This is a genomic window from Pseudomonas sp. CCC4.1, from assembly GCF_035019225.1.
Lineage (GTDB): Bacteria > Pseudomonadota > Gammaproteobacteria > Pseudomonadales > Pseudomonadaceae > Aquipseudomonas > Aquipseudomonas bubulae.
In genome coordinates this window covers 57672-114994 of sequence record NZ_JASJWL010000009.1, presented here as the reverse complement: position 1 = coordinate 114994, position 57323 = coordinate 57672, and the positions used below count along the sequence as shown (strand labels likewise).

Genomic DNA, 57323 nt, shown 5'->3' with positions numbered 1-57323 from the left:
CCAGGTGCATGCGCTGGTCGGTGCCAGCGGTTCAGGAAAATCGCTAACCAGCCTGGGCATCCTCGACTTGTTGCCTCCTGGCGTACACAGCAGCGGCGCCACCCTGTTGCTGGATGGCCAGGTGGTGGATGCTGCGCAATTACGTGGGCGCGAAGTGGCATTGGTGCTGCAGAACCCGCGCAGCGCCTTCAACCCGGTACGCTCACTGCGCCAGCATGCCCTTGAAACCCTCCAGACCCGCGACCTGCACGGTGCCGAGGCCGAGCATCTGATTCAGAGCACCTTGCAGGAAGTGGGCCTGCACGATGCTCAACGGGTGCTCGACTCATTTGCCTTTCAATTGAGCGGCGGCATGCTGCAACGGATGATGATCGCCCTGGCCCTGCTCGCCGACAGCCGTTTTTTGCTGGCTGACGAACCTACCAGCGATCTGGATGTTGTGGCGCAGGCACGTTTTCTCGACCTGCTGGAACGGCTGGTAGCGCAGCGCAACCTTGGCGTGTTGCTGATCACCCATGACATGGGCGTGGTGGCGCGCTGCGCCGATCAGGTCAGCGTCATGGCCCACGGCCGTATTGTCGAACAGGCCGATGTTCACCGGCTGTTCAATTCACCGCAAAGCCAGGAAGCACGCACGCTGCTGGCAGCACACCACTCATTGACAATGGAGAGCTGCGCGCCATGAGTTTTATTCAGGTACGCGACCTTGAGCACGGTTACAGCGCTGGCGGGCTGTTCAGCAAACGGCATCGGGTACAGGTGCTGAGCGGCTTGAATCTGGACCTGCACGAAGGTCAAAGCCTTGGCCTGCTGGGAGGTAGCGGCAGCGGTAAAAGCACCCTGGCGCGCCTGCTGATGGGGCTGGAAAGCGCCGACCAGGGCAGCATTGTGTTCAAGGGTCAGCCTCCATTTTTACAGCGTGTGCAGATGGTCTTTCAGGATGCCCTCAGCGCTTTCAATCCCCAGCGCAGCATTGGCTGGAGCATTGCCGAGCCTTTGCGCCATCTTTCAGACATGGACGCCTCGGCGTGCAGGGCTCGGGTTGAGCAATTGCTCCAGCAAGTCCAGCTTGAGGCCCGTGACATCGACAAGCTCCCGGCACAACTGAGCGGCGGGCAACTGCAGCGCGCCGGTATTGCCCGGGCCATGGCGATCGGCCCGCAGCTGATTATCCTCGACGAAGCCCTGTCCAACCTTGACCGGGTGCTGCAAGTGCAGATTCTGGATTTGCTCGCACAGGTACGGCGCGAGTCGGGCACCGGTTTTTTGCTGATCACCCATGACCTGAGCCTGGTGCAGCGTTTTTGCCAACGGGTGGTAGTACTGGCAGACGGCAAGCTGGTGGAAGACCTGCCGGTCACGGCGCAGATGCGCTTTACTCACCCGGCTGCGCGAACCTTGCAGGAGGCGGTGTTGCCGGCGATGCCCAGGGCCAGGAGCGTTCGTGAGCCGCAGTTGCAGGCCTGAAACGGCTAACACCCACAAACCGTAGCAGTTGCCTGTTCCTTCGACAGCGGCTACAGGAAACTGCAACTGTGGGAGCGAGCAGGCTCGCTCCCACAATAGGGCTTGATCTGTAACGGAGTATCGACAAAGGCTGGCTTCACGTTCCGCTTTTAACCTTGCTCCACACCCGCGTGCGCACCCGTTCAAGCTTGAGCGGCAACGGCTCCAGCGGGAACAAAGTGGCCATGACTTTCTCGTCAGGGTAGATATCCGGGTTGTCGCGCAACGACGGGTCCATCAGTGGCCTGGCGTCCTGGTTCGCATTGGGATATTTGAGGTAGGTCGAAGTCCGGGCTATCACCTGCGGGCGCAGCATGTAGTCGATAAAGGCCAGCCCCTGCTGCGGGTTGGGCGCGTCGTTGAGCAACACCATGCTCTCAACCCAGATCGGCGCCCCTTCACGGGGGATGCTGTAGCGGATGTTGCGCCCATTGCCGGCCACCTGCGAGGCGGTTTTGGCGTCTTGCACCCCGCCTGCCCAACCCAGCACCACGCAGACGTTGCCATTGGCCAGGTCGGTAATGAATTTCGACGAGTCAAAATAGCGGATATAAGGACGTAACGTCAGCAGCAACGCTTCGGCCTTGGCATAGTCCCGGGGGTCGCTGCTGTTGTGTGGCAAGCCGAGGTAGTGCAACGCAATTGGAATGATTTCACCGGGGGCATCGAGCATGGCTACACCGCACTGGCTCAATTTGCTCAGGTTCTCGGGCTTGAAGATCAGGTCCCAGGAATCCACCGGCGCATCCGGCCCAAGTATCGCCCTGACCTTGTCGACGTCATAACCCACCCCGGTAGTGCCCCACAAATACGGCACGGCATAACGATTGCCGGGGTCATTGCTCTGCATCTTGGCAAGGATGGCCGGGTCCAGGTGTGCGAGGTTGGGCAACTGCCCCCGATCGAGTTCCTTGAGCACCCCGGCCTTGATCAGGTTGGGTAGCAGGTCACCGGTGGCCACAACCACGTCATACCCGCTGCGACCGGCCATCAGCTTGCTTTGCATCACATCGCTGTTGTCGAACACGTCGTACATCGAGGCTGTGCCGGTTTCGGCCTGGAAGTTTTTCATCGTGTCCGGAGCGATAAAGTCGTACCAGTTGTAGATATTCACCTGAGGTTCGGCGGCGTGAACCAGGCTGCAACCCAATAGCGCAGCCAGGGCAATAACCGTCGTGTTTTTAGTCTTCATTGGCTGGCTCCAATCAACAGTTCGCGACGCCCGTCCGGGTGTTCGAGCTGTTCACCCGACAGCAGCAAGCGACGATCCTTGAGGTAGTCGTAGTCTCGCCGGGCAGCCTTGAGCTGATCCAGATCCAGCGCTACAACATGGCGAATCTCATCGCGCCCGGCCTCGAGCAACACCCGCCCGAACGGATCGACCGCCATGCTGCCACCCGCGAACACCAGCCCGTCATCCCCGCTACCGACGCGATTGACCATCACCGCAAACGCCTGGTTCTCCTGGGCACGGGCCATGATCGAGGTACGATGCACCGGGCCGTAGGGGTCCATATTGCCGTTGGTGACAATGATCAGTTCAGCCCCCAGTTGCGCCAGTGCTCGGCCGGTTTCCGGCAGCTCAATGTCATAACAGATCAGCAGGCCAACCCGCACACCCTGCCAGAGCACGGTGGTAAAACGGTCGCCGGGGGTAAAGTCGCCGCGTTCACTTGGCCACAAATGGGTCTTGCGGTACTGCAAGGCGATCCCCTCGGGCGTGACCAGTACCGAGGTGTTATAGAAGGTGCCGTGATGATTTTCCGCCAGCCCCACCACCACACTGACTCCACGTTCGCGTACGGCCTGCAATACCGCACCCAGGGTCGGGCCGGTCAATGGCTCCGCCACCTGCGCCAGTTGCTGGCCGCCGACAAAGCCGGTCAGGTGGGTCTCCGGGAATACCAGCAGCGCAGTATCGTCAGCGCAGCTGGCGATGGCGCTCAATGTACGCGACAGGTTATAAGCGGTGTCGCCGTCACGGCCTGCCAGTTGCACCAGTTCAATGTTCATCTCGGATCCTTGCAGGGTGGGATGAGCCGAGTATGGTGCGCGGCACCGCGCCAATAAATGACTTCGATGGGGTAACACCCGGTGGGTAGTGAGATGAATCTGACCTTGCAGGATGTGGCCTGGCATGACGCGATGGGCCGCGTGATCGAAACCCTGGACCGGCCCAATTTCTGGACTGCGCTGGTACGTTTGCTGGGCCGCTATGTACCCGTGGACAACTGGGTGGTGCTGATCTACAGCGCCGGCAAGCCACAGGTTCTGGCCGAGTCCCCCGGTGCAGACGGTGGCATGGATTCGCTGTTCCAGGACTACCTCAAGGGGCTTTACCTGCTGGACCCGTTTTATATCGCCAACCGTGAAGCACCGCAAAGCGGCTTGTTCCGCCTGCAGGACGTGGCCCCCGAATGCTTTGAACAGACCGACTACTACCAGCGTTATTTCCGCCTGAATATCGTTACCGACGAGGTGCATATCAATGTGCAACTCGACAATCAACGCACCCTGAGCCTGTCACTGGGCAGCCAGTGCCGTTTCAGCCTGGAACAGAGTGCATTGCTGGGGTTGGTGCAACCGTGGGTGGCCGCCTTGATGCGCCAGCGCCTGGTTTTTGAGCGCGACCCCAAGGAGGCACCGGAGCTCACGCCCAACTGGCAAAGCCGCCTTGAAGCGGCTGCCGAGCAGTTGACCTCGCCGTTGACCGCACGCGAAATGGAAGTCGCCCTGTTGCTGCTAAGTGGTTGTTCGAACAAGGAAATCGCCCGAAAACTGGCAATTTCTGCGGAGACCGTCAAGGTCCATCGCAAGCACATGTACGGCAAGTTGGGAATCAAGTCACAGTCCGAACTGTTCTCGCTGTTTTTGCAGGCTCAAGAATAAAAAGCGCTTAACGTGGCAGCGCCTCGCAGTGTAAGTTTGGAAATGTTTTGTTTCACTTACTTCATGTTTCCATCCAACGACCTGTACAGGAACGCCCTGCAAAATGGACTTTTCACTTAAACAACTGGCCGCTGCAACCATGATGATGGCCAGCCTCGCTGCGTTCAGCACTGCAGCCCACGCCACCATCACCCCGCAACAGAGTGCTGTCATCCTCAAGACGTTCAGCGACACCCATGTCACTGACTTCCGTCAGTTTCTGGGGGCGTTGGCCAAGAGTGAGCTGGCGCAAAAAGATAATCTCGGCCCGACCATCAGCGCCTTTCTCGACAACAAGGCACTGGCCCCCGAGCAACAGAACGAGATCTATCGCCTGCTGGGCCTGTATACCCGGCTCAAATACGGCAAGGCGGCTACCGACACCCTGCGTGAACTGGTGGCCATCCCCACCGTCAACCTGGACGACGTGCCCCAGTACGAGAACCCGCAATTTCTCAAGATCGCCGACAAGATCAAGGATCTGGCCAAGGCCTTTAACCTGAACTTTCGCAATATCGACAACCGTGTCTATGAAGTCTCCCTCGAAGGCAGTGGCGATGAAGTGGTCGGTATTCATGCCCACGCCGACGTAGTGCCGGTAACCCCGGAAAACTGGGTACTCAAGGACGGCACCCAACTCGACCCGTTCAAGGTCACACTGATCGGTGACCGTATGTACGGGCGCGGTACGGAGGATGACAAAAACGGCATCGTGGTGGCGATGTACGCCATGAAAGTCATCAAGGAAGAACAACTGCCACTGGCCAGGAACTTCAAGTTGCTGATCGACACCACCGAAGAAACCAGCGGTGATGCCATTCCTTATTACTTCGAACACAACCCGGTGCCCAACTACAACCTGGCGCTGGATGGCGGCTACCCGGTGGTGATTGCCGAAAAAGGCTACGGCACCGTTATGGCCACCTTTGCCCGGCGCAAGGGCGAAGGCCAGGGCGCCGAAATCGTCTCGCTGACCGGCGGCATGGCGACCAACCAGATCCCGTCGACGTCGGTAGCAACCCTGGTGACCGACAAACCCGCCGAACTGGCTGCCAGCCTGAACAAGGCCGGTGCAGAATATGCCAAACGCAATGGCGGTGATTTCGAGGTCAATGCCAAGGTGGTTGGCAAGGATGTCGTGCTGACCGTAACCGGGGTTTCTGCCCACTCCTCAGAGCCCGAGTCGGGGGTCAACCCGGTGGCACGGATGCTCGACTTTATCAGTAGCGTCGACGGCCCTATCGCCCTCAAGCACAACCACATTACCGACGCAGCGCACTATGCTGCCGACAACTGGGGCCTGGACTACAAGGGCGGCAAGCTGGGGGTCGGTTTTGCCGATGACTTTATGGGGCCGCTGACCACCTCACTGACCTTTGTGGGGCTGGACGACAAAGCGCTCAAGCTGGCGGTCAACCTGCGCGTGCCCAAGGGCAAGTCGCCGGAGGCGCTGAAAGCGCAGATTGCCGAGAAGCTGACAGTCTGGAGCAAGAGTCAGCAGGTACCGGTGAGTTTCGAGTACTCGATTGCCGAGCCGATGTACCGTAACCCCGAGGGTGAGTGGGTCAAGGCGCTGTTGGCGGTAGCCAGCGAAAACCTGGGCATGGAGCACACGTACGGTACTTCGGCGGGTGCAACCTCGGTGCATGAACTGCCTAATGGCGTGCAATTCGGCTTGGCCATGCCGGATGTGAAATACACCGGGCATACCGATAACGAATTCAAGACCGTGGAGCAGTTCATGCTGGACCTGCAGATCGTCACCGAGATGATGGCCCGGGTGGGGCAGTTGCCGAAACTATAAGGGCAAATCCCCGTAGCAGCTGCCGAGGAACGCAGCCTCGTTCCTACGGCAGCTGCTACGCAAGGTTGAGGCAGCCCTCAGGAGGCTTTCCAGCCCACCTGCTGCAACGCTGCCAGCAACCGTTCGGGCTTGAGCGCCAGCACGGTATTGCCACATCCGCTCAGGTCATCCGCACCGAGCATGGCATTGAGTATCGCCTCCTCTACCGCATCCGCAGCCGCCACAAACAGCGCCGAGATGTAATCGTTGTTGACCATCTGCAATGCCGTGGTCGGCTCCCCCGGATGGCCGAAGTTAGCCGCCGGCAAATTGCTGTTGCCCACCGCAAAGGCAATAAAAATATCGCCGCTGGAGTCTTCAGTGCCGCCCCCCACTCGCGCCAGCCCGACACTGGCACGCTGCGCCAGACGGGTACACTGGTGCGGCAACAACGGCGCATCGGTGGCGATGGTTATCACGATCGAACCCATGCCCGGCACGCCCACATTTTTCTCGCTCTTAAACGGGGACGGTACGTCATCCAGCACGGTACCCACCGGGTAACCCCCCACCCGCAAGGCTTCGCGCACACCATAGTTGGCTTGCACCAGCGCACCGACGGTCCAGCCCCCCTGCTCCGGGCTCAACACTCGCGAGGATGTGCCAATGCCACCCTTGAACTCGTGGCAGATCATCCCTGTGCCACCGCCCACATTGCCCTCCTGCACAGGGCCTGTCCTGGCATCCTGCAGGGCAAGTAGCACATGCTCGGCCGTGACATGCTGACCCCAGATATCGTTCAGCGTGCCGTCGTAGGTTTCCAGCACCACGGGCATGCACCAGTAGGTGTGCTGCTTGCCCAGCTCACGCTCGGCTGCCACCAGCGCATCGCGCACCACGCCAACACTGTGGGTATTGGTATAGGCAATCGGCGAAGTCAGCAAACCGGCTTCGCGAATCCACTCCAGCCCCGTGGCGTCGCCGTTGCCATTGAGCACATGCACGCCGGCGAAGCAGGGTTGCAGGTGGGTGGCTCCCGCACGCGGCTCAATCACGGTGACACCGGAATGGATGGAAACATCGCCGTTTTCAACGTTGAGGGTGTGATGACCCACTCGCACACCCGGTACGTCGGTGATGGCGTTGTACGCCCCCGGGGTGCCCGAACCGATGGTGATGCCAAGCTCACGGATACGCATGGTGCTTTCTCGTCGTTCGATTAAGTGCAGCCAGTGTAAGAACCTGGCCGGCACTTGACGATAACCCCCATGCACTACCTCCGAGGGGTTACTTGTCCGACTTGATGCTGGTCCACACCCGGGTGCGCACGCGCTCCATTTTTTGCGGCAACGGTTGCACCACATACAGCGACTTGAGCGCCTCGCTGGTCGGGGTCAGGTTGGGGTTACCGGTGATGTCCTTGTTGATCAGTGCCAGCGAGTCCTTGTTGGCATTGGGGTAACCCAGAAAATCACTGATCCCGGCAATGACCTTGGGCTCCAGCAGGTGGTTGAGAAATTCGTGGGCCTCTTCGACATTTTTTGCACTTTTAGGGATGGCGAAGGTGTCAAACCAGATCGGCGCGCCCTCCTTGGGCAAGCGCCAGTCCACCACCACGCCGTTGCCTGACTCTTTGGCGCGGTTGCCAAACTGGTAGAAGCTGCCGGAATAACCAATGGCCACGCAGATGTCACCATTGGCGATATCCGTCATGTACTTGGCCGAGTTGAAGTAGGTCACATAGGGGCGGACCTTGAGCATCAGCGCCTTGGCTTTTTCATAGTCGGCGGGGTTCTGGCTGTTGGGGTCCAGCCCCAGATAGTGCAGGGCCAAGGGCAGGATTTCCGAAGGCGAATCGAGCATCGCCACGCCGCAGGATTTGAGTTTGGCCATGTTTTCGGGTTTGAACACCAGGTCCCAGCTGTCCACCGGCGCATCCTCACCCAGCGCAGCCTTGACCTTGGCCGGGTTGAAACCGATCAGCACCGTACCGTACATGTAGGGCACAGCGTACTGATTGCCAGGGTCATTGGTGTCCAGCAGCTTGAGCAGCGCCGGGTCCTGGTGCTGCCAGTTGGGCAGCTTGCTCTTGTCCAGCTTCTGGAACACCCCGGCCTTGATCTGGGTATCGAGGAACTGGTTGGACGGCACCACCAGGTCATAGCCCGAATTGCCGGTGAGGAGTTTGGCTTCCAGGGCTTCGTTGGTGTCGAAGGAGTCCCAGGTGACCTTGATGCCGGTCTGTCTGGCGAAGTCCTTGGGCACGGACGGCAGGATATAGTCCGCCCAGTTATACACCCGCAGCTCGCGCTGTTCGGCCTGTACGGCACTGGCCAGCAGCGTCAGCCCACAAACAGTGGCGCTCATCAAGCGTTTCAGAGTGTCCATGGCTCAGTTCCCCGGATTCGGCGTGAGATCGATCGTTGTTATGTTCTGTACACGGCAGCGGCCTGCAAAAGGCCAAGGGCAAGGACGAAGTGGTTTGTTGTTATTGAGTGACGGGGTTGATTCTTGCCGAGAGCCCGGCGCGATCACAGAGGGAGGCAGGCCAAAAGGGGACAGTTATGGCCATTGTCGATGTCCGGTTCTATGTCCGGAAAAGCCCCCCTCACCCCGGCCCTGGAGGCCAGAGTGAGGGCGAGCGCACAGGTGGCCCGTTACATGAATCCCGCCCGCAACTCATTCTTCGCCACCTTGTTCGATGCATTCACCGGCAGCGCGTCATGGAAGCGCACCACACGCGGTACCTTGTAATTGGCCATATGTTCACGCGCCCACTGGATCAATCCTGCCTCATCCAGTTGCACACCATGACGCAACACCACGCACGCACACCCTACCTCGCCCATACGCGCGTCGGGTATACCGATTACCGCCACCTGGGCAATGCCCGGATGCTCCATCAGACCGGCTTCTATCTCAGCCGGGTAACAGTTGAAACCACCGACGATAAACATGTCTTTAAGCCGGTCGGTGATACGCAGATTGCCCGCGGCATCCTGCTGGCCTATATCCCCGGTGTGCAACCAGCCTTCACTGTCGATGGTTTCAGCGGTGGCCTGCGGGTCTTCAAAGTAGCCCTGCATCACATGAAAACCGCGCAGGCAGATCTCCCCCGTGCTGCCCGCCGGTAAAGCCCGGTTTTGCGGGTCACGGATGCTCACCTCGGTGCCCGGAATCGGCCGCCCGCTGGTGCTGGCGATGATCGTCGCCGAGTCAGCAGGGTCGCAAATAGTGGCCAAGCCGCCGCATTCGGTCAGGCCATAGGCCGTGGTCACCACCGCAAACCCCAGTTCGCTGCGCATGCGTTCGATCAGGATCGGCGGCACCGTCGCCGCGCCGGTCACGGCAATGCGCAGGCTCGACAGGTCGGTTTCCGCCAGCTTGGGATGGGCCAGCATCGACAGGTACAGGGTCGGCGGCCCCGGCAACACGGTGATGCGCTCTGCGGCAATGCGCTGGAACACCGCTTCGGCGTCGAACACCGGGTGCGGCAGGATGGTCGCCCCCGCCAGCAAGCAGGTCAGCCACCCCGCCTTGTAGCCAAAGGCATGAAAAAACGGGTTGATCACCAGATAACGGTCACCGGCCTGTAAACCGATCACCGACACGTATTCGCTAAAGGCCCGAATCGTTTGACCATGGGCGCTCATCACGCCCTTGGGCTTGCCGGTGGTACCGGAGGTAAACAGCAGGTCGCTGAGGTCATCGCTATTCACGCTGGCTGCACGCAACAGCGCGGCAGATTCGCTGGTGGCCGCGCCAATGGCCACAAAACCGTCCCAATCCAGGCCGGCGGAACTGGCCGCCGTGGTTTCGCCCAGCAACACCAGGCACTTGAGGCTGGCCGGTCGGTAGGGCGCGAGCAAAGCCAGGTAATCGGTGCCCAGAAAACTCGGCTGCACAAACAGCAGACGGCTGCCGCTGCGCAGCAAGATATCGGCCGCTTCAGGGCCTTTCATTCGGGTGTTGATCGGCACCATGACCGCCCCCGCGCAATGAATGCCCAGCGCGGCAATGATCCAGTCCCGGCCGTTGGGTGCCCAGATCGCCACCCGGTCGCCCTTGCCAATGCCCTGGGCCATCAGACTGCGGGTGACGCCCAGGGCCAGGCGCGGCAGTTCGCTGTAGTCGATGCATTGGCCATGTTCTTCAATGGCCGTGCGCCCGGCATGCTGCACCGAGGCGTTGAACAGCAGTTGCGGGATCGAGCGCGGCAGGCTCTGTTGCAGGCTGGAAGTCATCGGTCACTCGTCTGGCAGGTTATTCGGGAAAGCACACGCGCAGCTGTTCGCTGCTGGGCACCGATTGGCACGCCAGCACCCAGCCGTCATTGAGTTCTTGTGGGTCCAGGGCATCATTGCGCAGCATTTCGACACTGCCGCGCTCAACCGTACACATGCAGGTTGCGCAGGAACCCACCAGGCAGGAGCTGGGCGGTTTCAGGCCGGCGCGATGCATGGCATTGAGCAGGGTTTCGCCTTCTGCACAGGGCACTTCGTACTCCTCCCCGTCCAGGCGCACCGACAGCTGGCTGCCGATCACATCGGTGTTGACCGGTGCCGGAGCGGCCACACTGCCCTCTTCCGGCAGCGAGACAAAACGCTCGACGTGGATGTGCCCGTGCTCCATGCCGATGTCGTGCAAGGCGCTGACGGCCGCATCCATAAACGGGCCGGGGCCACAGATATAGGCCTGGGCATGCACAAAAGGCTGTGCCATCTGCGCCAGTTGTGCCACCGCCGGTATGCCCTGGACCGAGTCCAGCCAGTGGATCACTTGCAATCGTTGCGGGTGGGCGCTGGCCAGGGCTTTAAGCTCGGCGGCAAAGATCACCGACGCTTCATCGCGATTGGCGTAAATCAGCAGGATCCGGCCTGTGCCGGCAATCAGCGCCGATCGCAGGATCGACAGCACCGGTGTGACCCCGCTACCACCGCCAAACAGCACAAAGTCATTGTCAAAATGCCGCGGTACAAATACCCCGGCCGGCGCCAGCACTTCCAGCTGGTCGCCCTCACGCAACTGCTCACACAGCCAGTTGGAGGCACGACCGTCACGTACTTGCTTGATGGTGACGCGCAGGGGCTCGTCCTCCAGCGGGGTGCTGGAGAGAGAATAACAGCGCGGCAACCAGCCGCCTTCAAAGGGCACGCGCAGGGTCAGAAACTGCCCTGACTTATAGGTAAACTGCTCACGCAAGGCCGCAGGGACATCGAACACCAGGGAACGGGAGTCCGCGGTTTCAGTCACAATTTGCGCTACGCGCAGGGAGAAATACGCCGGTTGGCTCATATCAGATACTCATCACAAACTGGCCGCTGTCGATCCGCAGCTCGATACCACTGATGGCGCGGGACTCGTCACTGGCCAAAAACAGCACGCTGGCGGCGACATCTTCGGGCAGGCACATGCGTCCCATGGGGTCGGCATCGATGGTCAGGCTCCACGGGTCGAGCCCGGCGGGCAAGCCCGCGGTGGTCATCGGTGTGAGGATGCCGTCAGGGTGCAGGGAATTGCAGCGAATGCGGTATTTGCGCCGGCGGCACAACACCGCCACGGTACGCGACAGGGCGGCGACGGCGCCTTTGGAGGCGCTGTAGGCAACGTAATCATCGCGTCCGGCCACCGCCGCAATCGAAGACATGTTGATAATGGAGCCGCCCTCGCTTTCTTTCATCAGGCTTATGGCGGCGCGACAACCCAGGAAGACACTGTCGGAGTTGATGCGCTGCACCCGTTGCCAATCACTATAGGCGGTATTTTCAATATCGCCCTTGAGCAGGATCCCGGCGTTGTTGAACAGGATATCCAGCCGCCCGTGGTGCTCGCGAACGGTGTCGATCACCCGCGCCCAATCTGCTTCGCTGCCCGCGTCATGCTCAATAAACAATGCTTGCGCACCGATCTCTTCAGCCAGGGCCAGGCCACCCGCCACATCGATATCGCTGATCACCACACGGGCACCTTCACGGGCGAGCAGCAGCGCCGTTGCCCTGCCCACGCCACTGGCCCCACCGGTAATCAACGCCACCTTGCCTGCAACACGTGCGCTCATAAGGTCACCCTTGCACTGTCTGTGGGAGCGAGCCTGCTCGCGATTGTTGTGCCAGGCTCGTTCCTGCCTGAGGCGGCAAGGCCGGCACGCCGCCCCGAAAACACGCAGTCGGCCAGGGACAAACCGCTGATGTACAGGTGCGACGCCACACCGATGGCGGTGCGCCCGGCGCTGAACAGGCCGGCAATCGGCTGGCCGTGTATATCGAGGACTGCGCCATTGTCTTCGTCGACTTTCAGGCCGCCCAGGGTCAGGGCCCCCAAAGGAAAGATCGGGTTACCGACGCTGATATCGCAAGCGTAAAACGGCCCCTTATCCAACACCTGGCGGCTGCCTTCAGACTTGCCGAAAGCATCCGGCCCATCGCCCCGGGCACCGGCGTTGTAAGCGCGCAGGGCACCACTCAGCTCCCCCGCCTGCATGCCGCAAACGCTGGCCAACCGGTCCGGGTTGTCACCCTTGCGCACCTTGAGCAGCATCAAGGCCAGTGCCGGCAGGCTCTGGAACCACCAATAGCCACCGAACAGCGCCTGACGGATTGCCTGTTTGCGCAAACGCGCATCCAGCACCAGCCACGCCTGCCCGCCCTGCTCATCGCACAGCGGCTGGCCAAGGGTGGCGCCGTAGACTTCTTCGTTGCAAAAACGCTGGCCATTGCTGTTGACCACAATGCCCTTGGGCCAGCAGTGCGGCGGGTTGATAAAGCGCCAGGCCGACACCCGGCTCAACCGCTCGCTTCGGGCCCCCACCGACTGCCCCAGCAGCAGACCGCTGCCATCGCAACCGGTAGCGCCCACCTTGAAATTGCGCCTGAAGTTGGGCGCATGATCGCGAATCAGCCCGCGGTTGAAGATAAAGCCCCCGGTGCTGAGGATAACCGCACGGCGCGCCCGGATCAGCAACGGCTGGCCATGGTCACGCTCCAACTGGCTGACTTTGAGGCGCAGGCGGTCGCAGTAACCGGGGGCGAAGTTTTGCAGGCGCTCGGCCCGTGCCGCCAGGCGTGCATGCAAGCGCGCTTCGCGGCTGCCCTCGGGCAGGCTGCAGAACTCGGCACCCACCACCCGCCCGCTGGCATCCACCACCAGCCGGCGTGCCGCCGATTGCAACAGCGGCTGCACCCCGGCCCGCAGACACGCGGCTTTGAGATGTCCATACAGCACCGCGCCACACTGGCCCTTGCCCACCGTACGATGGCCGCGGGGGGCCGGTGGCCGGGTGCCGGCATGGGAAGGCACCAGCTCATTGCCCGAGTAATACAAAAAATGGCCATCGGACGGGTATGAGGTCTTCCCTCCCGGCGGCACGCTATGGGCATAACGCGCGCCGTGGCTTTCAAGCCAGTCAAGATTGCTGACACTGTCATCGCAGAATTTTTGCAGGGTTGCATCGCTGACTACGCCCTGGGTTTCGTGCTTGAGGTAGTCAAACATCGCTTGGGTGCTGTCGGTGAAACCTGCGGCCTGTTGATGCCGGGTGCCGCCACCGGCGTAAACCACACCACCGCTTTTGGCACTGGCGCCACCGCCGGTAAAGCGGTCCGCCACAATCACCCTGGCGCCATTGCTGCTGGCCTCCAGTGCGGCGCAGGCACCCGCCGCCCCCCAACCTATTACCAGCACGTCGCAGGTGTCGTGCCAGTCCCCTGCACTCAGGCGCTCGGCCTGCAAGGGCGCGAGAATTTTGCTGTTGCTGGACGTATTCTGCGCTCGGCTCATGACAGTGCCCGCACCTTGCTGCTGGCCGTAGCCGGCACGCTGCTGGCGATATGATTGGCGGCGATATAACCAAAGGTCATGGCCGGGCCCAGAGTGCCACCGGCGCCCGGGTAGCTGGTGCCCATCACCGATGCCGAGCAGTTGCCGATAGCGTACAGGCCGGGGATCGGCTGGCCGTCCTCACGCACCACCTGGGCATGCTGGTTGGTCAGTAACCCGCCCTTGGTACCGATATCACCGGCATCCAGGCGCATGGCGTAGTACGGCCCCTTGCGCAACGGCGCCAGGCACGGGTTGGGTTTGATATTACTGTCGCCGTAGTAGCGGTCGAAGACGTTGCCGCCGCGATCGAAGTCCAGGTCGACACCCGTTTGGGCGTAGCCATTGACCTTCTGCACGGTGCTGTCCAGCCCCTGCGCATCCACGCCGATCTGCATGGCCAGGGCTTCAAGGCTGTCGGCCTTCCAGTACACGGTGTTGAGCCACTCCTTGCGCAGCCGGCTGTCGGGCATCACCTGGGCCGGCATCAACGGGCCCATGGCGTAGTGGAAGCGAAAGTGCCCGTCGAAGATCACCCACGAAGGCACTGATCGGCCATCAGTCTTGCGATTGTCCTGATACATGGCGTCGACGAATTCCAGGTACGGCGCCGCTTCGTTGACGAAGCGCTGACCCAGGCTGTTGACCACAATAGCCCCCGGGAACGCCCGTTCGGCAAACACCCCGCGGGGTTTTTCTTCGCCGGGTACGGCAATGGTCGGTGCCCACCAGGCCCAGTCCATCAGCGCGGTGGCCGCGCCAATGTGCATGCCGGCCTCAAGCGCTGCCCCGGTATTGTTGCCCGGTGGCGTGGCGCTCCAGCTGGCACGGGTCGGCTGCGGCAGGAACTTCTCACGCAGCGTCTGGTTCTGTTCGAAACCGCCAGAGCCGAAAATCACGGCGCGACGGGCCTTGAGTTCAAGCACCTTGCCGCCGGTGGCGACCTTGATGCCGCACACCCGGTCACCGTCGAGCACCACATCCTGAAAGTCGGTGTTGAGCCACAGCGGCACGTTGCGGTCCATCAGTGAACGACGCAACGACGCCACCAGCGAACTGCCCAACGCAGCGCGGCGGTCGTACTTGCTTTTGCGCCGCCATTTGAAGTCGAGCTTGTAGCGCGCCATCAACTTGAAGATCAGCCATTGCCAGCCAAAGCTGCGCGCCATGGCCTTGTGCGCATCGCGGGCCGTCCAGGCAATGCGCCCCATCAACAGGGTGGAGGGTGAAGGCTTGCGCAGGTTGGGCAGTTCTTCGGCCAGCAGGCTGGTGTCGAACAGCTCCGGGTCCAGGGTGCGACCACCCGGCAAGGCGCCGGGCAGTTGCGGGTAGTAATCGGGGTATTTGTCGGCCACCGCATAACGCACGTGGCTGTTGGCAGTGAGCTTTTTGATCATCGGCGCGGCGTGATCCAGATACGCCTTCAGGCGCACCGGGTCGCCATGCTCGCCGGTGGCCGCCTTGAGGTACTGCATCGACAGCTCGAGGCTGTCCTGCCCGCCGAGCGCGGCAAAGTAGTGGTTGTTGGGGATCCAGATACCGCCACCGGAAATCGCCGAAGTGCCACCGTATTTATCGCTTTTTTCGACAATCAGGACCGACAGGCCCTGATCAGCCGCAAACAGGGCTGAGGTCATGGCGCCGGCGCCGGAGCCGACAACAATTACGTCATAGCTGGACTGAGACTGATCGTGAGCCGTCATTATTGTTATGCCTTGCGCTGAGGTCAGAAGTGTTTTGCCGGATGTAGATCAGCCGATCACACAAACGGGTCCGCGTTGGGCAGGCCCAATTGCACCAGGCCGTAACTGCGCCGGTAAGCCGCCTCGTTATTGGCGATATGCCCGCGAGCCTGATGCAGGTCACGGAAGAAGCGCGCCACCGGGTTGGTGTTGTACAAGCCCGATGCGGCCATGCAGCGCAGCAGGTCACTGACCCGGTCGGCGCACACATTGGTTACATGGGAAGACTGGTAGCGATACAGCAAGCGGGTTTCCACATCCGGGTATTCACCGGCGGCGGCCAGTGCCATCAGGTTGGCGTAGTTGCGCATCAGCACCAGTTTGAGCGAGTCGACGGTAATGATGGCTTCGGCCACGGCAGCCTGGGCGGCCGGGTCTTCGGCGGTTTTGGCGCCATGCTTGCCGATGTGCTTGGCCGCGTTGTCACGGAACTCGTTGATCGCGCCTTGCAGGGCGCCGAGGGCCGAGGTAGAGACGGCACGGGCAAACACCTGGGCAAACGGGATGGCGTACATCGGGTTGGTGTTGACCAGCCGCCCCGGTGTGGCTTCGATGCCGTAATTGTTGGTGCGCTGTACTCGATGGGCCGGAACAAAAGCGTCTTCAACGACGATATCGTGGCTGCCGCTGCCGCGCAGGCCCAACACGTCCCAGTTCTGCTCGATACGGTAGTCGCTGGCCGGGATCAGGAAGGTGCCGTGTTCGGTAGGGCCGGTTTCATCTTGCGGCACGATGCCGCCAAGCAGACACCACTGCGCATGCTGGCTGCCACTGGAGAAGCCCCAGCGCCCGCTGACCTGATAGCCGCCCTTGACCGGCGTGACCTTGGCCACGGGCATATAGGTCGAGGCCACCAGCACCGAGCTGTCCTCGCCCCACACATCACGCTGCGCCTCTACCGGGTAACGCGCCAGTTGCCACGGATGCACACCCACTACGCCATAAACCCAGGCGGTGGACATGCAGCCTTCCGCCAGGGTCATCTGGATTTCAAAAAAGGTGCGCAAGTCGATTTCATGGCCGCCCCACTTTTTCGGTTGCAGGGCACGAAACAGCCCGGCTTCCTGCATTTCGCGAACGGTTTCGTCAGGTAGCTTGCAGTCCTTGTCCGCCTGGGCTGAACGGCTTTTAAGCGCAGGTATCAAATTGCGCGCGCGTTGCAGCAGCTCAAGCTCAATCGGACTTTTCTCTCGTATCTGATCCATCCGTGTGTTCTCCGTCAGTCTCTCGCTGCGCGAATGCGCGGGCGGTGTGTGACGAATAATCCCGCCAGCGGGGTTGTGGATCATCGTCAAAGCGGACTAGTCGGGATATCGGGTGAAGGCTGGCCCTCACCCCAACCCTCTGCCAAAGGCAGAGGGAGCTAGCCGCAGGGCAAACGCCAATCAATCCCCTCTCCCTGAGGGAGAGGGTCAGGGCGCTTTTTAAACCACCGGTAACTTCGCAAAAGGCCGATCCTGCTCGATCTGCGCGCCCAAACGCAGCAACACGTCTTCACCGCCCAATGGCGCGGTGAACATCATGCCGATGGGCAGGCCGTTGTCGCTCATGCCCACCGGCAACGACAGCGCCGGCTGCCCGCTGACGTTGGCCAGCACGGTAAAGGCCGCGCTGCCCATGGCGTTGTGGGCATAGCTGTCCCACGGCTGGTTCAGGCTCAGCAGGCCCAGGTCCGGGGTAATGTTGGCTGTTACCGGCGACAGGATCACGTCGTACTTCTGGAACTGCTCTTCCATATAACCGCCAATACTTTCGAACGACTGCCGCGCCCGGTACAGACCCTCTCCAGTGACTTTTTGGGCATTGCCCAGTACCACCTGAGTGATGCGTTCATAGTCATCGGCCGTGGCGCTGCGCCCCAGCACTTGCTCGCGATCGTGCACCATGGTCAGCAAGGCATCGCCAACCACCGAGCCGTGGGCTCCGAACAACTGCCGCGGGTCGATGCTCAGGCGCAATTCTTCAACTTCATGGCCCTGGGTGGCCAGGCGTTTGGCAGTGTCGTCCAGCACCCTGACCACCGCCGGGTCCAGCGGCGAGCCGGTCAACGAGTCACGCACCACACCGATACGCAGACGGCCCGGTGCAGTGCGCAGCTCTTCAACGTAAGGACGTACCAGCGGTTTTGCCCAATACGGGCTGCCCGCCTCATGTCCCTGCCCCACGTCCATAAACAGCGCCATATCGCGCATATTGCGCGACACCACGTTGCCCACGCTGGCACCGAACCAACCCTCGTACTTGCCCGGGCCGCTTGGTGTGCGGTAACGCGTCGGCTTGAGCCCGACCAGCCCGCAATAAGACGCCGGAATGCGGATCGAGCCGCCACCGTCGGTGGCATGGGCCACCGGCACAATACCTGCGGCAACCGCCGAAGCAGCTCCGCCGGACGAGCCGCCGGCGCTTTTGGCCAGGTTCCAGGGGTTGCGGGTCTGGCCCCACAGCAGGGATTCGGTGGTGGTGGTCAGGCCGAATTCCGGGCAGGTGGTCTTGCCAAACGGCACGGCCCCGGCTGCCTGATAGCGGTCAATCAGGGTACTGGTGTGGGGCGCTGGTGGCGCGTCCTTGTACAACCTGCTGCCATTGGTGGTGCGGGTACCTTGCAGGTAGGTGTTGAGGTCCTTGATCAGGATCGGCACCCCGGCCAGTGCGCCGGTATTCGCAGTCCCGCTGGCACTGCGGGCCTTGAGCAGTGCCTGGGCGTAGTCGTCATGGCGCATATTGACGGCATTGACCTTGGGGTTGACGGCATCACAGCGGGCCATGGCCGCTGCCAGCAGAGTGTGAGGGCTGAGTTCGCCCTTTTGTACGGCGCGGGCCATGTCGGTGGCATCCATTGCCAGGTACTCGCCGGGCGAAATGGCGGTGCCTTCAGCGGCATTGGCAAAACGCCCCAGCAGCCCGGCACCCACGGCCAGGGCGCCCGCTTTGAGGACGTGACGACGGGGCCAGCCAGTGGATTGTTCAGGTGTTTCGGCAGGGTTTTGCAAGGTCAATCTCCAGAGCAAATCTTGTTTTTATTTAAAGAGCAACACCCCTTGTGGGAGCGAGCCTGCTCGCGAAGAGCTGCATCGCATCTCGGCCTTCGCGAGCAGGCTCGCTCCCACAAGGCATTTCGGGTTTCAGTCGGCGGTGACCATCGCCTGCATGGCGGGTAAAAAGTGCTCGCCATAAGGCGGCAACAGGCCCCACTCGCGGCGCGGGTCGTGGGCCGCAGCCTTGTACACGGTGCGCATATGGCTGAACTCCAGGAACCCTTCGCGGCCGTGGTAATGGCCCATGCCCGAGGCGCCAATACCGCCAAAAGGCGCATCGTGCAAAGCCGCATGCATCATCACGTCGTTGATGCTGACCCCACCGGAAATCGTGTTTTGCAGCACATGACGCTGCTCTTCTTCACTTTGCCCGAAGTAGTACAGCGCCAGCGGGCGCTCGCGTGAATGGATATCGGCCAGCGCACGGTCAAGCTGCTCATAGGGCAACAGCACCAGTGCCGGACCGAAAATTTCTTCTTGCAGGATCAGGCTGTCGCGGGGCGGATTGATCACCACCTGCAACGGGCGCCTGCGTGTGAGCGCGTCAACCTCAAGAGCCCGAGGGAAGCGCTCGACACGCGCGCCACGCTGGCGGGCGTCCTGCACATAGCCTTCGATACGCTGCAGATGCCGGTCGTTGACCACCGCAACCACGTCAGGATTGGCGTCGGTGGCGGGCAACAGCTCACTGTAGGCCGCGCCCAGCAGGCCAAGGAAATCTTCCATCTGTTCGCGGGGCACATACACCACGTCCGGGTTGATGCAGATTTGCCCGCCGTTATTGGCCTTGGCCACGGCAATGCTGAAGGCCGCCTTGGCCAGATCGGCGCTGCGGGAAATAATCACTGGCGACTTGCCGCCCAGCTCCAGGGTCAACGGCACCAGGTTTTGCGCCGCATTGCGCATCACCGAGCGCGCCACCGCAGTGCTGCCGGTAAACACCAGATGGTCGAAGGCTTGCGCAGTAAACACTTGCGCCAGTTCGGCGTCGCCGGTGACCACGGCGATTTCTAGCGGATCGAACAGCTCGGCAAAAGCCCCGGCAAGCACATCGGCGGTACGCGGCACCACTTCAGAGGGCTTGAGAATCGCCCGGTTACCCGCCGCCAGCACGCAGGCCAAGGGGCTGAGCAAGGTGAACAGCGGCGCATTCCAGGTGCCGAGAATGCCGATACTGCCCTTGGGCTGGTGCATCACCCAGGCCTTGGCGCCCAACTGGTCATAGGGCGCAAACACCTGGCGCGGCTCGTCTGCAACCCAGTGCTCGAGATGGTCGCGGGCGTATTTGAGCGAAGCCAGGGAACCCAGCACGTCATTCATCAACGAAAAGCCCTGGGGCCTGCCGCCAAAGTCGGCATCCATGGCCTCGACCAGCGGCTGCTGGAAGCGCACCAGCAACTCGATCACCCGCTGGATGCGCTCCCGACGCAGCTCGGCACTGACGTGGCCTGCGCCGACAAAGGCTTTTTTCTGCGCCGCCAACAGGCTGGTCAGCTGTTCTGGAGCAGTGCTGCTGAACGTCATGGATAAGTCCTCTGATACACCGGTTCGATCAACCGACGCTAGCGAACTGCGCCCCGCAATGCCTCGTCCGATCGGACGATAATCGGCCATATCCGTTAGTCCATTAAGACGATGTAGCCCCCGCAAGCCAGGGGAATACTGCCAGCACGAAAATTCAATCCATGAGGTTCGTCATGGCAGTGCAAAGCAGTTTTGACCCGCAGGCATTCCGTACCGCGCTGGGCACCTTCACCACTGGGGTGACGATCATCACCACCCAGGCCGAAGATGGCTCGCCCATTGGCATTACGGCCAACAGTTTCAATTCGGTATCGCTCAACCCGCCGCTGGTGCTGTGGAGTCTGGCCAAGTCCGCCCGCAGCCTGCCGGTATTCAGTGCCGGTTCGCACTGGAACGTGCATGTGCTGTCGACAGAGCAGGAGCCGCTGTCCGGACGCTTTGCCATGCAGGGCGAGAACAAGTTTGCCGAAATCGAACTCGATAACGGCATCAGCCCCGCGCCGCTGTTGCAGGACTGCACCGCGAGGTTTCAGTGCCGCACGGCTTTTCAGTATGAAGGCGGCGACCATGTGATATTCGTCGGGGAAGTACTCGCCTTCGATCACAGTGACCGTGCACCGCTGGCCTTTCAAAGTGGCCAATATGCCCTGGCAACCCGCAAGCCGCGCAGCGAGCTGCGCCTGGCAACCACCCCGCCACCGCCGGAATGCAGTTACACCGAAGACCTGCTCGGTTACTTGCTGGGCCGCGCCCATTATCAGCTGCTCGACGCCCTGCATCGCCTGCTGAGCAACCAGCAGCTGGACGAACATGCCTTTTTTATCCTGTCAGTGCTGTGTATTCGCGACAACCTGACCCTGGATGAAATCAATCACTTCGTCAGCTATACCGGGCATGTGGTAAGCGTGGCAAGCATGCGCTTTCTTGAAAAGCAGAACCTGGTCGCCCTCGAAGGCAGCCAGCAGGCGCCACGCTATGTGCTGACCGCCACCGGCCGCGAGGCCTCGCTGCAACAGGTGGCGCTGGCCAAGGCGGTGGAAGAGAACGTGTCGGCCCGTCTCGCTCCCGGTGATGCCCAGGCGCTCAAGGTGCTGCTCAAGCGCCTGATTGCCGCCAGTGATCCCGGCTTGCCCGACCTGTGGGCGCCCCGCTAGCTTTCTACCTAAAAAGGAAAAGGACTTTTTATGAATATTATTCAGCGCTTCAACCTGACCGGCAGCGTGGCGGTGATCACCGGCGGCGGCCGCGGCATCGGGCGCGGCATCGCCCTGGCCTATGCTGAAGCAGGCGCCGACGTGGTTCTGGCTGCCCGCACCCTGGCCGACGTTGAAGCCGTAGCCGAAGAAGTACGCAGCCTCGGCCGTCGGGCCCTGGCCCTGAGCTGCGACGTCAATGACAGCGAACAGCGCAGCGCTCTGGTCACCCAGGCCCGCGAGCAGATGGGCCGCATCACCCACCTGGTAAACAATGCTGGCGGCGCCGGCCCCAACGATCCGCTGACCCTGAGCGTGGAGCGTTTTGAAGAAATCATGCGCTTCAACGTGTCTTCGGCCTATCACCTTAGCCAGTTGTGCGTGCCGCATATGCGCGAAGCCGGCAGCGGCAACATCATCAATATCACCTCGGGCGCGGCGCGTTATGCGCAAACCCAATTCAGCGCCTACGGCACCGCCAAGGCCGCGCTGAGCCATATGACCCGCCTGCTGGCCCAGGACTTTGCACCGCAGGTACGGGTCAACGGCATTGCTCCCGGCCCGGTACTGACTGCCGCCCTCAATGGCGTGCTGCCGGTGGCCATGCGCGACGGCATGATCAAGGCCACGCCGCTGCAAAGCCTGGGCGAAGTTGAAGATATCGCGGCTGCAGCGCTGTACCTGGCCAGCCCGGCTTCACGCTGGGTCACCGGCAAGATCCTGGAAGTAGACGGCGGCGCCGAATCGAGCGTCTGGCCGGGTTGAGCCACCATCAAACCGTGGGAGCGAGCCTGCTCGCGAAGAAGTTTCGCGAGCAGGCTCGCTCCCACAAGAGGATTTTCTGCATAGCCTCCCGAGAGCCAATTTATGGACACACAGTTGATTGAAGCCCTGGGCGACGAGTTGTTTCACGCCCTGCTGGAGCGGCGCAGCCTTGAGCCATTGACCGCCCGTTACCCGGATTTGACCCTGGACACGGCCTACCGCATTTCCCTACGTTTCTTGCAACGCCGCCAGGCGCTGGGCGAGCAGGTGGTCGGAAAAAAAATTGGCGTTACCAGCCGTGCCGTGCAGGACATGCTTGATGTGCACCAGCCCGATTTCGGCTTCTTGACCGACCGCATGCAAGTCGCCGACAACAGCGATGTGAGCTTTGCCGCCCACCACCTGGTGCAGCCACGGGCTGAAGGCGAAATCGCCTTTATCCTCGGCGAAGACCTGCACGGCCCCGGCATCACCGCCGAAGACGTAATGGCAGCCAGCCAATGGGTGGTGCCGTGTTTCGAAATTGTCGACTCGCGCATTGCCGACTGGAAAATCCGCATTCAGGACACCGTGGCCGACAACGCTTCCTGCGGTGTGTTCGCCCTGGGCGAACAGCGCATCAACCCGCGCGAGCTGGATCTGGCCAAGGTCGAGTTGCACTTGCTGAAAAACGGCCAGCCCGCCGGTCATGGTTTTGGCTCGGCGGTACAGGGCCACCCCTGCGAGGCCGTGGCCTGGCTGGCCAATACCCTGGGCAAGTTCGACATCCCGTTTCGCAAGGGCGAAATCATCCTTTCCGGCGCACTGGCGCCGCTGGTTCCGGTACAACCCGGCGATGAGGTCAGCCTGACTCTCAGCGGCCTGGGCTCTGCCAACCTGCGCTTTGTGCCCTAACCCCCCTTCGAGACCTTAGCCATGAGCAAAAAGATCAAATGTGCCCTGATCGGGCCGGGCAATATCGGCACCGATCTGCTTTACAAGCTGCTGCGCAGCGAAGTGCTGGAGCCCGTGTGGATGGTGGGCATCGATGCCACCTCCGAAGGCCTGAGCCGCGCCCGCGAGATGGGCCTGAAGACCACCAGTGACGGGGTCGACGGTCTGTTGCCGCACGTGCTGGCAGACAATATCCAGATCGCCTTCGATGCCACCTCGGCTTATGTCCATGCTGAAAACAGCCGCAAGCTCAACGAGCTGGGCGTGCTGATGATCGACCTGACACCGGCTGCCATTGGCCCGTATTGCGTGCCGCCGGTCAACCTCAAGGCCAACCTCAAGCGCGGCGCCATGAACGTCAATATGGTCACCTGCGGCGGCCAGGCGACCATTCCGCTGGTGGCGGCCGTGTCCAGCGTCCAGCCGGTGGCTTACGCCGAAATCGTCGCCACTGCCGCGTCCAAATCGGTGGGCCCGGGCACGCGCAAGAATATCGACGAATTCACCCGCACCACGGCCAGTGCCATCGAGCAGGTGGGCGGGGCGAAAAAGGGCAAGGCGATCATTATCGTCAATCCCGCCGAGCCGCCGCTGATCATGCGCGATACCGTGCATTGCCTGACTGAAACCGAACCGGATCAAGCCGCGATCAGCCTGGCCATCGCCAGCATGATCGAGCAGGTACAGCAGTATGTACCGGGCTACAAGCTGGTCAACGGCCCGGTGTTTGACGGCAACCGGGTCTCGATTTTCATGGAGGTCGAAGGCCTGGGCGACTACTTGCCCAAGTACGCCGGCAACCTGGACATCATGACCGCCGCGGCCGCCCGCACCGCCGAGATGTTCGCCGAGGAAATCCTCAAGGGCGAGCTGCAACTCAAGGCATCAGCCCCCCAACCTGCCCTCGCTTAAGGAGCCGATCATGGATCTTCGCGGCAAAAAAATTACCGTGCATGACATGTGCCTGCGCGACGGCATGCACCCCAAGCGGCACCAGATCAGCCTGCAGCAGATGAAAGACATCGCCTGCGGCCTGGACGCAGCCGGCGTGCCGCTGATTGAGGTCACCCATGGCGACGGCCTGGGTGGCAGCTCGGTGAACTACGGCTTCCCGGCGCACACCGATGAGCAGTACCTGTCGGCCGTGATCCCGATGATGAAAAAGGCCAGGGTGTCAGCCCTGCTGCTGCCGGGTATCGGCACCGTGGACCATCTGCAAATGGCCCATGAACTGGGGGTCAATACCATCCGCGTGGCGACCCATTGCACCGAGGCGGACGTGTCCGAGCAACACATCTCCTATGCCCGCAAGCTGGGCATGGACACCGTGGGTTTCTTGATGATGGCCCATATGAACAGTCCCGAGGGGCTGGTCAAACAGGGCAAGTTGATGGAGAGCTTCGGCGCCAACTGCGTCTACCTCACCGATTCGGCCGGCTACATGCTGCCACACGATATCAAGGCGCGGGTTGCAGCCCTGCGTGCGGCCCTGCACCCGGACACCGAGATCGGCTTTCACGGCCATCACAACCTGTCGATGGGCGTGTCCAACTCCATCGCGGCCATCGAGGCCGGAGCCACCCGCATCGACGCTGCAGCGGCCGGGCTCGGCGCGGGCGCGGGGAATACGCCGATGGAAATCCTGGTGGCCGTGTGCGATCGCATGGGCATAGAAACCGGGGTCAGTGTGTTTGGCATTCAGGACGTGGCCGAGGATCTGGTGGTGCCGATCATGGACTTCCCGATCCGCAGCGACCGCGATGCCCTGACCATGGGCTACGCCGGGGTGTATGGCTCGTTCCTGCTGTTTGCCAAGCGCGCCGAGAAAAAGTACGGCGTGCCAGCACGGGAGATTCTGGTGGAGATGGGTCGCCGCGGCATGGTTGGCGGCCAGGAAGACATGATCGAAGACACCGCCATGACCCTGGCGCGCCAGCGGGCCTGAGGCGTCGCACCTTGACGGAGGCGCTGACCGGGTCAGCGCCTTCGGCGTTTTTACCTCACAGGAAACCCACCATGTCCAACACTCATGTCGGCTGGCGCAGCCATGCTTTGCTGTTATTGCTGGCAGCGGTGTTTGCCGACAACTTTGTCGGGCGCCAGATTCTGGCAGTGATGATTGAGCCGATCAAAGCCGAGTTCGGCGTCAGTGACACAGCGATGGGGCTGATTTCCGGCCTGGCCTTTGCCGCGGTATTCGCCCTGCTTGCCCTGCCTGCCGGTCGCCTGGCCGACCGTATGGTACGCACCCGCTTATTGGCCATCGCCTGTTTGCTGTGGGCCGTGGCAACCATGTTGTGCGGGCTGGCAGTGAGCTTCTGGATGCTCGCCCTGGCACGCATGGCTGTGGCGGTGAGCGAGTCGCCGACCACCTCGACATCGATGTCGATCATTGCCGACCTCTACCCGCCCCATCGCCGATCGTTTGCCATCAGTTGCTTCACGGCGGCACCGACCTTCTCCGCAGTGATCGGCCTCAGCCTTGGCGCCTGGGTGGTTGAGCACTATGGCTGGCGCACCGCGTTTATCGTGATCGGCATGCCGGCGCTGATGTTCTCCACGCTGCTGGCCTTTGTGGTGAAGGACCCGGCGCGTGGCCGCTGGGACCTGGCCAGCGCCCACGCGGCCCACCCCCTGCAGAGCATGGGCAGCGAGGCACGCAAACTCTGGGCCCTGCCCGCTTACCGTTGCCTGGTGATGGCGGGTGGTTTGACCACCCTGGGCTCTTATGCCATCGGCATGTGGAACACCAGCTTTCTGGTGCGCTCCCACGGTTTGTCACTGCAACATGCCGGGTTGCTGGCGGGTTTTATCTGCGGCGGCTTTGCCGGGATCGGCGCCTTGTTCAGCGGCTGGCTGAGTGACCACCTGACCCGGCGCAACCCGCACTGGCAAGTGGGCATTCCGGTCATAGGGCATGTGACAGCGCTCAGTGCGCTGTTCGCCTACCTGCTGTGGCCAAACACAGTGTGGCTGCAGGTGGGCAGCGTACCGGTGCCCAGTGCGATGCTGCTGTGCGCGCTCTACAGCTTTTTTTCGGTGTGGTGGGTGGCGCCGTCGTTCAATCTGATCACCCAACTGGTCCCGGCCAACCGCCGGGGTACGGCGATGGCCTTGCAGACCATTATTTCGACCCTGCTGGGGATTGGCCTGGGGCCGTTGCTGGCCGGTTTGCTCAGCGATGCCCTGCAGCCGGCTTTCGGTATTGAATCGCTGCGCTATGCATTACTGCTGGTAAGCCTGCCGGTGGCAGGTGCAATCATGTTGCTGATTCGCACCGCCAGCCATGCCGGGCAAAATTGCTATAGGCATGTAGAGCGGGCGGCATAATCGTCGATAAATTTGCGTGTCAGCTCATACGACGTCAGCTCGGCCATGCGCCCGGGGCTCAGGGGGAAAGCCTGGCCCGCCCACAGGTTGATAAAGTCGCCGCTGTCAGCCCCGGATTTGGCCTTGAGCGGCAGCAGCACACCACCGGCCAACGGAAAGGCTGGCGCCTGGGAGTTGATCGGGCCCAGTTCGCGCATGACCCGATTGACGATGCCTCGTGCTGGCCGCCCGGTAAACAGATTGGTCAGCGCGGTATCACTGGCCTGAGCCTCGCGCAACGCACGGTGATGAGCCCTGGCCAGCTTTGCTTCAGGGCAAAACAGGTAAGCAGTGCCGATTTGCACGGCACTGGCGCCAAGTGCAAACGCCGCCGCGATCCCTCGCGCATCGGCGATGCCGCCTGCAGCAATCACCGGCACCGACACGGCATCGACGATTTGCGGCACCAGAGCGAAGGTGCCGATTTGCGTGGTCAGCTCACGATGCAGGAACATCGCCCGATGACCGCCCGCTTCATAGCCCATGGCGATAATTGCGTCACAGCCGTGGTGTTCCAGCCATTGCGCCTCGTCAACCGTCGTGGCCGAACTGAGCACCCTGGCCCCACAGGCCTTGACCCTGGCCACAAACTCCGGTGCCGGCAGGGCAAAGTGAAAACTCACCACTTCGGGGCGCAATTCCTCGACCAGGGCGCAGGTGGCTTCATCGAAAGGCGCGCGGCTGGATATCGGAGTGGGCGCGTCATAATCGGCCCCGAGCTCGCTGTAATAGGCCTTGAACAGCGACTTCCACTGCTCGATGGCAGCCTCGTCGTACTCCGGAGGCTGATGGCAGAAAAAGTTCAGGTTGAGCGGCTGGTCGCAGGCAGCCCGAAAGGTTGCCACCTCGCTGCGGATGGCCTCCAGGCTCAACGTGGCACAGGCCAGTGAGGCCAGCCCCCCGGCCTGTGCCACGCCGATCATGATATCGGCGCCAGCGCCCAGCATCGGTGCCTGGATCAGGGGATGGGCAATGCCCAGCAGATCGGTGAAGCGCGAATCGGGCCAGCAGCTCATGGGGGCTCTCAGGGTCGACAATCGGGAGCTGGATACTAGTGGCTCGCCTGCAGATGAGGCAAGTTGCCCAAGACTATGTAGCAGCTGACGAGCGGAGCGAGGCTGCGTTCGTCAGCTGCTACGAAAGTCCGCAATAGCCGAATTATTTTTTGCTGGCCAGTGCCGCAATCAATGCCGGGTCATGATTGTAGATATCCGGTGCATAGGTCACCTTGCCGTCCTTGTTTGCCTGGGCGGTCCAGTAGGTCATCAGGATCGGTGTCGGGTTCGACAGCCTGAACTCATGGGTCAGCCCGGTACCCAACAGCTCCTCGCTACGGACTTTTTCGGCAGGTGTCACCAGCAAGTCACGCAGCTGGAACACCGCTTCAACCCGCACGCAACCCGAACTGAAAGCCCGTGGCCCCTTGCTGAACAAGGCCTGGCTAGGGGTGTCGTGGAGGTACACCGAGAACGGATTGGGGAAGCGGATGGCAATACGGCCCAACGGGTTCCTCGGCCCCGCGCCCTGGCGCAGCAGGATGTTGCCCGGTCGATCCCAGTCGATATCCTGAGCCGCCAGCGGCTGGCCGTTGCTGTCCACAATCTGCAGGTCCTGACGGCTGAGGAAAGACGGATCGCGACGGATCTGCGGCAGTTTGTCTTCACGAAAGATGGTCGGCGGAATGGTCCAGGTCGGGTTGAGCGTAAGGCGATTGACCCGGGACTTGAGCAGCGGGGTCTGGCGCTCGGCACGGCCGACCTGGGTGCGTGTCTGCCACACCGGCACACCGTTGCGGTACACGGTCAGTTGCGCTGCGGGCACATTGACCAGCAGGATATCGGGCTCCAGATCCTGGGCTATCCAGCGAAAGCGCTCCAGATTGATGCGCAGCTGCTCACGCCGCGCCTGGGGGCTGATGTTGAGTTCTTTAAGGGTGCCCGCGCCGATTACACCGTCGGCCTGCAACGAATGGTCGAGCTGGAAGCTCTTCACCGCCGCCACCAGTTCATTGCTGTAATGGTGATCGACAGTCGCCGGCAGGTGGCTGAGGTAGCCTTCACTGACCAGTCGCCGGGCCAGCTCGGGCACCCGCGCATCCTCAGCCCCCGGACGCAGCAACGGCCCGCTGGCCAGTGGTTGCCATTGTGGCAAGGGTTGCTGACGCTGGCGGGCATAGACCCGACGCAGGTTTTGATACAGCTCGTTTTGCGGGCGCGCCTGTTCAAAAGCCCGGGGCAAGTCCGCCAGGCCCGGTCCGGCAAAGGCCAGGATGCGGGCCTGGCGGTCTTGTGCAACCTCACTGGCATGCCATACCGGCTCGAACCGCGACTGCTGCAGGCGACCATAGTGCAGGTCCTGCAAGGCTTGCAGATACTGCTGGCTGATCCCGATATCGGCACACAGATCACCAGCGACAGGCAGTTTGTAGGTGTCGGGGTCCAGACCGTCATCCGCCAACTGCGCAAGCTCCCCTTGCAGGGCGCTCAAACGGCCATTGACCGACCATACCGGCTGGTCATTCTGCCCCTGATAAAACCCCTGCAGCATTCGCAGCATCGGTGCATTGACCCGTGGCGCCAGGACCGGACAGGCTTGCGGCAGTTGGCTGAGCGCTTGTTGTACCGGGCTTGTGGTGTCTGCCTGTAGGGGATCGGCTACAGCGACCAGTGGCACAGTCAGCAAGGCAATGCTCAAGTAAAATGCGCGTTTTTTGAACAACTGCTTTACTCCAATTATGGGCCGTCATCTTTAACTTCAGCTCAATCAGCGGTCACGGCAAACCCACAGGCTAGCAGTTAAAACCCAAGCGCCAAGTTATCGGCGCAGCATTACTGGTCTGACTCCATCGAGAATACGCAAATCATGCTCAACTTTTTACGCCGTTTTTGCTTTGCAGCCATCGCCTTAAGCGCAACCTGCACTACTGCCTACGCTGCTAATCCGCTCTTGCTCAACAAGCTCAGCCATGCCGCCCCGGAACTCAACCCCCAGGCCCTGAAAAGTGCCCTCAGCGCCATGCAGTGCGCGGTCAATAACGGAGCCAAACAGGCTCGGCATCTGGCGGTAATCGACTTCTCGCAACCTTCAACCGCTCGCCGTCTCTGGATCTTTGACCTGACCCGCAAGACATTGGTTCTGCGTGATCTGGTGGCCCACGGAAAACAATCCGGCGAGAACTTCGCCACCAGCTTCTCCAATACCGAAGGCAGCAACCAGTCCAGTCTCGGCCTGTTCAGCACCCAGGAAAGCTATGTGGGCAGCCATGGTTACTCATTGCGCATGGACGGCCTTGAGCCCGGCATCAATGATCAGGCCCGTGAACGGGCGATCGTGATCCACCCCGCCAATTACGTGAACCCGCTGTGGAGCAAAACCCAGGGCCGCATCGGCCGCAGCCTCGGCTGCCCGGCGGTCCGCCCGCAAGTGGCGCGTCAGGTCGTAGATAAACTCAAAAATGGCCAGTTCATGTTTGCCTGGTACCCCGACCAGCAATGGCTGCAATCCTCGGCCTACCTCAACTGCCAGCCACGTCAGGTGGCGAGCATCATGTCGGCCAGGCATGAGGTCGCACACGGGGGTTGAAAGCGCGGCGGCAATACCTGTAGATAGTGCGCACATGTTCCAGGAGTTTCATCATGCCCGCGCCGCAACAGGCTGCCTTCACCTACCGCGCCATGACCCGGGCCGACTTGCCCGCCGCCCACGGGCTGTCCGCGCAGCTGAACTGGCCCCATCGCCTGGAAGACTGGGCCTTGTTGCACCGGTTGTGCAAAGGCTTTGCGGCCTGCGAAGGTGAGCGCTTGATCGGCACGGCGTTCGCCTGCCCACAAGGTGCGTTTGCAACCATTGGCCTGGTGGTGGTCAGCCCCGATTATCAGGGCCAGGGTGTTGGCCGCCGATTGATGGAGCTGGCGCTCGAGGCCTGCAAGCCGGCCACGGCGATCCTCAATGCCTCGGCGGCAGGCGCACCGCTGTATCTGAGCCAGGGCTTTATCGAATTCGGCACCCTCGAGCAGCGCCAGGGCCCGGCACAATGTATGGCCCTTGAACCGCTGGCCGCAGACGAACACTGCCGCAGCCTCAACGCAGAGGATCAGGCACGGCAACTGGCACTGGCCAACGCTGGCAGCGGGCTGGATCGCAGTGCCATTTTCGCCCATCTGCACGACACTATCGAACACACGGCCGGTATCGAGTGCGGAGGCCAGTTACAGGCGTTTGCCCTGTTGCGCCGCGCCGGAAAGGGCCATTGCATTGGCCCGGTGATTGCCCAAAATCCCCGGCAGGCCAGGCACCTGATCGCCACCCTGCTCTCACGGATCCCTGGCCAGTTTGTGCGTATCGATGTGCCACATAACAGCGGTCTGTGTGAATGGCTGACGCGGGCCGGCCTGGGCCCAGTAGACCGGGTGAGCCAAATGGCCCTCGGCACACCCCCGCAATCCACTGAAGGTGTTCACCAGTACGCACTGCTTTCACAGGCAATGGGTTGAGCTGCAGAAACGCGCAGGACTGATCCGCCACAAACCGAATGGGCAAGAAAAAGACAGTGGTATTAATTGGTATGGGATGGGTGACTAGCGAGGTTGCGTCAGGCCGAACGGCGTTGACGCTGTGCTTGGAGAGTCTTGCCCGATGCTGGACAAGATCTGGAAAATGGCAGGGGCGGCTGGATTTGAACCAACGCATGGCAGGATCAAAACCTGCTGCCTTACCGCTTGGCGACGCCCCTGTAGTTGTTGCGATGAATGCCTGGCATTCATTTAACGTCCTTGCAGCTTGCGAATGTTGCCAATCGCCGTGAACCTGTAAGGGTTCGCTGTGAGAACGAGCGCAAATATACCCGCACTCTGAGGATATGGGAAGCACTTTTTAAATAAATTTATTCAAAAACAGCCACTTAGTGAGAAACACTGGCACATTGCCCCGGCTGGCCGGGCTTTTCCCGGGTCTAGTCGAGGGATAAGCCCGGAGTTTCAGGCACTGATCGACACAACGGCGTCACATCAATCAAAGGCACCATTGAGAATCTCATAAACCAACCCGGTGGCAATGGAGACCAGAATCAACTCCGTGCCCACCTGCTGCCATTCGTACCCCTCGTAATGAGGCAGCCTGCTGGCCAGTCGGCCATCCAGCTTTTTGGCAATACCCGGCGGCAGCGGCTTGCCCCGCGCCAGATTCTTCTGGATGCCGGGCGGCAGCGCCTGGCTTCGGCTCCAGTAATCTCTATGCCCGTGAATGATTTCAAGCGTGGCTGCACGATTGATACTCGGGCCATGCGCCCTGTCGTCACCGCCTGACTTCTTACCTTTATTGCCCTGGCCACCTTGCTTGCCATGATCCTGGTCATAGTGCTGACCGCCTTTGTCATTGCCTTTACCGTTCCCGTTACCTGGATCGGCCGAGGCAGTGACCGGGCCACAAACAAGCGCAACACACGTAATGGCTGTAATCAGTGAACGAGGCGTTAGCATGGTCGAGGACTCAGAATAAGGGTGGTCCTCTGACTATAGACGACAGCTTGAGTTCGTCAGGGCATCAAGCTGCCACCCAGTGCTGCTTCAGCTCTGCTCAGGTGCGAACCAGCCCATGGTGATATCCGCGATCAGACTGCCATCGGGTAGGCGTATACGCTTTTCAAGACGACCTTCTTCCACAAAGCCGAACTTCAGATAAAGGTGCCTCGCACGGCGATTGACCTCACGCACCCGCAGTTCGACTTTTACCAGCCCCGGGCGATCCCCGGCCCACTGCAACAAGCGCGTCATCAACACATGGCCGATACCCTGCCCCACATAGTCGGGATGCACAACGATAGTCAGGCTCATAACGTGCTTAAAGGCCTCAAGCCCGATTGGCTCAAGCAAAGCATGCCCGACAATCTGATCATTCCATTCAACCACCAGGTAAAGGCCATCATCCTTCAGGGCAATAATTTTTCGCTCAAAGGCTGCAGTGTTAAACTCACTTGGCCGCGAGACAAGCAAACCGGGGGTTTTGGCCGTTTCACGCTCGGCATTGCAGAGCTGCGTCGCATCCGTTAGTTGCGCATGACGAATGACCAGGTTTTCCAAGCGATAGCTCCCTATAAACTGTTCTGAGTAGGTCAACTGCTTGCGCTCGAAAACACGCAATTCCTGATTAACTTACGCACCCTTACAGCGCACACAAATCTGCGCGGTCTGCATTTCCCTCCGCCCTCAGCCCTTCAAGCAATAACTGTTCCCGTTGATCAATCCTCGTAGAGCAAGGCGTTCTTGCGATGTGTTTTGTAGCACTCCCGTGGTACAAACAGCAGTAATACGTGACATTGAATACCCTGACGCGTCAGGCATTGAGCGAGCTTCTGGCACATCACGCCTGGACTATTGGTAAAAGCTGCGCGGTGAGGTGTTCAATTGCATTGCCCCGAACTGAAATTGGCCATGCTTGGTACATAGGCCTACTGATCCACCTTGAAGGTGCACCCCATGCCCGCCCCTACTGCTCGCCCCGACCTTGTTTATACATACCCGACCCACCTGCGCGCTCAGGTCGAGGCCGCCCCGCGAGCACCCGGGGTGTATTTCTTTTACGCTGCTGGCGAGTCCATGCCGCTCTATATCGGTAAAAGCATCGATATACGCAGCCGACTGCTTTCCCACCTGCGCGCGCCGGAAGAAGCCCGAATGCTGCGCCAGACACAACGGATCGAGTACCAGCAAACCGCAGGAGAAATCGGTGCCCTGCTGTTGGAGTCCCGCCTGATCAAAGAACTGCAACCCTTGAAGAACAAGCGACTTCGTCGTCAACAGCGTCTGTGCTCATTGCGGATTGTCGACGGGGTACTGGAAATCATCGACACCACCACCATCTGCGACGGGCCACAGTTGTACGGGCTTTTCCGTAACCGGCGGATGGCCACCGAAGCCCTGATGCAGATTGCGGACGAGCACCGGCTCTGCCACACCCTGCTGGGCCTGGATAAATCAACGGGACGGGGCTGCTTTCGGGCTCAGATAGGCAAGTGCGCCGGTGCCTGCAAAGGGGCAGAAAGCCCTAAGGCGCATACCCAACGCTTGTTGAGTGCCTTGGAACGCTGGGCCGTGCATCACTGGCCCTATCCAGGCGCAATCGCATTGCACGAGCAGCATGGCGAGATCGAGGAGTACCACGTCGTGGACAGCTGGCGCTATATCGGCACCTATACCTGCGAGTCTGAAGCCAGACTGGCCCCCAGACTGACAGGGCAGGCATTCGATGCCGACTGCTACAAAATTCTGGTGCGGCCCGTATTGCTCGAGAGCACTGCAATCATCATGCTTTGATTGCGAACGCGCCGATCCAGGATAACTGCCTCGAGCTTTTTGACGACCTTTATGTGCCGCTGAATGACTGGCCCATCTCTTCCACTCGCTTGGCAAGCTGGACGTAAGCCTACAGCCAACACACGTTCACATGACTGACGGTGCGTGCTTCAGTCCGTCGACTGCATCCCGTATTTGCCGCACCCGATCTGTAACAGACATGTCCCCTTCAAGCTTTAAGACCGTACAGGTAAGCGCAGACAGCCATTCCTGGTGCCTGGCCAGGCTACGTCCAGGGACGCCCCCCTCATCGTACTGAGCTGCCCAAGCCAGAAACTCCGGCTTTGCTTGACCGAAGCGTTTTACCTCTCGACGTTCTAGCCTCTCCAATCTGAGTTCAACCGGAAGATAAAGGAACACCACAAGATCAAATTCGCTCTCAAGCGGTTGACCCCAGCCCATTACTGATCCGGCAACCACTGCACGGTCATGAGAGCGCATTTCATGTAGCAAGCGCTCTCCTCGTAGCGTTTTGTCTGCCAGATGCAGATAGGGCGGGTTACTGGGCAGCCACAAAAAATCATCTGCATCCAGGTGAGTTGCGCTCAGTTCCTTAGCTAAAGCATCCGCCAAGGTCGTGGTGCCGGTACCTGCCGCGCCTGTGATCAAGATGTAACGTGCCGTCTCTTTTGTCATTTCGTTTCAGCCACTCTAAAACTTTGCAATCTCCGATAACTTAACAGTGCCCCACTGATGTGGCAGCCGAGCAAGAACATCCTCGAGACATCGAGCCAGTGGTGGCCAGCGCCTGCAAATGTGGGTCGGTTAGCTACGACCTGACTTTGAACGTCGCTATGCACCAAATGACGTGCGGGCAGTCATCAAATCTCTAAAGCACTGCAATCAGATCCTGTTTTGTCAACTGAGCAAGCCTGGGCGAGCACTTGGTAACGACTCTGTACAAATCCGTTATCAGACGCTGAGGAGTCAATCAGACTTAAATTTAGCTCGCCACCCAACTGGCTGAACAAAGGAATTCCTTTGCCCAACAACACTGGAATGCGCGTAATAGTGATCTCGTTGATCAATCCCGCAGCGAGGAAAGCCTGGATGGTCTGACCTCCGTCAATATAGAGATGCTTCAGACCTTGAGCCGCGAGCTGCGCCACGATAAGTAGCGGATCGCCGGCCAATACATCGAAGGACTCAGACGACTTTACCCCCCGACCGCAAAACTTGTATCAGTTGCTCGGCGGCGAGGGTTTCGACGGTGCCTTCACGGGTGCCTGCGCCGAAAACAGCGCAACAGGCCGATGTGTCGCCGTCGCAGATACGGTAAACGGCAATGACGCTGCCAGGCCCGCACCCTGTGTGTCCGCAAAGGGTAAAACCACCGTCGATCGAACCCCGCATTAAACCCAGGCCGTATCCCGGTGTAATCCATGGGCGTCCTGGAATCGAACCACCCAATGCCTTTGCTATCTGCATGTCCTGGAGCAAGCCTGTGGGGAGCAGATGCCCTGCGAAAAGTCGGTCGAGGAAGAGTGCGGCTTGCGAAATGGGGCCGATTAACAAGCCGTGATACACCCAGCCGGGGTCATAATTTGATGTATTTCCAAGGTGGGTATCTTGTAAGTCTGCTGGCGTTTTAGCGAAGCGAACCCTCGAGAGCCCCAAAGGCGTCAGTGCGTATCGACCCACTGCCTCTTCAAGCGACAAGTCAGTCAGCTGTTCAATTAGCTTGCCTATGAGAAGGTAACCCACATTGGAATAGCGCCATCCAGTTCCGGGGGTATATCGAAGCCGAGCGCCATCAAGGCGCTGCATCATTTCGTCTGCTGACCATGCAGCCTCATGGTTGGCAACGGCGGCGTGATAATCTGCAAGTTCACCATAATCGGCGAGCCCTGCCTCATGCCTAAGCAGTTGGCGCAACGTGAATGGCTGATCAGGTATCGGGGTGTCCAGTCCGATCCGCCCATCACGTACTAATGACAGGGCGGTTACAGCCAGGATGGTCTTCGTAAAGCTCCACCAAGGCACCACCAGTTCTGATTGATCCGACGTTGGTTGCTGACCATTTGATACCAGTGAACTCAGCATTGACTTCCTTGTATTGTTGGGCAGCTTGTCAGCTACCTACGGAGGCTCCGATCAACTTGCCGCGATTTTCGAAAAGTACCCAATATACCCAGAGATCAATAACGCGCCTGCCGCCAACCAGGCGCGTGCTGCATCAGTGCATCGCCACACCGTCCAACGATTTATCGACATACGCCCTGGCCAGCTCCACCAGATGCATGACCGACAACACCCGGTCGCGCGCGAGCCCGCACAAACCATCCCCCGCCTCACTCGCCGAAGCAACCGCACAGCGCAACAAGTCTGACGCTTGGGCCAAAGCCGCTTCTGAATTGACACTGTCCGGGATGGCAAATATAGCCGTGCTTATGGGGCGAGCAGGCTTATGGTCGTGCAGGTAATAATCGAGCGCACGCCTGACGGCCGCACGGTCCAGCGACTGTGAATCGCACTGTTCAGCATCTTGCAGGGTCAATGAGGGGGGATCGGGGACAACTTTTTTCATTGTGATGACTCCTGGTACATAAAAAGGAGCTGTCACCTATCGCTACTAAACGACTGGGTGGCAGCCGTACGCAGGTTAGTAGACCGGTGTACCAGGAAACCGGCGCGCCACAAGGGCGCCCTGCGCACGGCCACCATAAAACGAAGGCCAAAAAAAGCGCCTCGCTAAGGTGGCGCATTGCGCCTGGTAACACCGGGCTACTAAACCCGACCGCTGATTTTGCAGCGATGGGCCGAGACTATTCCCCGATTTGAGCAGGCGCAAGCGAACGTGATTCTCTCGGATGATTCGCGAGATGGAAAGCGAAACGTCGTACGAAACTCCTGAATATCTCTCGGTAAGCTCACCTCCAATGTTCAACGGCCCTACAAAGGATGAATGTCCAGGAATGAAGCCCACTCGACAAACTGGCATTCGCCAACATCTGAATAAATCCCTACACAGATTCACCAGCACCGTCAGGAAGCGGCTGACCGCATCCCAACGTGGAAATGAGCCGCACAAGGACTCGTAGCCTCACTGGGAGCATTTCGCATGCATGATGGCCCCACCTCTTGATGTCTGCAAAACAGTGATGAGAGATGACCTTGTATTTATATCAAAACAGATATAATGTTTATCTCGCAGGCGTGGATTCGCACACGCGAATCCGTAGGTGAGACGAGCAACATGCCTGTTCGATTTTTGACCAGAGAGGAAGCGACCGATGACTACTTTCAGATGCATAAAATGTTTGATAAGACGGAGGTGCAGCGATGCCCAACCGAGAAATGAAGGAAATCATGTGGGTTGGAAGTAGCTTGCAAGACCTGCGGGACTTCCCTGAAGTGCCTAGGAAGCGAGCAGGTTTTCAGCTAGAACTACTGCAGGAAGGGGAAGAGCCTGACGACTTCAAGCCAATGAAATCCGTTGGCAAGGGTGTTCAGGAAATCCGAATTGCATGTGATGATGGGGCTTTTCGCGTGTTTTATGTGGTCAATCGGCCGGAAGCAATCTATGTGTTGCATGCCTTCCGCAAGACAACTCAAAAGACGGAAAAGCGTGATTTGGATCTGGGTAGAACCCGATACAAATCGCTGGGTTGAGCGTAGGGTGGCGTGGCGATCCCCTTTACCAACGGTGAAGGGGTAAAGCCCTAGCTATGACCCGACTCAAAAAAAGTACACCTGTCACTTTTTTAAAAGAACTTGTAGCAAAACAGTTGTCCAAAAATTAGTAAGCAAGTGATTGATCAGAGGAAAAGTGTATGTCAAACGAACACCCTACCAGTGTCTGGGATGCTTTGGTTGATACGCCAGAAGAAGCCGAGAACCTGCGTGTCCGTTCTCAGTTGATGCGAGCCATCAGGCGGGTAGTGAAAACCTGGGATGTATCGCAAAAAGAAGCGGCCCAGCGGCTGCATATCACTCAGCCAAGGCTGAATGATTTGCTCAAGGGGAAAATTGAAAAATTTTCTCTGGATGCTTTGGTGAATATGTTGGCCAGTGCAGATCTGGAACTCGAAGTTCGCATCAGTAACAAGGCAGCCTGATTTTCAGGTGGTGGTTCAAGCAAGCAAAAAGGCTGGCCATGATGTGGCTGGCCTTTTTTCGCTTTAATGGCACCCAAGGACGAAAATAAGCTATCGCAGGTAGTTTGCAGAGACACCGGTGCGTTTGTCTGAAGCTACAAGAAACCTCTGTTCTCATCAGCCACTTGGGTGTACAGCTTTAGAACCCGTATACGCTGTATACACTCAAGAGTGAGGATTCCATCATGGCACCGCCCGTGTTGTCATTCTGTGTTGAAGAGGCGCTCGTGGAGCAGCTCGACCAGTTGTCCCAAGCCACCGACCGCGACCGTTAGTACCACCTCAAACGTGCGTTGGCCCGCTACGTCGAGGCTGAGTCCTGGCATATATAGGTAGAGAGCAGATTTTTGCGAGCGACTGCTATCCGACCCAAAGCAGCCCTTGATATCCATTTATTGTCGCCATAGGGTGTTGGCATTCATGGAGGATTCTGACTGATGGCACGCATAGGTTTAATACTGAGCCCCGGTTTTGCTGACTGGGAATATGCTTTTATAGCTGGAACTGCGTCCCCATTTTACGGGATCGACGTCAGGTTTTTCGCTTTTGCTCCGGGACAGATCCACTCGCAGGGCGGGCTGCCTGTAACGATCGATAGTAACTTGCAACAATGCCTGGACTGGAAACCGGATGTTGTGGTCGTTATCGGGGGAATGGTCTGGGAACGTGCAGAAGCACCGGATATTCGAGACTTTCTTCATGCCAGTCGTTCAAGTGGAGCGACGATTGCCGGTATCTGTGGGGGAACTCTGGCACTTGCGAGGGCCGGGCTTCTCGACAAGACTCCACATACCTCAAACAGTGCTAATTTCTTACAAGAGAATGCTGCAGGTTATGAAGGTCACGGGTTTTATCGAAACAGTCCGATAGCGGTGATTGCTGACCGCATCATAACCGCTCCAGGCCCTGCCCCCGTTAGCTTCACCTGCGCAGTGTTCGAAGGTGCCGGGCTATCTTCAGAGAGTATTTCCCAGTTCAGATCAATGTTGGCAGCGGAACATAAGTGACCGTTTGGCGCTGCAAAACAGCGCTCAGGTTATGTTGTTCGAGTGGCTGCATCTGTCCGATTGCTGCCTGTTGCAAAGTCCCGCAATCGACCCAAAGCTGCCAGGCCGTCTGTTATCGGGCGAAGATCTGGCTCTCTTGGTAGACTTGCAACCCATCGCAAAACAGGCGTACTTGTGCCGTGTAACTGATGCTGCCGTCAGTACGCTTGCGTGCTCGGATAGTGGCCATGATCGCCTGGTACAATTGTTGTTTTGATTGGTAAATTGTACCAGTCGACTTCAAAATACGCCCTTTTACCCCCTAAAATCGCTGCAAAAACGTAGAGCACAATGGTACAGAATATTGCTTCAAAGCCAGTAAACACAGGGGCTGCGCTGTCTCGGCGGTTTTCTGTTGCCCCCATGATGGACTGGACAGATCGCCACTGTCGGTTTTTTCTGCGTCTGCTATCCAAAAACGCCTTGCTGTACACCGAAATGGTCACTACGGGCGCGCTGATTAATGGTGATGCCGAGCGCTTCTTGCGTCATGACGAGTCTGAGCATCCGCTGGCCTTGCAGCTGGGAGGGAGTGTTCCGGCTGACTTGGCCGTTTGCGCACGCATGGCTCAGGATGCAGGGTATGACGAGGTGAACCTGAATGTCGGCTGCCCCAGCGATCGGGTGCAGAACAATATGATCGGTGCCTGCCTGATGGCGCACCCGGCCCTGGTGGCCGATTGTGTCAAGGCCATGCGCGATGCGGTCGCTATCCCTGTCACGGTCAAGCATCGTATCGGCATCAACGGCCGCGATAGCTATGCACAACTGTGCGATTTCGTCGGTACGGTTCGTGATGCCGGCTGCACCAGTTTCACCGTGCATGCGCGTATTGCCATTCTCGAAGGGCTGTCGCCTAAAGAAAACCGCGATATCCCGCCTCTGCGCTATGACGTTGCCGCGCAGTTGAAAACCGATTTCCCTGAACTGGAGATCATTCTCAACGGCGGGATCAAGACCCTCGAGCAATGCCAGGAACATTTACAGGTGTTTGATGGTGTGATGCTCGGTCGCGAGGCCTATCACAACCCGTATATTCTGGCCGAGGTCGATCAACGTCTGTTTGGCAGTTCTGCCCCTGTCATTTCGCGGGTAGAGGCGCTCACGCTGTTGCGGCCTTATATCGCAGCGCATATAGCCGCGGGTGGTTCAATGCACCATATCACGCGTCATATTTTGGGGCTGGGCCAGGGGTTCCCTGGCGCCAGGCGCTTTCGTCAACTGCTGTCGGTGGATATCCATAAGGCCAAGGACCCGTTGGCATTACTGGATCAGGCCGCAGAACTGCTGGTAGGCCGCTGAAACCAGCGCAATAGCGCCGGCGCAAGGTACACAAAGGCCTGCATGAGACTTCTCATGCAGGCCTTTGTTTTTTTGCACCACTATTGCGTTACTTCGACACAGGCATAACTGTCGGCATTGTCGATATCGCCCTTGCCCGCGTAACGGGCGACCTGCGGCCAGGCACATAGCGGGCGGGTGCGCACAACCTTGCCGTCTTCAATTTTCGAAGCGACGATGCGCTGCGGTGCTACGCCGTGCTCCACCCAATTGTCGATAATGGCCAACTTGTCAAAGGTGTCGCAGCCCGCACCGCCGTAACAATGGCCCATGCCCGGGATCAGAAACAGCCGGGCCGAGGCCCGGGCCGCCTTGCCCGAATCGCGCAGCAGTGACTGGTAGTAGTCGATCAGCTCCTGGCCGTTATGAAAATCGTTCCAGCCCACATAAAGCAGTAGCTTTGCCCCCCGGTCGAAAAATGCCGTGAGGTTGGAGTCAACGTGCAACAAGGGCCCGAGCCTGTTCACAGCCTCATTCACGGTCTTGTCCCAGTCCATGGTCGTCCAGTCCCAGTCCGGATCCTGGAAAGCCGCGTACTTGAACAGGTCCAGGGCCACCGGGAACGCTTGGCCATCGACAAAATCACCGAGCAGGTTTTCATTGCCCTTGGCCACGCCAGGAAAGATCACTTCCCCGGTACGCGGGTTGATCGGCCCTCGATAGAGCTGCTGCATCAGCTCTACCTGCCCCGCCGTCAGGCAGTCGGCTGTCTCGGTGCCTTTGCACTGCAATTGTTCAGGCTCAAAATCGCAATGCTGCGGATCGTCGATAAACCCCTGCTTGAGGCCAATGGGCGTGGCGCAGGCCTTGAGCGCCGCCTTGCTGACCATCTCGAGCTTGGCCTTGGTCATGTTCACATCGCGGTGGCGACCGAGCAACCAGCCGGGCCAGAGCTGGGCGGCATTGAACTTGACCAGCGGGTTGGGCGGCGCACCGGCGACGATACCATCGTAGTCATCGGGAAAGCGCCTGGCTTCGATCAGACCTTCAAGGCCGCCCAGCGAACAGCCTATCCAGTACGCCCGGCTGGCCGGTTTTCCGTAGTAGGCCTTGATCAGTTCCTTGGCATGTACCGTCATCAGGTGGTCGGCGCGCCAGGCATAATCGATCAGTTTTTCCGGGTGGCCCAGGGCGAACTGCCCGCCCTTGCCTTCTTCAGTACTGCTGTCGTGTCCGGTATCGGTCGCTGCCGTGGCGTAGCCCTGCTCAAGCCCGGCGAGCATGGCCGGGTACATCATCGCTCCGCCCCAGCCAAAACTGCCGACACCCAGTAACTTGCCGTTCCAGCCATTGAGCGGCAACCAGACTTCGATCTTGATATCTGAATCGCTGCTGGGCCTGAGTGTGGCAGCAACCCTGCAAAAGGCCGGGTTTGGCCCGACTGCGGGGCGCCCTGCCGGGTTCATGCCGGAGAAACTCGCCAGCCGGGTCAGCGGGTTTTCCGGCATTTGGTACTGCCCGGGGGCAATGGCCTCGGCCACGGTGATGGTCGCATCGGGCAAGGCCCTGGCGGCCAAGGCGCTGCAGGTGTCTTCGGCATGGGCTTGCGCTGCCATAGCCAGGGTCAGCAAGCTGACGGCTGCGTACCAGAGAAACGGGCGTAGTGCTGAACATGGGTGATTAATTTGCATATCCCTGCCTTCGGATCACGCTCAAGAACAGACGCTGCGCGGTGGGTGCACTACCACGACCTTAGTTGCAGGATAAAGAAGGTCAAGGTGCAACTGGCTGTTTCAAGCTGACTGATGATCCGTGTAGCGCCCGCAACTGCTCGGCGTGCGAAGCCGCAACAGCGGGCCGACCGCCAGATCACTCCCACGTGCAAGGCCGCAGGCACCCCATGGCCATGGCCACCAGGCTATCGAGCAGCGCCCTGGATTCAAGCTGGTCTGGCATGTCTTCCAGTACCGAGCGGATAACACTGCGCAGCCCCTGCCCGAGCAGGTAAGCGGCCATGGCCGGGTGTTGCGTGGATATTTCATCCTCATACAACTGCAGCAGCGGCAACCAGGTCGCTTCGATAAATTCCCCGGTGGTGGTATATGGCCCGCGCCACATGCCCAGGTGCAAGGCCGAGTGATAGCGCAAATGAAACACCTTGTTCAGCCTGAACAAGCGTGTTTCGACGCGAATGATGTTGGCCAGAATTTGTTCCAGCGCCGACTTCAGGGGCACGCCAATCAACTTTTCCCGCACCTTCAGCAGCTGCTCGGACTCTTCGTCGAGCACACGCTCGTACAGCAAAGCCACGATGGCATCCTTGCTGGGAAAATACTGGTAGATCGAGCCGACCGCGACACCAGATACCTCGGCGATGCGGGCGACCGTCAGCGCCGCCTCTCCTGCTTCATCCAGAATCTGCAGGCAGGCTTGCTCAACAGCATCGACCAGTGCCCGTGAGCGGGATTGCACCGGCCGCTTGCGCAGCGCAGGCATCAGACCCTTTGTATTGTCATCGGCTGGCTTGCTCATGGGAACCCGAGCGGAGTATTTTTTGCTGTTCTTAATTTCAGATATTTTCCTTTTTTATCATTAGGTTAAATACGCAATCAGATGCCCGCAGAATGCGAATATCTCAACCCTGATGACGTCAGTATGATCTTTGGAGACGCTCGGACATCGTCCAAACGTGTAGTGATACGCCCTCTATAAGATCGGATATTTCAGCCTGCCGGGAGATTGCCCATGCCTTCACCACTCACCCTCCAGCCCCTTGGCCCCCACCTGGGCGCCGAAGTGCTTGACCTGGATCCTGCCACTGTTTTTCAGCCGCAAACCCTGGCGGCACTGGAAGCCGCGCTGGTCAAACATGAAGCCCTGGTACTGCACGCCCCATGGCTACAGCCAGAACAACACCTGGCCATTGCACGATATTTCGGCGAGCCCGAAGTTCACACGTTCTATCCCAACCTGGGCGCAGGCTTTGAACAGATCACCGTGATCGACTCCAGGCTGGGTGACCGGGCGGATATGTGGCACCACGACGAGAGCTTCCTGCCCGACCCGCCGATTGTCACCATGACCCACGCCCAGATCCTTCCCCCCTGTGGCGGCGATACATGCTGGATCAGCATGACCACGGCCTATGACAGCCTGTCCGGGCGTATGCAGCACTACCTCGACGGGCTCAGCGCCTGGCACGACATGAACGGGCCCATGACGGCAGCGCTGCGCCAGAGCGTCGTCAGCCATGAGCGCTATGCCGAGGTCGTGCAGATGAACCGCCGCCACCTGCACCCGCTGGTGATCCAGCACCCGGTGTCCGGTCGCAAAGCCCTGTATCTGAGCCCGACCTACACCACCCATATCGACGGCTTGGCCCCCTCTGAAAGCGACGCGATCCTGGACTATCTGCACGCGCACTGCCAGCACGTGCAATTCGGGTTTCGCCATCGCTGGCGTGTCGGTGACATGGTGCTCTGGGACAACCGAAGCGTGCTGCACAACGCCATTCTGGACTACCAACCCCATCAACGGCGCATGCAGCGCACCTCGGTATTCGCCCGCGAACCCTTGCAGGCGTGAGTTCTGAAGGAACATTCACGGATCACAACCGCTGCAGAGGAGCACACCAGAATGAAGAACGATGAACTTAATCACGACCTCCTGGCCCGCTACATTCCCAGGCCAGGCCGGTATGCACTGTTGCCCGAACTGACTGCGCACCAACGCGTGGCGCTGCTGTGCCGGGTGCTGTATCGAGAGGGTTATAACGACCATATTGCCGGTCATGTCACCGTCAAGCAGGACGACGGCACCTATTTGGCCAACCCCTGGGAGCTCACCTGGGGCGAAGTAACCGCCTCGGACATCCTGCGCCTCGACCAGACCGGCAAGGTCATCGAAGGCGAATGGAACATCACCCCGGCGATCAACCTGCATATGGATTTACATGCCGCGCGCCATGATGTTGAGGTGGTCATCCATAACCACCCGCGCTGGGCAGGCGTCTGGTCAGCCGCGGGGCGCATCCCGCCGGTTTACGACCAGACCTCCGCCCTGGTCGATAGTGACCCGGTGCTCTATGACGAGTATCGCGGCACAGTCGAAGACACCGTCCTCGGCCGCGCCGTAGTGACGGCACTGGGAGCCCAGAAATGGGCCATGCTCGCCAACCACGGTGTGCTAGTGGTCGCCAATGGCATTCGCCAGGCCCATTTGCGCGCGATCACACTGGAGTGGCGCAGCCGCCTGGCCTGGCATGTCGAGGCACTCGGTGGCGGCGCGCCGCTCCCTGCCCATGTCGCCCTCGCCACTGGAGAGCGCACCGATGCCAACGGTTTCCCGTTTCTGTGGGAAGCCATGGCACGGGAAGAAATCCGCCGCGATCCGACTGTTCTGGAGTAATTAACCCCGCAAATTATGGAATTCAACTCCGCAATGTTTGGAATCCAGGGCCGATTATCCGGGATCAATATCACCGTATATTGACCCGGACTGGCGCCACGCAGCGCCCCACACCGGAGGTCCCTGCCCTATGAGTATTCTGTTTTCTCCATACATCTTGTCGGGAATGGAACTGAACAATCGTGTCGTGATGGCGCCCATGACCCGTGCCCGCGCCTTGAACGATATTCCTGACGCTTTGACGGTGCTGTACTACCGCCAGCGTGCAAGCGCCGGCCTGATCATCAGCGAAGGTGTGCCGGTTTCCATCCAGGGCCGCGGCTATCTGTTCAACCCCGGCCTTTATAATCAGGAACAAGTGGAAGGCTGGAAGCACGTCACCCGGGCCGTGCATGAGGACGGCGGCAAGATCTTCGCCCAGCTCTGGCATGTCGGCCGGGTATCCCACACCACGCTGCAACCGGACGGCGGTGCGCCGGTGTCATCCAGCAACAAGTTGGCGGCCAACTCCATGACCTATGCCTATGACGAGCACGGTCAACCGGGCCCGATCCAGGCCAGCCAGCCGCGCGCGCTGTCGACCGAAGAAGTCGGAGCGATCAAAAATGACTTTGTTCAGGCTGCCCGCCGGGCTATCGAGGCGGGGTTTGACGGGGTCGAAATTCATGGCGCCAACGGCTACCTGTTCGAGCAGTTTATCAATCCGTGTGTAAACGATCGTACCGACCGTTATGGCGGCTCAATCGAAAACCGCATTCGCCTGCTGCTGGAAACCATTGATGCGGTTGCCGACGCCATTGGGCGTGGCAAGGTTGGCGTGCGTATCTCGCCGTTTGGTCGCCTGTTCGACATGGCGCCGTTTGATGACGAAGCCCAGACCTGGGTCGCGGTGGCTCACGCCATTCATCAACGCGACATTGCCTACGTGCACTTGAGCGATCAATTAACCATTGGCGCCGAGCGCATGCCCGAAGGCTTTGCGCAGACTTTTCGCGAGTCGTATCAAGGCACACTGATTGCCGCTGGCGGCTTTGATCGCGAGTCGGCGCAAGCCGCACTGGAATCAGGCGCCCTGGACCTGGTCGCGTTTGGGCGGCCTTTTATTGCCAACCCGGATCTGGTGGAGCGGATGAAAAATAACTGGCCGATTGCAACCCCGGACCGCGCCACGTTCTACGGCAACAGCGGCGAAAAAGGCTATGTCGATTACCCCTTCCACTCGCCGAACCTGTAACGGTATTCAGCTGCAGCGCTTCACGTCATGGAGCTTGAGGCGCTGCATTCATGAACCCTGGGGGTTGGGCGCGCCCTGATCCGGGCGAAAAATCCCGGCATCGCGTCGGGCCAGTGCCAGCAGTTCATCGACGACCATTCTGATCTTGGGCTGTATGTAGCGCGTGCGTGGCCAGATCACGTGAATAGGCATCTCGGCACCGGCATATTGCTCAAGTACGGGCACCAGCAACCCCTGCTGGATATGCGTCTGCACCAGCCAGGTGGGCAGTTGGGCCAGGCCGCCCCCGGCCAGTGTCATGTCCAGCAACATTTCACCGTCTCCCACCTCATGCTTGACCCGCACGTCGTGCTCGTTGGTCTGCCCCTTTTCATCCACCAGCATCCAGCTTTTGCGAGTGCCGTTGCGCCAGCCGACAATGCAGTCATGCTGCAGGAGATCAGCCGGTGCCTGGGGCGTGCCATGCCTGTGCAGGTATTCGCGGGTCGCGCAAATCAACAGGCTCTGGCTGCCCAGCTTGCGGGCCACTATTTCAGCGTCATCCTTCAATGAACCGATTCGGACCACAAGATCGATACCCTCATTGACGATATCCACCAGCCGCTCACTGAAGCTGATGGAGAGATCGAGCTGCTGGTATCGCACCGCCATATCGATCAAGGTCGGCAAAATATGTCGGCGACCAAAGGCCGCCGGCAGATCGATCCGCAACCGACCGACAGGTTCCTGTTGGCCGGTGGTCAAAAAGCCCTGGGTCTCGGCCAGTTCATCCATTACCCGCAGGCAACTGGCCAGATAGGCCTCACCCTCGCTGGTGAGGTTCAGGCGCCGGGTGGTGCGATGAAAAAGCTTGACGCCAAGGCGCGCCTCCAGGCGAGTCACGCTCTTGCCAACGGCGGAACTGGTCACGCCAAGCTCCAGGGCTGCCGCTGTAAAGCTCAGTGACTGGGCCGCAGACACAAACTCACGAATACCGTCAAATGGGTTGCCCGTCATTGTGGCGTCCAAGGCTAAAGTTTAAGGATCTGCAGCTGAACAATAGCAAAGCCATGCAGTAATAGAGGGGTAAAACCCCGGGGCTTACCTTCTGCGCAAACAAAAATGCGCCCTGGATAAAGGCGCATCGTTCATGCTCAATCCTCGGAGCTGGCCCTGGATCAGGCTGCACGCTCAGGCCAGACCACTTCAAGGCGGGTATGGGTGATACGCCACTCGCCATCGATACGCCGGTACATGTCGGCGTACAGCCCGAGCAACAGCAGCGGGTTCGGATCGGGCTTGGATGCGGTCTCGAAATCAATCAGGTAGCAACGCCCTTGCGCGGTATCGGGCCCGGTCAACTTGATCCAGTGGTTGGCGATCGCATGCAAAAACGGATAACTGCCCTGGTGGTCGCGATCGAAGAGTTTGAAGGCATCATTGAGGCCACTGCGGATGGCATCTATACCCGTCATTTTGCCGACCGTAACCTCCACCACCGCATCTGCCGAGAACACTTCGTCAAGGGCGTCAATAGTGTTGCTGTCCAGGTGATGTGCATAGAGGGTTCTGAGATTGCGAATCTCTTCGCGATCAAGCAACGCTTTGAGTTTGGTATCCATAACCTGTGACCTCTGTAGTGACTGGCTTGCCTGTGAAGGCTTGGGCTGCTCAGGACAATCAGCTCCTGACCTGTAAAACCTCTACTTTAGTCATGTTCCAGCACAAGATAATCACCCACAAATTCCAAACATTCTGGAATCACAGGATCAAATTCTTTATCTCTCACTCAACTGGCCGCGTTTTGAAGGGCTCGTTCACCAGCTTGCTCATCGTTAGCAAGCGTCTGGCACAGATCCAGCAGTTGGCATTGCAGCAATTTGCCCGCATGGCTCAGAGCGTTTTGCCCATACAACGCCAGAAATACCCCCTGGATATCTGGCAGGCCGCTGCCGGCATCAATCACCCTGTGTTCCGGACTGATCACCCGCAACGGCAACAAGCTGATACCCAGGCCCGCCGCCACGGCGGCGCAGACACTGGCCAGACTTGCGCTGGAGTAGTTGATGCGCCAGCGCCATCCCCCCACTTCAAGGTGATGGAGCATTTCATTGCGGTACAAACCGCCCACCGGAAACGCCACCAGCGGCAAGGGCTCGCGCCCCAGTGCGGGCGCTGAACGGCTGTCGACCCAACACATGGGTTCGGGCCAGCAAGCCAGGCAATCATCGCCCTGCCCCATCTGCTTGACCAATAACAGGTCGAATTCATTCTGGCGATAAAGCCGCATCAGTTCAGGCCCCAAGCCGCTGGTGACTTCCAGGCGCACTCCCGGGTGCTCCAGGCCGAACCGCGAAAGGATCGGCATCAAGCGCTCGGCAGCAAAGTCTTCAGGCACGCCGAGGCGCAACACCCCCTCACTGGCCTGGTTGAACAGCACATCGCGGGCTTCCTGATCAAGCGCCAGAATGCGCCGCGCATAGGCCAGCAGGCGCTCACCTTCAGGGGTGGCAATCACCCGGCGCTGTTCGCGGTCGAGCAGCTTGCAGCCAAGGCTGTCCTCCAGACGGCGGATCTGCTGGCTGACCGTCGACTGGGTGAGATGCAGACGCTGCGCCGCCCGGGTGAAATTGGCGCAGTCCACCACCGCGACAAAACTGCGTAACAGTATGGGATCAAGCATCCGCCTCACCATTCACATTGCCACTTAAAGGCATGGCTATATTTAATTTCAGAATACCTGCTGCGCTGACCATACTGGCTTTTCACGGGATGTAAAAGAGGGCTCAACCATGGGCAGCCTGACACGCAAATGCGGCCTGCTGACGGTCGCGCTGTTGATAATGGGAGCGGTGATGGCAAGCGACAAGACACTCCTCAATGCCGTCAGCGACGGCGAACTGGACAGGGTCCACCAACTGATCAGTGAAGGCACGGACCTCAACGTACAGGCGCTGGATGGCAGCAGCGCGCTGCTGCTGGCAACCCGATCGAACCAGATCGAAATCGCCCGGGCCTTGATCCAGGCCGGGGCCGACGTCAACCAGAAGAACCTGATGCGTGACAGCCCCTATCTGTTGGCAGGCGCCAGTGGGCGTAACGAAATCCTGCAAATGACCCTGGCCCACGGTGCCGATCTGCAGAGTACCAACCGCTATGGCGGCACCGCCCTGATCCCGGCATGCGAACGCGGACATGTTGAAACGGTACGCCTGCTGATCGCAGCAGGGGTTGATCTGAACCATGTCAATCGCCTGGGCTGGACCTGCCTGATGGAAGCCATCGTGCTCTCCGACGGAGGCCCGGCGCATCAGCAGATCATCACCCAGCTGATCAATGCCGGTGCCGACCTGAACCTGCCGGACAGCGACGGCCACACCCCCCTGCAACAAGCGCAGCAGCGCGGCCAGGGCGTGACCGCACAATTGCTGCGTGATGCCGGCGCGCACTGAATCACACCCTGGAGTTGTTATGCATAGCGATGAGTTTTACCTGCAACGCGCCGTGGCCCTGGCCGCCAACAACGTTGCCGCCGGTGGCCGGCCTTTTGCTGCGCTACTGGTCAAAGACGACCAGGTGATCGTTGAGGCCGTCAACACCCTCCATATCAGCCAGGATCCGACTGCACACGCAGAACTCTTGGCCATACGGGCTGCCAGCCAGCAACTGGGCCCGCGCCTGGAGGGTTGCGTGATCTATGCCAGTGGCCAGCCTTGCCCCATGTGCCTGAGTGCCATGCACCTGTGTGGCGTAACCCGAGTGGTGTATGCCGCCAGCAACCAGCAAGGGGAACCCTTCGGGCTGTCTACGGCAGCGATTTATCAGCAACTGGCGCTGCCGTTGAGCGAACAGAAACTGGCGATACAACACATACCCCAACCGGCCATGGTCGAGATCTACAGTGACTGGAAAGCCTGCCATGAGCCTGGATAAACACCCTGCGCGGGTGTTCGCCAATTGGGCATTGCTGGTGGTGCTGGGGCTTAACCTGCGTCCGCTGCTCAGCTCCATCAGCCCGCTGTTGCTTGAGATCCGTCATGACACGGGCATGAGTTTCCAGAGCAGTGCCTGGCTGACCAGCCTGCCAGTGATCTGCATGGGTCTGGTGGCCTTGCTCGGCGTACGCCTGCAGGCAGGCCTGGGTGAGCGCCGTGGCGTGGCCCTGGGCTTGTCGATGATCCTGGGCGCCTGCCTGTGGCGCTTGTCTGCCGATCAGGCAGAAACCCTGATGGCCACGGCCTTGTTGGGCGGTGCCGGGGTTGCGCTGATCCAGGTGCTGGTTCCGGCGCTGATCAAGCGCCAGTTTGCGCAGCGGGTTGCGCTGGCTTTAGGGGTGTACTCCGCCTCCCTTATGGCCGGCGGCGGCCTGGCTGCACTCGTCAGCCCGCTGGTGGCCGGCCATTTTGGCCATTGGCAGGCCGGACTGGGGATTTGGCTTGCGCCTGCTCTGGTCGCACTGGTGCTGTGGGGCTTATTGCCCTTTGCCAGCGGTGCCCGAACCGCGGGCGAGCCAGCCATGCGCCCGTGGCGCAACCGGCGCGCATGGTTACTGGCGCTGTACTTCGGCCTCGTCAACTGTGGCTATATGAGCATGGTGGCGTGGTTGCCCGCCTACTATTTGCAGATGGGCTGGAGTGCAGCACAAAGCGGCTCGCTTCTGGCGTTCATGACCATTTTTCAGGTACTGGCTGCGCTGGTGATGCCTGCGCTGGCCCACCGCAGCACGGACAGGCGCCCGCTCTTGGCGGTCAGCCTGGGAGCGCAGGCACTGGGCTATAGCGGACTGGTCATGTGGCCGCTGGAATCGCCGTATGTGTGGGTGGCCTTGATTGGTTTTGGCCTGGGTGCCTGTTTCGCCCTGAGCCTGATCCTGACCCTGGACCATTGCCGCAAACCCAGCGAAGCCGCTCAGCTTGCAGGGTTCGTGCAAGGCGCGGGGTTTCTTGTCAATGCGGTTTCGCCATGGCTGACGGGTTGGCTTCGCGAACTTACGGGGAGTTTTGTTACTGCCTGGTGGGTTCTGGTTGTGGCGGTTGTTGCAATGCTGCTACTGACGCGGATTTTCAGCCCGCAGAGTAATATACGCTGTGGCGGAATCATTCAAGCAGCTGCCTGAAATGCAATCAAAATGAGGATCTGTCGTCACAATAGTTTTTGCTGGATTTCAATTACAGACTGGATAGCATTTTCCGTCCATCCTCGTTTACCCATTTGACCGGCAATTTTTTGACTCGATTGCTATAGATATTCCTTTTGCACCAACTAATTAGCGCAGCCGAGTCGACACCATTATTGAAACCACCACGTCATTCCTAAAAGTTACTGTGACCTTTGATATGTTTCCCCTACTGTCTTGCATGGATATTTTTCGGACGATAGGTAGGAATATGCAGTTTAGCCGACTTCGCCTCACCTAAATTCTAACAAGCACAAACTCCATAAAAATACCACCACCCCTTATATCCACAATAATTATCCGACTCGCCTCTATGGATTTCACAGCAAAGCATACTTCATTTAATGACACGGAAAAGTCAACAATACAATCCATATCTGGAATTCTTTTGCCCCCCTTAATTTTAAAACCCTCAACACCAAGAACTACTATGTTGTTTTTTTTGCAGTAATCGACCAGCCTGATTGCATCATCAACATCAAACAAAGGAGTCCCACACCACACCAATGTAGGAGTGATAGGTAAATCTTCTACGGACACTTCAACTGTAATCAGTCCCATTCCGCCCACCCCCCGCTTACTTATTTGATCGGCAATCTTTGGTTCAATCGTAATTAAAACTCCTTTTGCACCAACACCCGCAGCAGCCCTACCAGTCGCCACTTTGGCATGCATTACGCATAATCTAAACCCTTAGCTTATGCAGCGAAATTTTACTATCTGAAAATTTGAACACACCTTTTGTAACTGACAGACACTCATCAGACTCAGTCACGCTAAGATCGGAGCCTCCAAAATCAAAACAAACTCCAATACAGCCTTCATCTATATCACTTACCCCATACTCATATACCGACAATATTTTCAACCCCAGGCACTTACTGACTCCACTTAGTGACTAAATCGGATACGCAAACTCATCATTTATCTCAGACACCTCAAGCAATTCCAAATCTGAATCTAGCTTTAAAAACTTTGACACTCCTCGCTAACTGTTAATGAGACCCAGCCTGAATCACACAACTTAAAAAATATCAAGAACTCACAAAACAGATCACCAACCATAAAAAATGAGCGGACTCAGACATCGCGCAACACCTCATTGATCAGCACCGTCTTTATGCCCTCCACACCAAGCATGCTTTGTTAGCGCTCTAGCAGCTTTAGTCAAGCCTTCTTTGTTGATAGGTTCACCCGTCGTAGCGATCAGTACGTTACTAGTGCGTCCACCGAAATTCTGGAGAGCAATTGCCGATCCTTTTGCACCAAAAAAATCTTATAGCATTAAGTATTACCTAAATAAACGGCCCCGTCCGAGAACTCCATCAGCCAAGGCTCAGTTGATAACGAACAAAATGCATTCAAGATGCGGCCATCAGACAATTTGAAAAATGGATCGATTGGCTGAGAATCAATAAGCCAACCCACCTCAATAATAGACAAACCTAAAAGATCAGAAACATGGTCAAGGGCGTCGTCATCCCAACAACCGAAAAGCAGTTCCCGCCCCTTAGAAACGCGCCACGCGCTCTCAGTCCGAAAGCTCCAGTCCGCCGAAAAAAGCATCAAAGTATCGCCATCCCAAAATACTCTTTCAATTTTAATAGGCAACACAAGAGCCACGGCTTGCAACAATTCACTCATCTTTTAGTCCACTTGCTCAATATGCGTACGCTTTCTAATCCACTGCTTCCGCTCAGCCTTCGATAAACCTTGCGGGGGCTGCGGCGGATTTCCAGTAGTAGGGTCAACAGGTCCGCCATTAGCGTTCTCGAATGACGCGCGCCGAGGACTCCGACCATCCGCCTGCATCACCCGAACTCGCGAACCATCAGGCAAGATGTATTGAGTTCCGACCACATTTCCGCTGGTCGGAGAAACTACTGGTTTTGTTGGGTACCCTGCTGTTTCAAAATTAGCAATCATCTTAGACTGACTTTTAGGAAGATTCACTCCAGAGATATGACTAATTGACCCCACATTTGCTTTTGCACCAACACCCGCAGCAGCCTTACCAGCCGCCAATTTGGCAAGAACCGCCTCAACAACAACCTTGGCGCCCTTACCTGCCGGCATCAACAGCATAGCAGCATCAAACTCGGGCGCTATGGTTGTAATCCCTTTGCCTGCCAAATCTGACAAACGCTGGGTAGCCGATTTTATAGCTGACTCAGTACTGGACAACGCACCCATTTCTTTCGAATGCGCGCTGGTTTGCTCCTGGCCGTATTGCCGCCATTGCTCATACACCACGCCTTGACCATGCAAGACTGACGCATTGAACAGGGTTGAGTCATTGAACTGATTTTCGGTTGCTCTGAACGCGAAGACTTTCTCGCCATTGGCAACAATTTGGCTTCCATCTCCCCACTTCAGAGGGATTTTCTCTGCCGCCAGTTGCCCAATAATCCCTTTGGCAATATTCAGGTCATCGATAAAATTTCGGGACTGCGGATCATTGCCTGTGGACTGCGCAACCAAACCGCTCAAACGGGCTTCATCAGCAGCATCCAGGGCGCCACCCGCAGCAATCATCAACAAATCCAGCCAAAGGGCACTGGATCTTGGCGCTCCCAGGGTTTTGTAAAGCTCTTCGGCCTTTTTCTCCAGAACCGGAATTTCTTGTTGCTTATGCAGCTGCCTATTGAAGGCTTCCACACCAAACCCTGCCCCACCTGCCACCACAGCCTCGCCGGGCCCACTTCCAGCCCCCGCAGAGGCTCCAACGCCTGTCGCAATCAATGCAGCTATAGCATCTTGTTCCTGACGAGACAGCCCACTGTCTTTCAGTGCCTGACCCACCGATGGCATCAACGCCGCAGAGGCTCCAGCTCCCAGAGCACCCGCCTGCGCATTGCCGCTGGACAAACCTATTGCCGCACCCGCCAACGCATGCAGCAAGACACGAGCTGCACCGCCTTCATCCCAGGCTGCCTTTACTGCACTGTCCGTAGATTTATCTCTTTGCGCGGTAGCGAAATCACCGATTTTTTTAAAAATCTCACTGGATGATACGTTCGCAACAACACCCACAGCCGTACTGCCCGTTGCCCCTCCCAGGCCCGCCGCGATCAGGCCCGATGCAATATTGGCCATCAGCCGTTTATCGCCCCCGACCTGCCAGCTCCTGGCGTCATCCAGCGCAAGCGCAGCCGCTTGTTGTTGCTCTGGGGTAGTTGCCTCATTGGCCTGTTTGGTTGCCGCATCAGCCTTGGCTTTGGCCACGCTATTAATTACGCTGCTGGACAGCTGCGCCGAGCTTTGAATCAGGTCGATGCGTGCTTGCATGGCCTTTTCATCAGTCCGATCCAGATGCTGATTGGCGTTCACGGTGTCGCGATTCAACCCCACCAGGTCATTGCCGCCATCGGGGTTGCGCACGGTGATGGTGCCTTCACTGATGGCGCTTTGGGTTTTACTCTTCTCAGAGTCCTTGAGAAACACCGGCAGCGTGCCGCCAGCGACCGAGCGGGCATCCACCCCGCCCCCTGCCAAGGCCCCGGAATAGCTCAAACTCCCGGCCTGACTTGTTATGGCGCTTTTATTTTTGATGTCACTGACCAACAGGCGATCAGTGCTGAGATGGTTTTTGTCAGCCGGCGCATCGCTGGCAATCACGGCGCCTAGAAGCGCGGTGGTTTTTCCGACGTTGATGTCGTAACCACCTGTGCCCGCAGACAGGCCCGTCTGATCGGTCACAGCCTGATAATCGCTGTTCATTTTGCTGCCAGCGATATTGGCCGAAGCGGATACCGGAGCGCCCACACAAAACGGGGGCACACAAATGCTCCCGCCCACGCCACCGCTGGTTTGCCTGTTCTTCTGGCGGGCTTCACCCTGACGTGAAGCCATGCTCAGATTGCCACTGATATCAGCCTTGATGGCATCCGCCCGCACTTGAGCACCGGCCAACGCAGTGTCCTGGCCGCTTTTGAGCACCAGCAGTCCAGTGTCTAACGTGCTGTTGACCTGGCTGACTTCCCGCCCTTTACCCATGCCCTTGGCCAGTTGTGCGCCAAGGTCGAGGGTGAAACCCGTTTGTTCACCCACATTGAAGCTGACACCCATACTGGTTTTGTCGTTTTTACTTTGGTTGTCCCAGCTTTTCCGGTCTTGGGCGCTTTCCAGGGTGATGTCATGCTCTGCCCGCAACAGGGTGTCTCTAGCCTTGAGGCTGCTGCCAATGAGATGAATATCGCCCTGGGTGTCGGGGGCATTGCCTGTTGCCACAATGGCCAGACTGCCGCCACTGTTGAGGGTGGATTGCCTGGCTGTTTCAGCGTTGTACTCACTGCTGCTTTTCTTGTTAGTGGAGCCCAGTTCGGTACCGATTTTTATCAGCGCGCCACCGCTATTGGCAGGCTTACCTTCTGACACATTCGCGGCACTGGCATCCATATTGCCTGCGGCGTTGTAAGCAGACAGCAACGCCTGCGCGCCCTTGACTGCCTTGAGACGGCTGTCGTCAGCCTGCTGCGAAGCCCGCACGTCGTTACGAATGCTGGTGACCGTATCGACCACCATGCCACCCACTACCCGCCCCACGCCCATACTCCTGGAGCTGTCTCGAGTGGTCTGGTATGCGGTTTCAGTACCCGCGGCGATGGTGACATTGGAACCGCTCAGGCCCATGTCCTGGGTACTGACCAAGTCACTGGCTATCACCTTCAACTCACGACCCGCAGTCAGGATCACGTCACCGACGCTGGAGCCCAGGGTGCTGCCCTGCAAGGTGCTCTCCTGTGCAGTGCCGTTGTGCTTTTGGCCACTGTTGGAAAGATGCAGGTTGCCGCTAATATCGTCCAACCCAAGGTTGTTCCCGGTCAGCACACCTGTGAGGTCGCGCTTTTTCTCCTTGCGCATCTCAGTTCGCGAAAACGTGTTGATTGCCGCATCAACAGTCAGGTCACGCCCGGCTTGAACAGTAAGGTCATCGGTGCTGACCAGCGCCGAACCCGTGACTTTTACGTCTCGCCTGGCAGCCACATTGACCGTGTCACCCGAGACAGTGCTTCCTACAGCTGTCGTGCTGGCTTCACTGACCTGACGCTTGGCCTTGCTCGAGTTCAGGCCACCCCAACTGCTTTTACTTTGACTGTTCTCGTGGCGCACACTGCTGGAATCACTGGCGGCGAGGATCTGAGTATTGTTGCCCGCAAGCAGCTTGGCAGCACCTTGCTTTGCATTGACCGCACTGACTTGCAAGAGCAGGTCATCACCCGCCACCAAGGTGCTGTTACCCCCCGAGGTGACCAGACTGCCAACGTTAGTGAGGGTGTCGGTTTCGTTCAGGCGGAAGGATTTTCCGGACGAGCTTTTTTTGCTCTTGCTATAGAAGCTGTAATCCAGTTCCTCTGCGGACTTGAGCTCAAGGCTTGCGCCAGCCACCAGGTATGCTTCACCGCCCGCCTCCACCCGACTGCCAATTACCGCCATATCCTGCCCGGCACTCAGCGTCACATCGCCACCGGCCTTGACCACGCTCGAGACCTGGCTGACGCGATCGTCCCGGGTTTTGACTTTTTTGGTGTTGAGCGCGCTGTGCTGCTCGTTTGCAGCCGAGGCCAGGGTCAGGTCGCCCGATGCGGCCATGGCCAGGTCGCGGGTGGCTGCAATCTGGCTGGCGATAGCGCTGATATCCCGCGCGGCAACAATCTGGAAGTCGCGACCCGCTTCAATGACAGAGCCATATTGGGTCACGCTCTCGCCACGCGACAGTGTGCCGGCAACCTGGCTGTTGCGTTGTTCTGTGGCAATAAGGTTGACGTCACGACCTGCCTTGATGGTGGTGTCTGCGCCGCTTTTGATTACGCTACCAACACTGTGGACGTCGCGGCCCGCGTGCAGAGACAGGTTGTTCGCCGCTTCAATGCGAGCGGCGCTGTCCATGAAGTCGGTGCGTTCGCTGCGATAGCCGTTGCTGCTGTTATGACGGATAACGGTGCGCTCATTGAGTAGATCACCCTTGCTGGCCGTTAGGCTGATATCGCGCCCGGCAAGGATGCCGCCCGCCTTGTTGCTCAGGTTATTGCCCGTCAGCAGGTCGAGGCGGTTGCCGGCGTCGATCAGGCCGCTGTTGATCAGGTGGTTACCTGCGTTGGCTGACAGGTTTTCTGTGGCCCGCAAGGTGCCGACGTTTTTGAGGTCTTGACCTGTGATCA

The 57323-nt window shown here is 59.2% G+C and carries 51 protein-coding genes, 1 tRNA gene and 3 pseudogenes (2 of these 55 cut by a window edge); 24 read left to right on the top strand and 31 right to left on the bottom strand.

Annotated elements, in window-relative coordinates; genetic code table 11:
• Together QN377_RS06330 and QN377_RS06325 are read left to right on the top strand one after the other, a co-directional pair.
• A protein-coding gene (locus tag QN377_RS06330) for an ATP-binding cassette domain-containing protein (RefSeq protein WP_322212820.1) crosses the window boundary here: on the top strand, positions 1-685 show its 3' portion. The gene continues 89 nt to the left of window position 1, outside the view; the window shows 685 of its 774 coding nt (coding positions 90-774); its start codon lies off the left edge, out of view; its stop codon occupies positions 683-685.
• The gene (locus QN377_RS06325; RefSeq protein WP_095000085.1) at positions 682-1467 is read left to right on the top strand and encodes an ATP-binding cassette domain-containing protein; all 786 of its coding nucleotides are present in this window, start codon (positions 682-684) and stop codon (positions 1465-1467) included. The genes QN377_RS06330 and QN377_RS06325 overlap by 4 nt, the downstream gene beginning before the upstream one ends.
• 136 nt (positions 1468-1603) lie before the next feature.
• On the opposite strand, the gene QN377_RS06320 is transcribed toward QN377_RS06325, so the two are convergent.
• Both QN377_RS06320 and QN377_RS06315 read right to left on the bottom strand, forming a co-directional pair.
• Positions 1604-2698, bottom strand: a complete 1095-nt coding sequence (locus QN377_RS06320) for a polyamine ABC transporter substrate-binding protein (protein ID WP_095018490.1) — start codon at positions 2696-2698, stop codon at positions 1604-1606.
• The gene (locus QN377_RS06315; protein ID WP_095018489.1) at positions 2695-3519 is read right to left on the bottom strand and encodes a carbon-nitrogen hydrolase family protein; all 825 of its coding nucleotides are present in this window, start codon (positions 3517-3519) and stop codon (positions 2695-2697) included. Before QN377_RS06315 ends, QN377_RS06320 begins: the two co-directional genes overlap by 4 nt.
• A 93-nt stretch (positions 3520-3612) precedes the next feature.
• Here QN377_RS06315 and QN377_RS06310 point away from each other — a divergent pair, with 93 nt between their 5' ends.
• Together QN377_RS06310 and QN377_RS06305 are read left to right on the top strand one after the other, a co-directional pair.
• Positions 3613-4395: a helix-turn-helix transcriptional regulator gene (locus QN377_RS06310; RefSeq protein WP_095000082.1), complete on the top strand. Its 783-nt coding sequence runs from the start codon at positions 3613-3615 to the stop codon at positions 4393-4395.
• A gap of 103 nt (positions 4396-4498) precedes the next feature.
• The gene (locus QN377_RS06305; RefSeq protein ID WP_095018488.1) at positions 4499-6238 is read left to right on the top strand and encodes a dipeptidase; all 1740 of its coding nucleotides are present in this window, start codon (positions 4499-4501) and stop codon (positions 6236-6238) included.
• Positions 6239-6315: 77 nt separating this feature from the next.
• Here QN377_RS06305 and QN377_RS06300 read toward each other — a convergent pair whose 3' ends face one another.
• The 10 genes from QN377_RS06300 to QN377_RS06255 all read right to left on the bottom strand — a co-directional run bounded on the left by QN377_RS06300 (position 6316) and on the right by QN377_RS06255 (position 20333).
• Positions 6316-7416 carry a P1 family peptidase gene (locus QN377_RS06300; protein WP_095018487.1) on the bottom strand — a complete coding sequence of 367 codons (1101 nt, stop codon included), beginning with the start codon at positions 7414-7416 and terminating at the stop codon, positions 6316-6318.
• An 88-nt stretch (positions 7417-7504) separates the two neighbouring features.
• Entirely contained in the window at positions 7505-8605 is a 1101-nt protein-coding gene (locus tag QN377_RS06295) for a polyamine ABC transporter substrate-binding protein (RefSeq protein WP_095000079.1), read from the bottom strand.
• 269 nt (positions 8606-8874) lie between these two features.
• Positions 8875-10461 carry a FadD3 family acyl-CoA ligase gene (locus tag QN377_RS06290; protein WP_095018486.1) on the bottom strand — a complete coding sequence of 529 codons (1587 nt, stop codon included), beginning with the start codon at positions 10459-10461 and terminating at the stop codon, positions 8875-8877.
• 19 nt (positions 10462-10480) lie between these two features.
• A complete protein-coding gene (locus QN377_RS06285) occupies positions 10481-11512 on the bottom strand; it encodes a ferredoxin--NADP reductase (RefSeq protein WP_095018485.1) in 1032 nt (343 codons plus the stop codon).
• Position 11513: 1 nt separating this feature from the next.
• A complete protein-coding gene (locus QN377_RS06280; protein WP_095032527.1) occupies positions 11514-12275 on the bottom strand; it encodes an SDR family oxidoreductase in 762 nt (253 codons plus the stop codon).
• Entirely contained in the window at positions 12272-13993 is a 1722-nt protein-coding gene (locus tag QN377_RS06275) for an FAD-binding protein (protein ID WP_095018484.1), read from the bottom strand. Before QN377_RS06275 ends, QN377_RS06280 begins: the two co-directional genes overlap by 4 nt.
• Positions 13990-15735 (bottom strand): FAD-binding protein, encoded by a 1746-nt coding sequence (locus tag QN377_RS06270; protein ID WP_095018483.1) that lies wholly within the window; start codon positions 15733-15735, stop codon positions 13990-13992. Before QN377_RS06270 ends, QN377_RS06275 begins: the two co-directional genes overlap by 4 nt.
• Before the next feature lie 56 nt (positions 15736-15791).
• Complete coding sequence (locus tag QN377_RS06265) at positions 15792-16979, bottom strand: acyl-CoA dehydrogenase family protein (RefSeq protein WP_095000073.1); 1188 nt, start codon at positions 16977-16979, stop codon at positions 15792-15794.
• Between the two features lie 219 nt (positions 16980-17198).
• The gene (locus QN377_RS06260) at positions 17199-18764 is read right to left on the bottom strand and encodes an amidase (protein WP_322212816.1); all 1566 of its coding nucleotides are present in this window, start codon (positions 18762-18764) and stop codon (positions 17199-17201) included.
• Between the two features lie 132 nt (positions 18765-18896).
• Positions 18897-20333 (bottom strand): coniferyl aldehyde dehydrogenase, encoded by a 1437-nt coding sequence (locus QN377_RS06255; protein ID WP_095024612.1) that lies wholly within the window; start codon positions 20331-20333, stop codon positions 18897-18899.
• Positions 20334-20506: 173 nt separating this feature from the next.
• On the opposite strand from QN377_RS06255, the gene QN377_RS06250 reads away from it, so the two are divergent.
• From QN377_RS06250 to QN377_RS06225, 6 genes are all read left to right on the top strand, one after another.
• On the top strand, positions 20507-21487 hold the full coding sequence (locus tag QN377_RS06250; RefSeq protein ID WP_095000070.1) for a flavin reductase family protein: 981 nt from the start codon (positions 20507-20509) through the stop codon (positions 21485-21487).
• Positions 21488-21517: 30 nt separating this feature from the next.
• A complete protein-coding gene (locus tag QN377_RS06245) occupies positions 21518-22291 on the top strand; it encodes a glucose 1-dehydrogenase (RefSeq protein WP_095000069.1) in 774 nt (257 codons plus the stop codon).
• A 102-nt stretch (positions 22292-22393) separates the two neighbouring features.
• On the top strand, positions 22394-23185 hold the full coding sequence (locus tag QN377_RS06240) for a fumarylacetoacetate hydrolase family protein (RefSeq protein ID WP_095000068.1): 792 nt from the start codon (positions 22394-22396) through the stop codon (positions 23183-23185).
• Positions 23186-23206: 21 nt separating this feature from the next.
• A complete protein-coding gene (locus tag QN377_RS06235; protein WP_095000067.1) occupies positions 23207-24136 on the top strand; it encodes an acetaldehyde dehydrogenase (acetylating) in 930 nt (309 codons plus the stop codon).
• A 10-nt stretch (positions 24137-24146) separates the two neighbouring features.
• On the top strand, positions 24147-25169 hold the full coding sequence (gene dmpG / locus QN377_RS06230; RefSeq protein ID WP_095018480.1) for a 4-hydroxy-2-oxovalerate aldolase: 1023 nt from the start codon (positions 24147-24149) through the stop codon (positions 25167-25169).
• Between the two features lie 71 nt (positions 25170-25240).
• Positions 25241-26554 carry an MFS transporter gene (locus QN377_RS06225; protein WP_095000065.1) on the top strand — a complete coding sequence of 438 codons (1314 nt, stop codon included), beginning with the start codon at positions 25241-25243 and terminating at the stop codon, positions 26552-26554.
• On the opposite strand, the gene QN377_RS06220 is transcribed toward QN377_RS06225, so the two are convergent.
• On the bottom strand, positions 26527-27609 hold the full coding sequence (locus QN377_RS06220) for an NAD(P)H-dependent flavin oxidoreductase (RefSeq protein ID WP_095000064.1): 1083 nt from the start codon (positions 27607-27609) through the stop codon (positions 26527-26529). The genes QN377_RS06225 and QN377_RS06220 overlap by 28 nt on opposite strands.
• A 142-nt stretch (positions 27610-27751) precedes the next feature.
• Complete coding sequence (locus QN377_RS06215; protein WP_095000063.1) at positions 27752-29311, bottom strand: L,D-transpeptidase family protein; 1560 nt, start codon at positions 29309-29311, stop codon at positions 27752-27754.
• Between the two features lie 144 nt (positions 29312-29455).
• Between QN377_RS06215 and QN377_RS06210 the strand changes: the two genes are divergently transcribed.
• Positions 29456-30175 carry a murein L,D-transpeptidase catalytic domain family protein gene (locus QN377_RS06210; RefSeq protein ID WP_095000062.1) on the top strand — a complete coding sequence of 240 codons (720 nt, stop codon included), beginning with the start codon at positions 29456-29458 and terminating at the stop codon, positions 30173-30175.
• A gap of 53 nt (positions 30176-30228) precedes the next feature.
• Positions 30229-31086 carry a GNAT family N-acetyltransferase gene (locus QN377_RS06205; RefSeq protein WP_095018478.1) on the top strand — a complete coding sequence of 286 codons (858 nt, stop codon included), beginning with the start codon at positions 30229-30231 and terminating at the stop codon, positions 31084-31086.
• Positions 31087-31250: 164 nt separating this feature from the next.
• Here QN377_RS06205 and QN377_RS06200 read toward each other — a convergent pair.
• From QN377_RS06200 to QN377_RS06190, 3 genes are all read right to left on the bottom strand, one after another.
• A tRNA-Gln gene (locus QN377_RS06200) sits at positions 31251-31325 on the bottom strand.
• Between the two features lie 274 nt (positions 31326-31599).
• Positions 31600-32070: an anti-virulence regulator CigR family protein gene (locus QN377_RS06195; RefSeq protein WP_095018477.1), complete on the bottom strand. Its 471-nt coding sequence runs from the start codon at positions 32068-32070 to the stop codon at positions 31600-31602.
• 87 nt (positions 32071-32157) lie between these two features.
• On the bottom strand, positions 32158-32670 hold the full coding sequence (locus QN377_RS06190; RefSeq protein ID WP_095018550.1) for a GNAT family N-acetyltransferase: 513 nt from the start codon (positions 32668-32670) through the stop codon (positions 32158-32160).
• A 396-nt stretch (positions 32671-33066) separates the two neighbouring features.
• On the opposite strand from QN377_RS06190, the gene QN377_RS06185 reads away from it, so the two are divergent.
• The gene (locus QN377_RS06185) at positions 33067-33903 is read left to right on the top strand and encodes an endonuclease (RefSeq protein WP_095018476.1); all 837 of its coding nucleotides are present in this window, start codon (positions 33067-33069) and stop codon (positions 33901-33903) included.
• Positions 33904-34029: 126 nt separating this feature from the next.
• Here QN377_RS06185 and QN377_RS06180 read toward each other — a convergent pair whose 3' ends face one another.
• From QN377_RS06180 to QN377_RS06165, 4 genes are all read right to left on the bottom strand, one after another.
• Positions 34030-34578 carry an AAA family ATPase gene (locus QN377_RS06180; protein ID WP_095018475.1) on the bottom strand — a complete coding sequence of 183 codons (549 nt, stop codon included), beginning with the start codon at positions 34576-34578 and terminating at the stop codon, positions 34030-34032.
• 185 nt (positions 34579-34763) lie between these two features.
• A complete protein-coding gene (locus QN377_RS06175; protein WP_254925202.1) occupies positions 34764-35075 on the bottom strand; it encodes a dihydrofolate reductase family protein in 312 nt (103 codons plus the stop codon).
• Positions 35076-35088: 13 nt separating this feature from the next.
• Positions 35089-35985 carry a serine hydrolase domain-containing protein gene (locus tag QN377_RS06170; RefSeq protein ID WP_095018474.1) on the bottom strand — a complete coding sequence of 299 codons (897 nt, stop codon included), beginning with the start codon at positions 35983-35985 and terminating at the stop codon, positions 35089-35091.
• 133 nt (positions 35986-36118) lie between these two features.
• Positions 36119-36469, bottom strand: a complete 351-nt coding sequence (locus QN377_RS06165; RefSeq protein ID WP_095018473.1) for a DUF6124 family protein — start codon at positions 36467-36469, stop codon at positions 36119-36121.
• A 755-nt stretch (positions 36470-37224) separates the two neighbouring features.
• Between QN377_RS06165 and QN377_RS06160 the strand changes: the two genes are divergently transcribed.
• From QN377_RS06160 to QN377_RS06145, 4 genes and pseudogenes are all read left to right on the top strand, one after another.
• Positions 37225-37554, top strand: a complete 330-nt coding sequence (locus QN377_RS06160; protein ID WP_095018472.1) for a type II toxin-antitoxin system RelE/ParE family toxin — start codon at positions 37225-37227, stop codon at positions 37552-37554.
• 161 nt (positions 37555-37715) lie between these two features.
• Positions 37716-38000 carry a helix-turn-helix domain-containing protein gene (locus tag QN377_RS06155; protein ID WP_322212810.1) on the top strand — a complete coding sequence of 95 codons (285 nt, stop codon included), beginning with the start codon at positions 37716-37718 and terminating at the stop codon, positions 37998-38000.
• A gap of 224 nt (positions 38001-38224) precedes the next feature.
• A pseudogene (locus QN377_RS06150) lies at positions 38225-38311 on the top strand (transcriptional regulator); the annotation flags it as partial.
• A gap of 165 nt (positions 38312-38476) precedes the next feature.
• Entirely contained in the window at positions 38477-39046 is a 570-nt protein-coding gene (locus QN377_RS06145; RefSeq protein WP_095018470.1) for a DJ-1/PfpI family protein, read from the top strand.
• A gap of 115 nt (positions 39047-39161) precedes the next feature.
• On the opposite strand, the pseudogene QN377_RS06140 reads toward QN377_RS06145, so the two are convergent.
• Positions 39162-39275, bottom strand: a pseudogene (locus QN377_RS06140) (integrase); the annotation flags it as partial.
• A 101-nt stretch (positions 39276-39376) separates the two neighbouring features.
• On the opposite strand from QN377_RS06140, the gene dusA reads away from it, so the two are divergent.
• Positions 39377-40387, top strand: coding sequence for a tRNA dihydrouridine(20/20a) synthase DusA (dusA, locus tag QN377_RS06135; RefSeq protein ID WP_095018469.1), 1011 nt, complete (start codon positions 39377-39379; stop codon positions 40385-40387).
• An 80-nt stretch (positions 40388-40467) separates the two neighbouring features.
• Here the strand turns inward: dusA and QN377_RS06130 are convergent, their stop codons facing one another.
• Both QN377_RS06130 and QN377_RS06125 read right to left on the bottom strand, forming a co-directional pair.
• Positions 40468-42057: a tannase/feruloyl esterase family alpha/beta hydrolase gene (locus tag QN377_RS06130; RefSeq protein WP_095026182.1), complete on the bottom strand. Its 1590-nt coding sequence runs from the start codon at positions 42055-42057 to the stop codon at positions 40468-40470.
• A gap of 178 nt (positions 42058-42235) precedes the next feature.
• Positions 42236-42898: a TetR/AcrR family transcriptional regulator gene (locus QN377_RS06125; RefSeq protein WP_095018467.1), complete on the bottom strand. Its 663-nt coding sequence runs from the start codon at positions 42896-42898 to the stop codon at positions 42236-42238.
• Between the two features lie 213 nt (positions 42899-43111).
• Here QN377_RS06125 and QN377_RS06120 point away from each other — a divergent pair, with 213 nt between their 5' ends.
• The 3 genes from QN377_RS06120 to QN377_RS06110 all read left to right on the top strand — a co-directional run bounded on the left by QN377_RS06120 (position 43112) and on the right by QN377_RS06110 (position 46007).
• Positions 43112-43951 carry a TauD/TfdA dioxygenase family protein gene (locus QN377_RS06120; protein ID WP_095000038.1) on the top strand — a complete coding sequence of 280 codons (840 nt, stop codon included), beginning with the start codon at positions 43112-43114 and terminating at the stop codon, positions 43949-43951.
• A gap of 51 nt (positions 43952-44002) precedes the next feature.
• Entirely contained in the window at positions 44003-44773 is a 771-nt protein-coding gene (locus QN377_RS06115; RefSeq protein ID WP_095018466.1) for a class II aldolase/adducin family protein, read from the top strand.
• Between the two features lie 130 nt (positions 44774-44903).
• Entirely contained in the window at positions 44904-46007 is a 1104-nt protein-coding gene (locus QN377_RS06110) for an alkene reductase (RefSeq protein ID WP_095018465.1), read from the top strand.
• 48 nt (positions 46008-46055) lie between these two features.
• Here QN377_RS06110 and QN377_RS06105 read toward each other — a convergent pair whose 3' ends face one another.
• The 3 genes from QN377_RS06105 to QN377_RS06095 all read right to left on the bottom strand — a co-directional run bounded on the left by QN377_RS06105 (position 46056) and on the right by QN377_RS06095 (position 48669).
• A complete protein-coding gene (locus QN377_RS06105; RefSeq protein ID WP_095018464.1) occupies positions 46056-47003 on the bottom strand; it encodes a LysR family transcriptional regulator in 948 nt (315 codons plus the stop codon).
• 161 nt (positions 47004-47164) lie between these two features.
• Positions 47165-47608, bottom strand: coding sequence for a nuclear transport factor 2 family protein (locus QN377_RS06100; protein ID WP_095032363.1), 444 nt, complete (start codon positions 47606-47608; stop codon positions 47165-47167).
• Positions 47609-47775: 167 nt separating this feature from the next.
• Positions 47776-48669 (bottom strand): LysR family transcriptional regulator, encoded by an 894-nt coding sequence (locus QN377_RS06095; protein ID WP_095018463.1) that lies wholly within the window; start codon positions 48667-48669, stop codon positions 47776-47778.
• Between the two features lie 109 nt (positions 48670-48778).
• On the opposite strand from QN377_RS06095, the gene QN377_RS06090 reads away from it, so the two are divergent.
• Genes QN377_RS06090 through QN377_RS06080 form a run of 3 tightly spaced genes read left to right on the top strand, consistent with a single transcriptional unit; the run spans position 48779 to position 51102 of the window.
• On the top strand, positions 48779-49438 hold the full coding sequence (locus tag QN377_RS06090) for an ankyrin repeat domain-containing protein (RefSeq protein ID WP_095018462.1): 660 nt from the start codon (positions 48779-48781) through the stop codon (positions 49436-49438).
• Positions 49439-49457: 19 nt separating this feature from the next.
• Positions 49458-49919 (top strand): nucleoside deaminase, encoded by a 462-nt coding sequence (locus tag QN377_RS06085; protein WP_095018461.1) that lies wholly within the window; start codon positions 49458-49460, stop codon positions 49917-49919.
• Positions 49906-51102, top strand: coding sequence for a CynX/NimT family MFS transporter (locus QN377_RS06080; protein WP_095018460.1), 1197 nt, complete (start codon positions 49906-49908; stop codon positions 51100-51102). The genes QN377_RS06085 and QN377_RS06080 overlap by 14 nt, the downstream gene beginning before the upstream one ends.
• A gap of 26 nt (positions 51103-51128) precedes the next feature.
• Here the strand turns inward: QN377_RS06080 and QN377_RS06075 are convergent.
• The 4 genes and pseudogenes from QN377_RS06075 to QN377_RS06060 form a co-directional block, all read right to left on the bottom strand.
• Positions 51129-51212: pseudogene (locus tag QN377_RS06075) on the bottom strand (colicin E5-related ribonuclease); the annotation flags it as partial.
• Between the two features lie 187 nt (positions 51213-51399).
• Positions 51400-51837 carry a hypothetical protein gene (locus QN377_RS06070; RefSeq protein WP_176464275.1) on the bottom strand — a complete coding sequence of 146 codons (438 nt, stop codon included), beginning with the start codon at positions 51835-51837 and terminating at the stop codon, positions 51400-51402.
• A gap of 609 nt (positions 51838-52446) precedes the next feature.
• Complete coding sequence (locus QN377_RS06065) at positions 52447-52806, bottom strand: hypothetical protein (RefSeq protein ID WP_095018459.1); 360 nt, start codon at positions 52804-52806, stop codon at positions 52447-52449.
• Between the two features lie 3 nt (positions 52807-52809).
• Positions 52810-57323: the end of a hemagglutinin repeat-containing protein gene (locus tag QN377_RS06060; protein WP_322212806.1), read on the bottom strand. The gene runs 5659 nt beyond the window's last position; 4514 of the gene's 10173 nt are visible here — the last part of the coding sequence; its start codon lies off the right edge, out of view; it ends in the stop codon at positions 52810-52812.

Coding starts and splice junctions, on each gene's coding strand:
- QN377_RS06285 (WP_095018485.1), bottom strand. CDS start 11,512: ATGAGCCAACCGGCGTATTTCTCCCTGCGCGTAGCGCAAATTGTGACT.
- QN377_RS06290 (WP_095018486.1), bottom strand. CDS start 10,461: ATGACTTCCAGCCTGCAACAGAGCCTGCCGCGCTCGATCCCGCAACTG.
- QN377_RS06300 (WP_095018487.1), bottom strand. CDS start 7,416: ATGCGTATCCGTGAGCTTGGCATCACCATCGGTTCGGGCACCCCGGGG.
- QN377_RS06275 (WP_095018484.1), bottom strand. CDS start 13,993: ATGAGCCGAGCGCAGAATACGTCCAGCAACAGCAAAATTCTCGCGCCC.
- QN377_RS06210 (WP_095000062.1), top strand. CDS start 29,456: ATGCTCAACTTTTTACGCCGTTTTTGCTTTGCAGCCATCGCCTTAAGC.
- QN377_RS06180 (WP_095018475.1), bottom strand. CDS start 34,578: ATGACAAAAGAGACGGCACGTTACATCTTGATCACAGGCGCGGCAGGT.
- dmpG (WP_095018480.1), top strand. CDS start 24,147: ATGGATCTTCGCGGCAAAAAAATTACCGTGCATGACATGTGCCTGCGC.
- QN377_RS06325 (WP_095000085.1), top strand. CDS start 682: ATGAGTTTTATTCAGGTACGCGACCTTGAGCACGGTTACAGCGCTGGC.
- QN377_RS06315 (WP_095018489.1), bottom strand. CDS start 3,519: ATGAACATTGAACTGGTGCAACTGGCAGGCCGTGACGGCGACACCGCT.
- QN377_RS06265 (WP_095000073.1), bottom strand. CDS start 16,979: ATGGATCAGATACGAGAGAAAAGTCCGATTGAGCTTGAGCTGCTGCAA.
- QN377_RS06280 (WP_095032527.1), bottom strand. CDS start 12,275: ATGAGCGCACGTGTTGCAGGCAAGGTGGCGTTGATTACCGGTGGGGCC.
- QN377_RS06255 (WP_095024612.1), bottom strand. CDS start 20,333: ATGACGTTCAGCAGCACTGCTCCAGAACAGCTGACCAGCCTGTTGGCG.
- QN377_RS06310 (WP_095000082.1), top strand. CDS start 3,613: ATGAATCTGACCTTGCAGGATGTGGCCTGGCATGACGCGATGGGCCGC.
- QN377_RS06065 (WP_095018459.1), bottom strand. CDS start 52,806: ATGAGTGAATTGTTGCAAGCCGTGGCTCTTGTGTTGCCTATTAAAATT.
- QN377_RS06070 (WP_176464275.1), bottom strand. CDS start 51,837: ATGCATGCCAAAGTGGCGACTGGTAGGGCTGCTGCGGGTGTTGGTGCA.
- dusA (WP_095018469.1), top strand. CDS start 39,377: ATGGTACAGAATATTGCTTCAAAGCCAGTAAACACAGGGGCTGCGCTG.
- QN377_RS06320 (WP_095018490.1), bottom strand. CDS start 2,698: ATGAAGACTAAAAACACGACGGTTATTGCCCTGGCTGCGCTATTGGGT.
- QN377_RS06155 (WP_322212810.1), top strand. CDS start 37,716: ATGTCAAACGAACACCCTACCAGTGTCTGGGATGCTTTGGTTGATACG.
- QN377_RS06130 (WP_095026182.1), bottom strand. CDS start 42,057: ATGCAAATTAATCACCCATGTTCAGCACTACGCCCGTTTCTCTGGTAC.
- QN377_RS06145 (WP_095018470.1), top strand. CDS start 38,477: ATGGCACGCATAGGTTTAATACTGAGCCCCGGTTTTGCTGACTGGGAA.
- QN377_RS06160 (WP_095018472.1), top strand. CDS start 37,225: ATGCCCAACCGAGAAATGAAGGAAATCATGTGGGTTGGAAGTAGCTTG.
- QN377_RS06170 (WP_095018474.1), bottom strand. CDS start 35,985: ATGCTGAGTTCACTGGTATCAAATGGTCAGCAACCAACGTCGGATCAA.
- QN377_RS06115 (WP_095018466.1), top strand. CDS start 44,003: ATGAAGAACGATGAACTTAATCACGACCTCCTGGCCCGCTACATTCCC.
- QN377_RS06185 (WP_095018476.1), top strand. CDS start 33,067: ATGCCCGCCCCTACTGCTCGCCCCGACCTTGTTTATACATACCCGACC.
- QN377_RS06305 (WP_095018488.1), top strand. CDS start 4,499: ATGGACTTTTCACTTAAACAACTGGCCGCTGCAACCATGATGATGGCC.
- QN377_RS06295 (WP_095000079.1), bottom strand. CDS start 8,605: ATGGACACTCTGAAACGCTTGATGAGCGCCACTGTTTGTGGGCTGACG.
- QN377_RS06080 (WP_095018460.1), top strand. CDS start 49,906: ATGAGCCTGGATAAACACCCTGCGCGGGTGTTCGCCAATTGGGCATTG.
- QN377_RS06120 (WP_095000038.1), top strand. CDS start 43,112: ATGCCTTCACCACTCACCCTCCAGCCCCTTGGCCCCCACCTGGGCGCC.
- QN377_RS06110 (WP_095018465.1), top strand. CDS start 44,904: ATGAGTATTCTGTTTTCTCCATACATCTTGTCGGGAATGGAACTGAAC.
- QN377_RS06235 (WP_095000067.1), top strand. CDS start 23,207: ATGAGCAAAAAGATCAAATGTGCCCTGATCGGGCCGGGCAATATCGGC.
- QN377_RS06125 (WP_095018467.1), bottom strand. CDS start 42,898: ATGAGCAAGCCAGCCGATGACAATACAAAGGGTCTGATGCCTGCGCTG.
- QN377_RS06220 (WP_095000064.1), bottom strand. CDS start 27,609: ATGAGCTGCTGGCCCGATTCGCGCTTCACCGATCTGCTGGGCATTGCC.
- QN377_RS06105 (WP_095018464.1), bottom strand. CDS start 47,003: ATGACGGGCAACCCATTTGACGGTATTCGTGAGTTTGTGTCTGCGGCC.
- QN377_RS06250 (WP_095000070.1), top strand. CDS start 20,507: ATGGCAGTGCAAAGCAGTTTTGACCCGCAGGCATTCCGTACCGCGCTG.
- QN377_RS06240 (WP_095000068.1), top strand. CDS start 22,394: ATGGACACACAGTTGATTGAAGCCCTGGGCGACGAGTTGTTTCACGCC.
- QN377_RS06270 (WP_095018483.1), bottom strand. CDS start 15,735: ATGACGGCTCACGATCAGTCTCAGTCCAGCTATGACGTAATTGTTGTC.
- QN377_RS06225 (WP_095000065.1), top strand. CDS start 25,241: ATGTCCAACACTCATGTCGGCTGGCGCAGCCATGCTTTGCTGTTATTG.
- QN377_RS06165 (WP_095018473.1), bottom strand. CDS start 36,469: ATGAAAAAAGTTGTCCCCGATCCCCCCTCATTGACCCTGCAAGATGCT.
- QN377_RS06205 (WP_095018478.1), top strand. CDS start 30,229: ATGCCCGCGCCGCAACAGGCTGCCTTCACCTACCGCGCCATGACCCGG.
- QN377_RS06085 (WP_095018461.1), top strand. CDS start 49,458: ATGCATAGCGATGAGTTTTACCTGCAACGCGCCGTGGCCCTGGCCGCC.
- QN377_RS06095 (WP_095018463.1), bottom strand. CDS start 48,669: ATGCTTGATCCCATACTGTTACGCAGTTTTGTCGCGGTGGTGGACTGC.
- QN377_RS06100 (WP_095032363.1), bottom strand. CDS start 47,608: ATGGATACCAAACTCAAAGCGTTGCTTGATCGCGAAGAGATTCGCAAT.
- QN377_RS06090 (WP_095018462.1), top strand. CDS start 48,779: ATGGGCAGCCTGACACGCAAATGCGGCCTGCTGACGGTCGCGCTGTTG.
- QN377_RS06245 (WP_095000069.1), top strand. CDS start 21,518: ATGAATATTATTCAGCGCTTCAACCTGACCGGCAGCGTGGCGGTGATC.
- QN377_RS06195 (WP_095018477.1), bottom strand. CDS start 32,070: ATGCTAACGCCTCGTTCACTGATTACAGCCATTACGTGTGTTGCGCTT.